This is a genomic window from Kaistia hirudinis (assembly GCF_014196455.1).
GTDB classification, from domain to species: domain Bacteria; phylum Pseudomonadota; class Alphaproteobacteria; order Rhizobiales; family Kaistiaceae; genus Kaistia; species Kaistia hirudinis.
In genome coordinates, this window is the sequence record NZ_JACIDS010000009.1 from 1 (window position 1) to 43943 (window position 43943).

Sequence of the window (43943 nt, forward strand, 5' to 3'; positions counted from 1 at the left end):
ACGTCAGCACACCGCCTATTCGGGATATTGTATACCGGACCAATCCCCGCGCAAGACCATTCTCGCGCCAAACCAACCACAAGGACGGTGATTTCAGGGGCAATCCGGCGCTCGGAAGGGCATTCCGGTTGCACCGGCGCTTCACCCGTGCGCCTTCAGGCGCCACTTGCGACGCCGATGCGCTTGGACGGACCGAAAATATGCGGTAACAACCTCCTAATTGCATACCGCTCCACTCCTTGACCGATCGAGCATCATGACCCCCATTCCTCCCGAAGGCGCGCGCGGCAACGAGACGATGGTGGCGAGCGGCCATCCGCTGGCGGTGGATGCCGCGCTGCGCGCGCTGGAAGCGGGCGGCAGCGCCATCGACGCGGCAATCGCCGCCGATGCGATCCTCGGCGTGGTGGAGCCGATGGCGACGGGGATCGGCGGCGACCTGCTCGCCATGATCGTGCCGCCGGACGGCGCGGCGCTCAGCTATAACGGCACCGGCCGCGCGCCGGCCGGCCTCACCGCCGATCTGGTCGCGGCGCTGCCGAAGCAGCGCATTCCCGACCGCCATCCGCTCTCGACCACGGTTCCGGGCGCGGTGCGCGGCTGGTTCGACCTGCATGCGCGCTATGGCCGCCTCGCCATGGCGGATCTGCTGGCCCCGGCGATCGCCCTCGCCCGCGACGGCTTCGTGGTCGCGCCGATCTGCGGCCGCGAATGGACCATCTTCGAGAGCGTGATCGCGCGCGACCCGGTCGCCGCTGCGCTCTATCGCGCCGGCAATGTGCCCGGCGGCGGCGACGTCTTCGCCAATCCCGAACTCGCCGCCTGCCTCGCGGCGATCGCGGCCGAGGGCCCCGACGCGTTCTATCGCGGCCGTGTCGCCGAGGCAGTCGAGGCGGCCTCGCGCGCCCATGGCGGCGTGCTGCGGGCGACGGATTTCGCGGCGCATTCCGGCCATTTCGCCGCGCCGCTTTCGACGCGGTTCCGCGGCCTCGACATTCTCGAATGCCCGCCCAACACGCATGGCCTCGCCGTGCTGGAGGCGCTCGCCGCGCTGGAGCCGCTCACCCTCGATCCCGCGGATCCGCAGACGACCCTCGCCGCCGTCGCCGCCATGGGACGCGGCCTCGCCAAAGCGCGCGAGACCGTGGCCGATCCGGCCGGCAACACGGTCTGCACCGTCGTCGTCGATCGCGACGGCCTCGCCGTGACGCTGATGTCCAGCATCTTCAAGCGCTTCGGCTCCGGCATCGGCGTGCCCGGCTGCGGCTTCGTGCTGCAGAACCGCGGCTCCGGCTTTGCCGAGCCCGGCCATATCAACGGCCCGGCGCCCGGCAAGCGGCCCTATCACACGGTGATCCCGGCGGCCGCGCTGAAGGACGGCCGCTTCCATGCCGGCTTCGGCGTGGTCGGCGGCGCGATGCAGCCGCAGGGCCATGTCCAGCTCATGCTGCGCATCGCCGCCTGGGGCGAGCCGTTGCAGGCCGCGCTCGACGCGCCGCGCTGGCGCCTCGAAGGGCCCGGCGAACTCGCGATCGAGCCGGGCACCGACGCGGCGCTGGTGGCGGCGCTCCGCGCCGCCGGCTATGGCGAGCCGACCGGCGGGGAGATCGCCGGCCGCAGCGATTACGGCGGCGCGCAGATCGTCATGCGCGCTGCGGACGGTTCGCTCCGCGGCGCCTCCGACAAGCGCAAGGACGGGACCGCGCGGGGCGCCTGACATCAGACGGTCACCGGTGCCAGCAGGCGACCTTGTGGTCCTCGCCCTTGTTGATGAGCAGGGGCACCTGTAGCGAGCAGCGCTCGGTCGCGAGCGGGCAGCGGGCGTGGAAATGGCAGCCCGACGGCCAATGCGCGACGTCCGGAATGTCGCCGCGATAGATGAGGCGCTTCCGCGCTCTCTGGGTGCGCGGGTCCGGCACGGGCACGGCGGAGAGCAGCGCCTCGGTATAGGGGTGCTGCGGATTGTCGTAGAGCGCGTCGCGATCGGCGATCTCGACCAGACGGCCCGAATGCAGGATCGCCACGCGGTGCGAGATGTGGCGCACGACCGAGAGATCATGCGCGATGAAGAGGTAGGCGATCCCCAGTTCCTTCTGCAGATCCTGCAGCAGGTTGACGACCTGGGCGCGCACCGAGACGTCGAGCGCCGAGACAGGCTCGTCCGCCACGATCAGCTCAGGCTTCAGGGCGAGGGCGCGGGCGATGCCGATGCGCTGGCGCTGGCCGCCGGAGAAGGCGTGCGGATAGCGGTCATGCGCGTCGCGCGGCAGGCCGACGAGCCGCATCAGCTCGCCGATCTCGTCGCGCGCCTCATCGGCATTCTTCACGATGCCATAGACGATGAGCGGTTCGGCGACGATGTCGAGCACCCGCATGCGCGGATTGAGGCTCGCATAGGGATCCTGGAAGACGAGCTGCATGTGGCGGCGGAGCTTACGCAGTTCCTCGCCGCGGACATTGGTGATGTCGCGGCCGCGGAAGAAGATGCGCCCGTCGGCGAGGTCGAGCCGGCGCAGCACGGCGCGGCCGATCGTGGTCTTGCCCGAGCCGGATTCGCCGACGAGGCCGAGCGTCTCGCCGGGCCGGATATCGAACGAGATGTCGCGAAGCGCCTGCACCTTGCTCGGCTTCGACCAGAGGCCGCCGCGGCTGGCCTCATATTCGACCGTCATGCTGCGGACCGAGAGCACCGGCTCGCGATCGGCCAGCGGCGGGAGGGAAAGAGCGGCTGACATGGCGGACCTCAGGTGAGAGCGGCTTCGAGCGGCGGGCTTTCCTGCCAGGCCGGCACCGATGGCCGCCAGCAGGCGGCCGAGGCGCCGGGATGCACGACGGCCAACGGCGGCTGCTCGGTGCAGCGCTCCACGGCGATCGGGCAGCGCGCGCGGAAGGAACAGCCGACCGGCGGCGACAGCAGGCTCGGCGGCGAGCCTTCGATCGCGATGAGGCGGTTCATGCGGTCGTCGAGGCGCGGCGTCGAGCGGATCAGGCCCTGCGTATAGGGATGCGAGGGCCGTTCGAAGAGATCGTCGGCGAGGCCCATCTCGACGATCCGGCCGGCATACATCACCGCGACGCGGCGGCAGAGGCCCGCGACGACGCCGAGATCATGCGTGATCAGGATGACCGAGAGATTGAGCGTCTCCTGCAGGCCCGCAATGAGCTCCAGCACCTGCGCCTGGATGGTGACGTCGAGCGCCGTGGTCGGCTCGTCCGCGATTAGCAGCTGCGGCTCGCAGGCGATCGCCATGGCGATCATGATGCGCTGGCGCATGCCGCCCGAGAGTTCGTGCGGATATTGGTTGGCGCGGCGCGGCGGCGCGGGGATGCCGACGGCCTCCAGCAGTTCGAGCACGCGGGTGCGCGCCTGCGTCTTGGTCATGCCGAGATGGCGCTGCAGCACCTCGGCGATCTGCGCGCCGACGGTGAGCAGCGGGTTGAGCGAGGTCATCGGATCCTGGAAGATCAGCGAGACCTCCTTGCCGCGGATCTCGCGCGCCCGCTTCGGACCGTCTCCGGTCAGCAGCGACTGGCCCTTCCACTTGATGTCGCCGCTGACGATGCGGCCGGGCACGTCGATGAGCCCCATCACGGCCTGCGCCGTGACGCTCTTGCCCGAGCCGGATTCGCCGACGATCGCCAGCGTCTCGCCGCGGCGGATCGAGAGGTCGACACCACGGAGGCCGTGAACGACGCCGGCCCGCGTATCGAACTCGACGCAAAGCCGCTCGACCTCGAGCAGAGGCATGTCGGAAATGGCGTCCATGGTCGTCATGCCTCCACCGGGGCCGGAGCCGGCGCATCGTGCCGCTTGCCGCGACGGCGTTCGGCGGCCTTGGCGCGGGCGAAGCGCTTCTCGCGCTCCTGCGGATCCGTCGTGACGCGCATCCAGTTGGCGAACAGGTTGATGGAAAGGACCGTGATCGAGATCGCCATGCCGGGGAAGGTGATCAGCCACCAGGCGACGAAAATGTAGTCCTTGCCATTGGCGACATCGAGGCCCCAGCTGGTCGCCGGCGGCTGCACGCCGAGGCCGAGGAACGACATCGCCGCCTCGGCGAGCACGACATTGGTGAATTCGAGGATGCCGAGGGTCAGCAGCGGCGAGGTCAGGTTCGGCAGGATGTGCCGGAAGATCACGCGGCCCGGCTTGCAGCCGATCATCTCGGCCGCCTCGACATAGGGCGTCTGGCGCAGCGACAGCACTATGCCGCGCACCACGCGGGCATAGATCATCCAGTTGGTGATCGCGAGCACGACGATCATCGTGACGAGGCCGGGGCCGACCACCGAGACGATCAGCAGGATCATCAGCAGTCCGGGAAAGGCGACTTGGATATCGACGATGCGCATCAGCACCGAATCCGTGCGCCCGCCGCGGAAGCCCGCGACGAGGCCGACCAGCACGCCGAACGCGCCGGCGAGCAGCACGACCGAGACGCCGGCGATCAGCGAGATGCGCGCGCCGGCGATGACGCGCGAGAACACGTCGCGGCCGAGATGATCGGTGCCGAAGATATGGGCCCAGCTGCCGCCCGGCAGCCAGGCCGGCGGCTTGAGGCGCGCCACGACCGATTGGGCCGCCGGATCATAGGGCGTGATCAGTGGACCGAAGATCGCCATCAGGATCAGGAGGACGATGACCGAGAATCCGAACAGGCCGGCCTTGTCGTAGCGCAGCTCCGTGAAAAAGTTGCGGAGCGCGCCGGGCTGGCCGGGAGACGGGGTGGACGATGTGGTGGTGGAGGCTGCCATCGGTCAGGCCAGTTTGATGCGAGGGTCGATGAGCTTGTAGATGACGTCGAGCGTGATGTTCACGAGCACGATGCCGATCGCGACGGTGAAGACGATCGCCTGCAGCAGGAACAGGTCGCTGTGCCGGATCGCCTGCATTGCGGTGAGCCCGAGGCCGGGCCAGGCGAAGACGGTTTCGACCACCACCGTGTAGCCGGCGAGCGCCGAGATGAACTCCCAGCCGGCCAGCGTGATGAAGGGAACCATCGCGTTGCGGAGCGCATGGCCAAACAGGACCTGGCTGAAACGCAGCCCCTTGGCCCGCGCGGTACGCACATATTGCTGGTTGAGCTCGTCGATCACCGAGGAACGCACCAGCATCATCAACCGCGCCGTCGCGGGGACGGCGAGGGTTATGGCCGGCAGGATGAAGTACTGCCAGCCGCCATAGCCCGATGTGGGCAGCAGCCGCCACTTCACCGCCACCAGCATGATCAGCAGCAGGCCGAGCCAGAACTGGGGTAGCGACAGGCCGAACAGCCCGCCGAACACGGTGATGCGGTCGGCGATGCCGCCAGGCCGGATCGCCGCGATCGCGCCGAGCGGCAAGGCGAGGATGATCGCGAGGCCGAGACCGGCCGCGATGAGCTTCAGCGTATTCGGCAGACGGCCCGCGACCACATCCATGGCCGGGCGCCGCTGCCACATGCTCTCGCCGAAATCGAAGGTCGCGAGATCGCCGACAAAGGTGACGAACTGGTCCGCGATCGGCCGGTCGAGCCCGAATTTGTGCTCGAAGGCGGCCCGCTGCTCGTCGGTGGCCGAGAGGGGCAGCATGACCTTGGCCGGATCGCCGACCAGTCGCGTCGCCACGAAGACGACGATCGTGACGCCCAGCACGACCAGAAAACCCTGGAAGATGCGCCGAAGGATGAACGCGCCCATTCCGCAACCTCGCTTGGAACTTCGAAGTGCTTCACCGCCTCGCTAGGAGCGGTGAAGCACCTCGTTCGTTTGCATTGCCGCAATGCCTTCACGCGAGGCTGATGATGCCTCGCGTGAAGGTGTCCGAGGAGGCTCCGATTACTCGGAGACCTTCATTTCCTTGACCATCAGCTTGGCGTCGACGCGCGGCGCCCAGTCGAGGCGCTGCGAGAAGCCGTAGATGTCCTGCATGTTCAGGAGCGGCACGAGATAGTTGTTGTCATGCGCCTTCTGCGTGATCTTCGCGTAGAGCTCCTTGCGCTTGGCAACGTCGGTCTCGACGCGCGCCTGCTTGACCCACTCGGCCATCTCCTCGTCCTTGTTGGACGAAGCGGTGCCGCCGGCCTGATAGGCGAAGGAGGTCTCGCGATCGGCGTCGAGCAGCTCGTTCGAGTTCACGACGAAGACCGCATCGGGACGATGGTTCTTGTCGAAGAGCTGGTTCAGATACTCGCCGAACTCCTCGATCTTGAACTCGACGTTCAGCCCGGCATCCTTCCAGTAGGAGCCGACGGCCTCGATCAGCTCGCGATCCTTGAGCCAGCGGCCCGCCTCGCCGACGATGGTGATCGTCTTGCCTTCGGCGCCGGCTTCCTTGATCAGGGCCTTGGCCTGCGCGGGATCATAGGGATAGGGCTCGATCGCCTCGTTGAAGCCGAAGGCGCGCGGATTGACGAGCTGGCCCTTGGTCGGCGTCGCATAGCCGCCATAAAGGCTGTCGGCGAGCGCCTTGCGGTCGATGGCGAGGTTCAGCGCCTTGCGGACGCGCTCGTCCTTCGTCGCCTCGTTCTCCGTCGACAGGATGATGACGGCCGTCTCGACGCCCTGCACGGCGGCCGACTTCGGCACCGAGGAGACGAATTCCGGCAGCAGATTGGTGATGACGTCGAGCTCGCCGGCCATCAGGCCGGACATGCGCGTTCCCGGCTCGCCGATGAAGCGGAAATGCACTTCGTCGATCGTCGGCTTGTCGCCCCAGTAATCCGGGTTCTGGTCGAGCACGACTTCCTGGCCGCGCGTCCAGCTCGCGAGCTTGTAGGGGCCGGTGCCGGCCGGCTCGGTGGCGAATTTCGGATCGCTCGAATACTTCGCCGGAACCATCTTCATCCAGTACATGCGCGACGGCAGGATGGGGTCCGGACCCGACGTCTTGATGCGCACGGTGAGGTCGTCGACCTTCTCGGCGCCGGTCAGCGTGCCGAAATACGACATCTGCTCGGATGCGAAGGCCGGATCGATGATGCGGTCGACGCTGACGACCACGGCGTCGGCGTTGAACGGCTCGCCATTGGTGAACTTGACGCCGGGGCGCAGCTTGAATTCCCACGTCGTCGCGTCGATCTGCGTCGGCGGAGCTGCTGCGAGGCCGGGGACGAGCTCGCCCTGCGGCGTGCGCATCATCAGCGTCTCGTAGATATTGTCGTTGATGGCGCGCTCACCGCCGTCGTCGCGCTTCTGCGGGTCGAGCGTCGAAGCCTCGGAGCCGACCGCGATGGTGACCTGCGAGGCATGCGCAACCCCTGCGAACGGCAATGAAACCGCCGCCAGAAGCGCCACTCTGGAAAGCACTCTTCTTATTTTCATCATCCGCTCCGTTGCTCCAAGGCAATGGTTGTGGCGCAGCCCTGCGCTGCACCACGAGGCGGATCGACGGCATTCCCCGGGACCGCAGATTGGACATTCTCCAAATCCGAGTCAAGTCGTCAGTATACAACGCAATGATCTGGATCAAACTGGCCGGAAATCAACGCTGCGGCGGCGAAGCGTGACCGGTGCACGCTCTACGCAGCTGCGGCCGGCGGTGGTACCGGCGCCTCATCGAGGGCCTCGGGGACAAAAGCTCGGATTGCCGCCGCTATTCTCAGCACATGCCGTGTTTCTGGCCATGGGCCTCAAGGGCGTCGCGAAGGCTTGAATCCCAAGCGGGAATGGGTCTGCCGCGCTGCCGCCCATGAACAAAAAAAGGGCTGTTCGGCCGCAATTGTATACGACATACTGAATACATCGGATCGCGGCATTCCCCGGCGGCGCTTCCGGACCATGCGACAGGATCGTTTCCGCCTCAAGGCCATAAGAGCCGGCGGAAGCCGTCAGGCGCCAATCGCCGCGGCGAGACGCTCTTCTTAGGTGTGGTCCATCTTGGATGCACCGAGCGGCGCGCGTCCATAGCGATTGTTCGCCTCGAGCAGCTTGAGGATCGTCGCCACGAAGCGTTCGCGCTCATCCTCGTCCAGCGATTCGAGCAGCCGCGTCTGCGCCCGCGCCATGGCGGGGTGCATGCGCCCGACCAGTTCCTCCCCCTCCGGCGTCAGCCGCGCCAGAACCATGCGGCGATCCGCACGGCTGCGCATCCGCGCGACGAAGCCCCGCTGTTCGAGGCGCGCCAGCACATCCGCGACATTGGTCCGGTCGATCCCGAGCGCATTGGCGAGCGAGATCTGGTCGGTATCGGGATTGGTCGAGAGAATGGTAAGCAGCCCGTATTGCACGGGGGTTATCCCGAACTCGGCGCATTCCTCGAAGAACAGCGCATAATGGATCTGGTGCAGCCGGCGCACGAGATAGCCGGGCCGCTTCCAGAGCGGCAGCCGCTCGGCCAGGGCCTGAAGGATCGGGTTGGGGCCGACCTCGGCCACCGGCGTTCCGCTCGCCCCCTCGCGCTTTGCTGCCGGTTCGGACCCCTTCAATCGCAACTCCCATCGCCAGATGCAGCGCCGCAAGGCGCTCGCCCGCGCGCAGGATAGACCGAGACGGGCGAGCGCTACAGCCCGCCTGTCGCCTTGGGGCCCAAGCAGGCACATCCGCCGCCGGCGCGCATTGTCCGAGATAAAAAAGGATGTATACTGATGATTATCGGATGGGCGGCTTCCCCATCGACGCCTTCCGCGCACGAACTCTCATTCTCACGACAGTCCCGACCGAAGGAGCGAACTCATGGCCCAGGAACCTCTCGCCAAGAAGGGCAACTTCCTGCACATCTACGACTTCATCGTCGAAGCCGGCCGCGAGGAGGAGTTCATCAAGCTCTTCGAGGAATTCGACTATTCCGACGGCAACCCGATGCACAAATCCTCCGCCCAGGTGAAGGATGGCGTGCTGTGCCGCGACACGGAAAACCCGCAGCGCTTCTTCCTGATCGCCGAATGGGCCGACATCGTCGAGCATGCGCGCATCCGCAAGATTCTCGCCGAGGAGATCAAGCCGGCCTTCGTCGGGCTGATCGAGGGCCGCAAATTCGTGCCGAAATATGTCGAGGTCGTCTCGTCGACCCCCGACGAGATTCTGAACGCGGCTGCCGCCTCCGCCTGATGCGGACGCTCTACACCTTCTTCCGGTCCTCGACCTCCTACCGCGTGCGCATCGCGCTCGCGGTCAAGGGGCTGGAATGGGAGCCGCGCTATATCAGCCTGCCGAAGATGGAGCATCGCTCCGCCGCCTATATGGACATCAATCCGCAGGGCCTCGTGCCGGCGCTGATCGACGGTGGCCTGCTGCTCGCGCAAAGCCTCGCCATCCTCGAATATCTCGACGAGGTCTATCCCGAACCGCGGATCCTCCCGGACGATCCCGCCGAGCGCGCCTATGTCCGCGGCCTCGCGCAGATCGTCGGCTGCGACATGCATCCGCTCAACAATATCCGCGTGCTCAAATGGCTGAAGGCCCGCTGGGGCTTCTCCGACGACGACACGAATGAATGGTACCGGCACTGGATCGCCGAGGGCCTGCGGGCCTTCGAAGCGACGCTGGTCCGCGAGGACCGGCACGGGCTCTATTGCCTCGGCGACGCGCTGACCATCGCCGATATCTGCCTCGTGCCGCAGGTCGCGAATGCCCGCCGCTTCGCCTGCGATCTCGCCGCTTTCCCGCTCACGACCGCCATTGCTGATCGCACCGCCGCGTTGCCGGCGGTCGAGAGCGTCGCGCCGCAGACCCAGGCCGACGCATTCTGAAGCAGCCCGGCCCGCCGCCGGACGCGGCGCCCTCAGGCGACGCGCTGACCCGCCAGGCTCTGCTTGTCGTAGCCGGCGACCTTCTTGTAGCTGTTGGTGATCGCGGCGAGTTCCTCGGCCGAGATGACGTCCTCGATGCGGTCGAACGGCTTGTCGCCGCTCCTCAGATACACCTCGCGCAGGATCGCATCCGGCGGCGTGGTGCGGTTGGTGCGCACCACCTGCGCCGTCGCCGCGAGGCGCTTGTCCTCATAGAGCTTCAGCGCTGCCTCCGCGTCGGCATTGTCCGCCAACGCATCGGCGAGCGCGCGCGCGTCGAGGATCGCCTGGCCGGCGCCGTTCGAGCCGCGCGGATACATCGGATGGGCGGCATCGCCGAGCAGCGTGATCCGCCCGAAGCTCCAGCGATCCAGCGGATCCTTGTCGACCATCGGATATTCGAGGATCGAATCCGCCGCCCGGATCAGCGCCGGCACGTCGAGGAAATCGAAGTGCCAATCGTCGAAATAGCCGATGAAATCCTCGATCCGGCCCTGCTTGTTCCAGTCCTGCCGGTCGTGATCCGGCGTCTCGACCTCGGCGACCCAGTTGATCAACTGGTTGCCCTCGGCGTCGATATTGTTGCGGATCGGATAGATGACCATCTTGCCATGCGTCAGCCAGCCGGCGCGGACATAGCTCGCGCCGGTCAGATAGGGCTTCCAGCGTGTCACGCCGCGCCACATGTTGACGCCAGAATAGATCGGCCCACCATCGCCGGGATGCAGCTGCTTGCGCACCTGGGAATGGATGCCGTCGGCCCCGATCACGGCGATGCCCTCGACCGTCTCGGTGTCGTCGTCGCGCCCGCCGATCGTGAAGGTCGCGCTCGCCTTGCCGTCGCCCTGGTCGACGCGCACGCAGCGCCGCCCGGTGACGACGCGACCCGCGCCCGCCTCGGCGACATAGGTCCGGTAGAGGATCTGCTGCAGGTCGCCGCGATGGATCTGGAACTGCGGCCATTCATAGCCGGCATAGGTTCCGACCGGCTCCTTGTAGACGAACTGCCCGAAGCGGTTGAAGAAGCAGGATTCCTGCGCCGTCACGGCCACGGCGGCGAGCGCGTCGCGCAGCCCGAGCTCGCAGAGCTCCCGGCTCGCATGCGGCAGGATGCTGATGCCGACGCCGATCGGCCGGATCTCGTTGGCGCTTTCATAGACGCGGGTGGAGATGCCGCGCCTGTGCAGCATCAGGGCGAGGGTGAGGCCGCCGATTCCGGCGCCGACGATGATGACGTCCATGGAATGCTCCTTGCCAGGTTCGCGGAACCTCGGGCTTCGATCCCCACGATACTAATCGACGGTCCGCCCGGCCTGTCAAGAAAAAGGGGGTATACTGACGGAATTTTGTATACCGAATTTGGCGGAGCCCGTTAGGATCGTGATGCCATCCCATCAGACAGGAGACCAGCAGTGAGCGCAGCCTTCGACCGTGTCGTGATCATCACCGGGGCCGCCAGCGGAATTGGCGCGGAAACGGCGAGGACGCTGGCCAAGCCGGGGACGGCGCTCCTGATCCACACACGCAAGAACGAGGCCGGCCTCGCCGCGGTGGCCGAAAGCTGCCGGTCACTGGGCGCGCAAGTCGCGACGCATATGGGCGATCTCGGCGATCCCACGGTGCCGGCCGCGCTCGTCGCAGCCGCCCGCGCTGCATTCGGCCGCGTCGACCAGATCGTCTCGAATGCCGGCCAGGCGAAGCGCTCCCGCTTCGGCGAGCTGACGCCTGAGGAACTCGTCGCCGCCTTCGATTCCATGCCGGTCGCGTTCCTGCGCCTCGTCACCGCGGCGCTGCCCGACATCGAGAGCTCGGCCTGCGGCCGCATCGTGGCGGTGAGCTCCTTCGTTGCCCACATCTTCGGCACGGCCGGCCTCAATTTTCCGGCGACATCGGCGGCGAAGGCGGCGCTCGAGGCATTGGTCAAATCGCTCGCCGTGCAGCTGGCGCCGACGGGTGCGACCGCCAATGCCGTCGTGCCGGGCTTCACGCGCAAGCAGGGCGGCGGCCATCTCGCCGCGACGCCGGATTCGCTGAAGACCGCCGTGGCGGTCACACCGACCGACCGCTTGACCGACCCGGCCGATATCGCCGCTACGGTCGCCTTCCTGCTCTCCCCGGGCGCGCGGCAGATCACCGGCCAGGCCATCCATGTGAATGGCGGCCTCAACCTGCCGTGACGTTCAGGCGCCGAAGCGGCTGGGACTGAAGCCCGCAATCTCGATCGGCGGCGTCCGGTCCGTCACGAGATCGGCAACGATCCGGCCCGTGAGCGGACCATTGGCGAAGCCGACATGGCCGTGGCCGAAGGCGAAGACGAGACCGGGGTGGCGCGCGGCGCGGCCGATCACCGGCCGCCCGTCCGGCGTCGAAGGGCGGCTGCCCATCCAGGGCGCCGCCTCGATGGGCTCGGTCAGCGCGATGGTGCGGCCAGCATCGGCGGTCACGGCCTCGATCTGCCGATAATCCGGCGGATCGTCCGGCCGCGCCAGTTCGACGCCGGTGAGCACGCGGATCGCGCCTTCCATCGGCGACATCACATAGCCGCCGGCGGCGTCATGCACCGGACGGCCGAGGACGACGTTCCCGGTTGGGCGATAGTGACGGTGATAGCCGCGTTCGGCCGCGAGCGGGATATGGTAGCCGAGCTGCCGTGCCAACCGGTCGGACCGCGCACCGGCGGCGAGCACGACGAAGCGCGCCTTGAGTGTTTCACCGGCGCCGCTAACCGTGAAGCCACCCTCGTTCGCCATCAGCCTGTCGACGGTGCCGGTCACGAAGCGGCCGCCGCGCTCCGCCACGGCGCGGGCATAGAGCGCCACCAGCGCGCCGGGGCTTTCGACCGAGCCGCTGTCGGCGAAGAAGATGCCATCGGTGAAGCGCGGCGCCAGATGCGGTTCCAGTTCGCGGATCGCGTCGGCGTCGACGGGTTCGGCCCGGACGCCGTGCTCGGCCAGGATCGCGCGCTCCAGCGCCGAGCCCTCGAAGGCCGCGCGAGTGCGATAGAGCCGGAGCCAGCCATTGCGGCGGATCATGTGGCGCGCGCCGAGGCGCTCGGCGAGCGCGACATGGCTGTCGAAGGCGCGGGCGACCAAAGGATCAAGCACCGCGGCGCTGGCGCGCCAATGCGCCGCGTCGGCGGCGGCGAGGAAGCGCCGCGTCCAGGGCAGGAGATGCGGCAGCGAGCCGAGGCGGACGCGCACGCCGATATCGCGGCCGAGCGCATAGCCGGCGAGGCGGCTGCGGATGCCGGGGCTTGCGACCGGAAAGATCGAATTGCGGCTGAGCACGCCGGCATTGCCGAACGAGGCCCGACCGCGCTCGTCGCCCGGATCGACCAGGACCACGCGCAGGCCGGCATCCTGGAGATGGAACGCCGCGGCGAGGCCGACAATGCCGGCTCCGATGACGACGACGTCTGCGTCATGCCGCGAGATCAAATCCACACTCCAGGGGTTGCTTCTCCGCCGGCAGGTCGCTCCCCTCCCGGCGCGAGCGTTCCGTACATGGATCGGCAGGAAAGCGATAGCGTGCAATCGCGCGTCACGCAGAGGGCCGAGGCCCTTTCGGTCACCTTGCGCGATCGCAATGCGGGAGCGGGATTGGACTTGCAGACTGGCAAGCTCCTATAGAGGGAGACCCGGCGCGCCGCGATGTGGCGGCCGGCCAAGGAGCAGGATCAATGCGTGCGGATCTCTCGGTTCGATCGGCCTCGGCGCTTCCCGCCGAAGAAGACGAACGGGCGGCTTCGATCGACGAGACGGGCATCCGCCGCCTCGTCTATGGCTTCTATGACGCGGTGCGCGGGGACCCGCTGCTCGGGCCGGTCTTCAACCGCGAGATCGCCGCCGAGGAATGGCCGCAGCACCTCGAGACGATGTGCGCGTTCTGGTCCTCCGTCCTGCTGCGCACCCGCGGCTATGACGGACGCCCGATGCGGCCACATCTCGGCCTCGCCGACATATCGGACGCGCATTTCCAGCGCTGGCTGGATCTTTTCAGCGTGGCGGCCCGCAATGCCTTCGACGAGGCCGGCGCCGCGATCGTGCTCGCCTATGCCGAGCGCATTGCGCAGAGCTTCCGCCTGGGCATCGCGATGCACCGGGGCGAAAGCACGGTCCACATGCGCCCGCTGGCGGCCCGGCCGCAGCCGGACTGAGGCGCCCGCCAGCCCTACCGTGCGGTTCGGCCGGAGCGATCCGGGACCGCGACGCGGAAGCCGGGGCCGGTGTCGATCACCGCATCCGTGCCGAGATGGGCGAGCAGGAAGCGCATCGCCGCGGGCGTGACGGCGACGCAGCCCTCCGTCGGCAGGAAGCCCGGCCTTGCGATGTGGAGGAAGATCGCGCTGCCGCGCCCCTTGGCGCGGCGACGGAAGTTCCAGTCCAGCACCACGACGATATCGTAGAGCCCGTCGGCCCGCGCCATCGCCTCATGGCTCGCCGCATAGGGCAGCCGCACCGGACGGTTATAGTTCCTGTCCGCCGGCGCATCGCACCAGCCGTCATCCGGCCGGATTGCCCGGACGGGCAGGCGGGTGCGCGGCGGGCGCACGCGATCCGCCCTATAGAGCACCTCGACGAGCGCCAGCGCACCCACCGGCGTCACGCCATCGCCCTCCCGCTTGCCGCCGGCGATCCCGGAGCGGCCGAGCGCGCAGGGAAAGATGTGGCCGGCGAAGGCGAGCGTGCCACGATGCCGCGCGCCGGGCGCACGGCGAACCCACAGAATCGAACGGCTTTTGCGGGCCATGCGGCGGACCCTCATTGTTCACCCTTGCTTGCGCCACGGCGCGGTTGGGGGCTACATCTTGACGAGATTCGGAACGGACGATCTCCGGTAGGCGGGCCCGGAGCTTGGAGTAAGGATGTAGCATGGCGGCCAGGCGGATACTCGTTGTCGACGATGACGATCTGTTGCGCGAGAGCCTCGTCGAGCAATTGTCGCTCTATGAGGAATTCGAGCTGATCGAGGAGCCGACGGCGACCAAGGGAATCCAGCGCGCCCGCGGCGAGCAGATCGACCTGATGATCGTCGATGTCGGCCTGCCCGACATGGACGGCCGCGAGGCGGTGAAGCTGCTTCGCAAGGGCGGCTTCAAGGCGCCGATCGTGCTGCTGACGGGCCATGATTCCGAATCCGACACGATCCTCGGCCTCGAATCGGGTGCCAACGACTATGTGACGAAGCCCTTCCGCTTCGCCGTCCTGCTCGCGCGCATCCGCGCACAATTGCGCCAGTTCGAGCAGAGCGAGGACGCGACCTTCCAGATCGGCCGCTATACCTTCCGTCCGAGCGCCAAGCTGCTGCTGGACGAGAAGGGCCAGAAGATCCGTCTCACCGAGAAGGAGACGTCGATCCTCAAATATCTCTACCGCGCCGGCGAGAAGGTGGTCGGCCGCGACATCCTGCTGCACGAGGTGTGGGGCTATAATTCCGGCGTCACGACGCACACGCTGGAAACGCACATCTATCGCCTGCGCCAGAAGATCGAGCGCGAGCCCTCGGTCGCCGAACTCCTCGTCACCGAGGCGGGCGGCTACAAGCTCGTTCCCTGAAGGAAAGCCAGAGGGCCATGACGCTCGCGGACGACATCGCCCTCATCATGCGGGTTCCGCTCTTCTCCGATCTGTCGGGCGATCATCTGCGGCTGCTCGCCTTCAGCGCTGTGCGCCTCGAGCTGCCGGCGGGCCAGGTCCTGTTCCGCGCCGACACGAAGGCCGCATCGGCCTTCGTGATCATGAAGGGAGAGATCGCGTTCACGCGCGAACGCGACGAGAAGCAGGAGGAGCTCGGCCGTTACGGCGCGGGCGCGCTGCTCGGCGAGACCGCCCTCTTCACCGAGACCCTGCGGCCGGCGACGGCAACGGCCGTCGTCGAAACCGAGGTGATCGAGATCGACGGTTCGCTCATCCGCCGCATGCTGTCGGAATATCCCGAACTCGCCGTGAAGCTCTATGCGAAGCTGCGCGAGCGTTTCGGATGGACGCTCGCCGAACTCGGCGCCGTGGGAGCGAAGCTGGAAATTCTCCGCTACCCCGGCGCGAGCTGAGAGGCCTCAGCGGCGGAAACCGCCGCCGCCGAAGCCACCGCCACCGAAGCGGCCGCCGCCGAACCCTCCGAAGCCGCCACCGCCGAAGCGGTCGCCGCCACCGAAGTCCCCGCCTCCGAAACGATCGCCGCCGAAATCGTCGCCGCCGCCGAAGCCGCCGCTGCGATCGAAATTGTCGACGCGGTCCTGGCCGGCGCTCTGGAACTGGCGCTGATTGTCGAGATCGCTCGTCGTCGCGCTGTCGTGCTCGCTCTGCCAGCCACTGTCCGTATGGGTCTGCCAGCCATCGGTATCGCTGTACTGATGGACGTTGCCGTCGTGATCCGTATAGACGTTGCCGTTGTTCCAGCCGACGGCGTTGCCGGTCTTGGTGTTCGCGACGACACCGCGGCTCGCCGCGTCGATATGGCCATTGTCGTCGGTGATGCCGGATTCGCTCGCATGGGCGATGCCGGTATTGGCATTGTAGCTCGCCGACTGGCGGCCGGCGGCACCAAAGCCCGTATAGGGGTTGTAGACTGCGCCGGAGCGGCCGGCGAAATCGGTGCCGCGGGCAGTCTCGCCGGCGACCGAGCGGGTCGACCACTCATTGCCGGTCCAGGCGTTATAGCCCCAGCTATGCGTAGCGGTCGCCACGCCGCCCCAGCGGCCATAGATATTCGTCTGCTCGACGTTCACATGGCTCCACGTGCCGCCCCACGGGCCGGCGCCCCAATAGGGACCCCAATAGGGTGCCGCACCGCCCCAGGCATAGCCGGCGGCGAAGCCGAAGGCGAAACCGACGGCCGAATCGAGCGCGAAATTGGCGCCATAGCCATAGGTCACCGGGCAGCCATACCAGACCGCGCCGACATAGCCCGCGCAGGGATAGCCGGTGCCGTAGACGACGAGACCGTCGGAGATGTTCACGCCGAAATAGCCCGGCGTATAGCCGACCACGACGGTATCCGGCGTCGCGGAATAGATCTGCACATAGGTCACGTAGTGGAGCGGCGACGAGACCGGAATCCCGTAGATCGCGTCGGGAACGATGTCGGCGACGATCCAGGGGCCGAGCGGCGAGGTCGCCACGAACCAGACGCCGTCGGACAGGGCATAGAAGCGCTGCGAATCGAACTCGATGACCGGCGTCGCCGTATTCACCGCATAGGAGAGCCGCGTGCCGGCGATCGGCTCGAATTTCGGCGCGCCGCCATATTTGACGGTCAGCGTCGCCGAGCGATGCACGGTCGCCGTCTGGGGAATGGTGGCGGCAACGGCCGCTTCCTTGGCCTGCGGCGTGCCGGGGACGGAGACGAGCGCCGAGGCGCCCGGATCGTTCGGCGCGATCTTGGCGAAGCTGGCCGGAAGCTGCGTGCCCGGCACGAAGGCCCAGGGATCGCTCGGCCCGCCGCGGCCCGAGAACCAGCGACCGGAGATCAGCACGTAATAGAGATTGCTGTCGGGATCCAGAAAGACGGTGTGGTCGCTGTTCGACATGCGCAGCAGGCTCGAGCCCGTGACCGGGGCCATCTGCGGCTCGCCCGTCGTCAGCACCAGCTCGGTCGGCTGTGTCTCGACCAGGATCTGCGGCGGCTGATCCGGCTTCTTGCCGCCCTCGGGCAGCATGGAATCGGGCGCGTCGGCCTGCGCCGCCACCTTCGCGGCATCGGCCAGGCCCTGGCTGATCTGGCTCGTCTCGACCCAGTTCCCGTCGAGGCTCGGCGACTGGTACCAATAGCCGGCGACCTGCACGTGATAGATGTTGTCGGAGCCCTGCAGGATGAGCGCGCGCGTGTTCATCACGCGATTGAAGGTCGATGCGCCCTCCACCGGCTTCAGCACCGGATCGCCGGCGATGAGCACCAGATCGGTCGGCACCGAACGGAAAACGATGTGCGGCGGGTCGTTCTTGACCGGGACATTGAGCTCGGCCGTCAGCTCCTTGCCGGCGGCATAGCTGGTCTCGAGATGATCGAGGGCGACGGTCCAGCCCTGCGTCGGGATGCGCGACTGCAGCGTGCTCTTGAGCAGCGCCTCCTGGGCCGGGTCGGTCGGCACATCGACCTTCACGACCGAAACCTGATTGAGATAGGCGAGGCGCGAGGGCTTGTTGATCGAGACCTCGGCCGAGAAATGCGCCGTGCCATAGACCGGCGTGCCGTTTTTGGGACCGAGCGCGATCGCAGCGCGGCCGCTGATCTGGTCGCCGGACCATTGCTCGATCAGCGGCTGATAGACCTCGAGCGTCTGGTCGCCGACCGGAAAGCTGCGCGGCCAGGCGAGCGCCTGCGCCGCGGTCTGGGCCGGCTGGGCAGCCTGGGCAAAGGCCGGGCTCGTCGCGATCGGCGCGACGATCGGCGTCAACGCCGTCGCCGCAAGCGCGACAGCGAGAAGGAATCCACGGTTCGACATTCGCAGTGCTACCCCCAAGGAGCGTTCGGTCTTGTCCGATCCGCCGGAGGCGCCCGCTTTCGGACTCTTCCGGCGGGCTTCAATCGATTTCCCCGCCTCAGCGATGAGCCTTCACGGTTGCAGCAGCGTGACGGTCGCCGAGCAGGATATAGCGCAGGAACGCGGCGTCGTCATTGTCGAGGCCGCGCCGGGCGAGTTCGACATACTCGACCGATTCCGGGCGCGTCAGCCCACGGAGGCACTCCTGGCCCTCGACGTCCAGCGTCAGAGCGCCATCGCGCTGGTAGCGGCTGCGCTCAGCCTCCAGCAGCGGCAGGAGGTTGATCTCCGCCGGGCCCGTGCCGCGCATCCGCCGGCTGGAGGAAACCGGGCGCTCGCGCCGCGTGGGCGCGGCGTTGGGCCCGGGACTGTGTTCACCGCCTGGTCGTCCGACTCCGCGCTGCACGGTCTGGGTTCCTCCCGACATCGGGCCGATATCGTTCCCCGATTCCTAGGCTCGAACCCTTTACGAAACGAGAATCCGGTCAGTCCGGATCCTCGCGATGCATGTCGTGCACCGTGACGCCGACGTCGCGCGGCGGCGGTTCCAGCCATGCGGTATGGGCGAGCGTCTTCAGCGTGTCCTCGAGCCCGCTATCCCAATGTTCCTGCATCGATCGCGCCGAAAACTCGTAGTCCGCCGCCTGGCTTTCGTAATTCTTGCGCTGGTAGATGAGGTGGATGATGTTGACCACGCCGGCCTCGGCGAAATCGGCCAGCAGCGCGCGATCCTCGTCCGTGCGCTCGGCCTCCGGCACGCGTTCGAGCGCCTCGGCGAGCTTCATCTTCAGCTTGTGCACGCGACGGAAAGTATCGGTGTTGTGCCGGGTCCGGCTCGAATAGGCGATCTCCTTCTGCCGGGCGATCACGTCGCGCATGCTGCGCGGCAATTCGCCCCGCGAGCTGAACAGATCGACCTGGAATACGAGCGAGCTGCGGTCCTCTTCCTGTTCGAGCAGATGCTGCAGCGGCGTGTTCGAGACGATGCCGCCGTCCCAATAATCCTCGCCGGCGATGCGCACGGCCGGCAGGCCCGGCGGCAGCGCGCCGCTGGCCATGATGTGCTCCGGCCCGATCTCGATCTCGTCGCTGTCGAAATAGACGAAATTGCCGGTCCGCACATTCACCGAGCCGACGCTGAACCGCTTCGCGCCGTCGTTCAGGATGTTGAAATCGACGAGCGCCTCCAGCGTGCCGCGCAGTTCCGAGGAATCGTAGAAGCTCGTCGCTCCGTCCGCGCCCGGCGGCAGCAGCCAGGGGTTCGGGAAGCGCGGCTTGAAGAAGCCGGGCTGTCCCATCAGCACGGTCATCGTCGCGCTCATCCGGTTGCGCATGTCGCGCTCGAAATCGCTGTAGGCCTGGGCCGGCCAGGCGTTGCGACCCGAGACGGTTTCCCAGAACTGGCGCAGCCGCGGCAGGCGATCGCTCGGATGGTTGCCCGCGACGATGGCTGCATTGATCGCGCCGATCGAGACGCCGGAGATCCAGTTCGGCTCGCACCCGGCATCGGCGAGCGCCTGGTAGACGCCGGCCTGATAGGCGCCGAGCGCGCCGCCGCCCTGGAACACGAGGGCGACGCGGTCATATTTCGCCGATATCGCGGCGATCGAGGGGCCTTCCTTGCCCTTGCGTTTCAGCATGTCGCGCCCTCCGCTCAGCTCTCGGGCGCCAGATAGTCATAGACCACGGAGCCGAGGCCGAGGGTCAGGTCGGCCTTGAAGTGCACGGCGGACAGCACCTCCAGGACCGGAAGGCGCGCGACATCGCAGCTCACATGGGGACGGAGATCCAGCGCCGCCGGGCCCGAATAGGCCCATTTCAGCGTGATGTCCTCGGTGTAGTAGCGCACCAGCTCGCAGATGCGCGGCGTGCCGTCGACATGCGGGATGATCTTGATCAGGAAGTTCGGCGCCTGCAGCGATGCGAGGATGGCCTTCTCGTCCGCCGGCTGGTGCTTGTAGCCCATCGTGCCGATGGCGCAGAGCACGCTGCCATAATGCAGCGTGCCGACGATCACTTCGCTCTCATGGCTGATCTGCGGCTTGGCGAGCTTCTTCGGGAAACCCCAGAGCTCGCGCCCGCCGGCGATCGGCGCATCGTCGTCGAGATACATCGAATGGACATAGCCGCCGCTCTGCCCGTTGAAGCGGACAGGGATCACCTGGCCTGTCTCGGTATAGTCGCCGAAGCCGGTCGAGTCCGGCATGCGGATGAACTCGTATTTCACGATCGGATCGACGATCTCGAGCGGCGCGGGCACCACCGCCTCCAGCGCCTCGCGGCTGGTGCGGTAGGTGATCACGATGAACTCGCGATCAAAGAAACGATACGGCCCCCGCGGATAGGACGGGTTGTTCAGCGGCATCGCATAGGCGCGGCGCCGGACCTCATCGATGTCCATCTTCCACTCCCTCGCTGACGGCGCGGCGCAATGCCGGCCGCCCGGTTGTGCTGCAGAGCAACATAATGCCCGAAGCTTAACCGTTCGGCCATGACCGAGCGAAGACGGGTGTCAGGCGGTCAGCGTGCGGCGGACGGCATCGTGCCAGCCGGCGAGCTTGCGCTCGCGCTCGTCCGACGTCATCGCTGGGAGGAAGCGATGCTCGCGGCGCCAGCCGGCGGCAAAGCCCGCCTCGTCCGGCCAGACGCCGCGCTGGCGGCCGGCGAGCCAGGCGGCGCCGAGCGCCGTGGTCTCCAGCACGACCGGACGGTCGACGGGCGCATCGAGAATGTCCGCCAGCCGCTGCATGGTCCAGTCGCTGGCGACCATGCCGCCATCGACGCGCAGCACCGTATCCCCGGCCGAGGCCCAGTCGCGCCGCATGGCGTCGAGCAGGTCGCGGGTCTGGAAGCAGACGGATTCGAGCGCCGCCTTGACGATCTCGTTCGGCCCGCTCGACCGCGTGAGGCCATAGAGCGCGCCGCGGGCATGGGCATCCCACCAGGGCGCGCCGAGGCCGGTGAAGGCGGGCACGAGATAGAGCTGCTGTTCGGGATCCGCGGCGTCGGCCATCCCGCCGGACTGATCGGCGCGCTGGATGATGCCGAGCCCGTCGCGCAGCCACTGGATTGCCGATCCGGCGACGAAGATCGAACCCTCGAGCGCATAGCTCGTCTTGCCATCGAGGCGATAGGCGATCGTGGTCAGCAGCCGGTTGCGCGAGGCGACGCGCTCAGTGCCGGTGTTGAGCAGCGCAAAGCAGCCCGTGCCATAGGTCGCCTTCATCATGCCGGGGCCGAAACAGGCCTGTCCGAGCGTCGCGGCATGCTGATCGCCGGCAATGCCCGCGATCGGCACGGCCGTACCGAGAATCGCCGGATCGGTGGAACCGAAATCTGCGGCGCAGTCGCGCACATCGGGCAGCAGCGCGCGCGGCACGCGGAACAGGCGGAGCAGGTCCTCGTCCCATTCGCCGCGGGCGATGTCATAGAGCAGCGTCCTCGACGCATTCGTCGCGTCGGTGGCGTGCACGGCGCCGCCCGTCAGACGCCAGAGGAGATAGCTGTCGACCGTGCCGAAGGCGAGCTCGCCGGCCTCGGCGCGGAGACGAGCGCCGGGGACATTGTCGAGCAGCCAGGCGATCTTGGTTGCCGAGAAATAGGGATCGAGCAGCAGGCCGGTCCGCTCCGTGACCAGCGCCTCGGCGCCCTCCGCCTTGAGGCGTTCGCAGACATCCGCGGTGCGCCGGTCCTGCCACACGATGGCGCGATGAATGAGCTGCCCGCTGGCGCGGTCCCAGATCAGTGTCGTCTCGCGCTGATTGGTGATGCCGATGCCGGCGAGGTCGGAGGCCGCGATCTTGGCCCCGGCCAGGGCGAAGCGGATCGTCTCCAGCGCCGTGCGCCAGATATCCTCGCCATCATGCTCGACCCAGCCCGAGGCCGGAAAATGCTGCGGGAATTCCTGCTGGCCGACGCCGCAGATGCGATAATCGGAATCGAAGACGATCGACCGCGTCGAGGTCGTGCCCTGATCGATCGCGAGAATGAAGCCGCTCATAGATCCTCCCCATGGTCTCGCGAAACCTCGGGCGGGTCGAGATGTCGCGCTTCTCCTCCGAAGCCTTCGCTCTATAGCGGCGTTCAGGGCGAGCGACCACCGGCATCACCACACCCATCCGTGACGGACCGTGCCGATTGAAACGAGATTTCCCCGCACCATTGGTTATGGTGGAGCGGCGGAGGAGCGCAACGGCATGACGGAATCGAGCGTGCAGTCGGGCGAGCGCCAGGCCGAAGAAGGGCTCGGCGCTGAGTTCACGGAATTTGCCAGGCAGTTCAAGGGCTTCATCGGCGCCCTCTGGTATTCCTCCGGCCGGCGCACCTTCCTGCTGCTGACGGGCGGCATCATCACGGTCATCGTCGCCACCGCCGGCATGCAGGTGGTGCTCAACGCCTGGAACAAGCCGTTCTACGACGCGATCGAGCAGAAGAACGTCCACCTCTTCCTCTATTACCTGCTCCAGTTCTGCGGCATCGCCGGCGTCCTGCTCGCGCTCAACGTCGCGCAGGCCTGGCTCAACCAGACCATCACGCTGCAATCGCGCAAATGGCTGACGCGGGACTTGCTCGATCAATGGCTGGCGCCGCGGCGCCTGGTACTGCTGCAGGAAGCCGGCGACATCGGCATCAATCCAGACCAGCGCGTGCATGAGGATGCCCGCCATCTCGCCGAGCTGTCCGCCGGCCTCGGCATCGGGCTGTTCCAGTCGACCTTGCTGCTGATCGGCTTCATCGGCGTGCTCTGGGTGCTTTCGAGCGGCATCGTGCTGACCTTCGACGGCACCAGCATCGTGGTGCCCGGCTACATGGTCTGGTGCGCGCTGATCTTCGCGACCACGGGCTCGCTGGTGAGCTGGCGCGTCGGCCGGCCGCTGATCGCGATCGGCGTCGAGCGCTATGCCCGCGAGGCGGATATGCGCTTCGCCCTCGTCCAGGTCAGCGAGAATGCCGACGGAATCGTGCTCAATGCCGGCGAGCAGGATGAAAAGTCGCGGATGAACGACGAGCTCGAACGGGTCGTCGCTATCACACGCCGTCTGGTCTCGTCGATCACCAAGCTCACCTGGGTCACGTCGGGCTATGGCTGGCTCGGCATCGTCGCGCCGATCGTCATCGCCGCGCCGGGCTATTTCGGCGGCCAGCTCTCCTTCGGCCAGCTGATGATGGTCGTCGGCGCGTTCAACCAGGTGCAGAACTCGCTGCGCTGGTTCGTCGACAATTTCAGCGCCATCGCCGACTGGCGCGCCACGCTGTCCCGCGTCATGGCCTTTCGCGAGGCGCTGGTCGACATCGAAAATCCGCCTGCGGCCAGCGAGCGGATCGACTACCGCTTCGGCGAGAACAGCCACCTCTCCTTCGATCATGTCCGCATCGTCACCTCGGGTTCGGAACTCCGGCTCGAGGAGGACAACGTCACGATCGATCCGGGCGACCGGGTCGCGGTGATCGACCGCACGGGCACGGGCCGCAGCGCCTTCTTCTCCGCGCTCGCAGGGCTCTGGCCCTGGGGCGCAGGCTCCATCGAACTGCCCTCGCGCGACAAGGCGATGTTCCTGCCCGAGCGGCCCTATGTCCCGGACGGGTCATTGCGCGCCGCAATCACATATCCCAGCACCGCCGGACGCTTCACCGATCCGGAGCTGGTCAATGCGCTCGAGCGCGTGGGGCTCGGACGCCTCTCGACCTCGCTCGACCGGCGCTCGCGCTGGGGACGGGAGCTTTCCTTCGACGAGGAGGAGCGGCTGACCTTCGCCCGGCTGCTGCTGCTGAAGCCGGAATGGATCTTCTGCGAGCAGTCCATGGACCAGATCGAGGAGAATCTGCGCGAAATCCTGCGCTCGATCCTCGACGGCGAGCTGGCGAAATCCACCTTCGTCACCCTGTCCCGCGCTCCCTCGACGGACCCGTTCTATAATCGCTCGGTCCAGCTGGTGGCGACACCGGTGGACGAGGCCGCAATCGAGGTGGAGAAGCCATGATGGCGAAGACCGGACAGCGGACGGCGCGGGACGGCGCGACGCTCGACGACGAGGCGTTGCTGGACAAGGTGCAGCGCCAGACGTTCCGCTATTTCTGGGATTTCGGCCACCCGGTGAGCGGCCTCGCCCGTGATCGCTTCGGCGGCGATGACGAATGGACCGCGACCGGCGGCACCGGCTTCGGTGCCATGGCGATCATCGTCGCGGCCGAGCGTGGCTGGATCGAGCGCAGCGAGGCCGTCGAAAGGCTGCACCGCATCGTCGGCTTCCTGCAGCGCGCCGACAGCTATCACGGCGCGTTCCCGCATTTTCTGAATGGCAGCACGGGCCGGACCATCCGCTTCTGGGGCAAGGATGACGGCGCCGACATTGTCGAGACCGCGCTCCTGCTGCAGGGCCTGCTCGCGGCCGAAGTCTATTTCGATGGCGACGGCCGCGAGGCCGCTTTGCGCGGGAAGATCGCCGGCCTCGCCCGGTCGGTCGAGTGGAATTGGTTCACACAGGGCGGCCGCGAGGCGCTCTATTGGCACTGGAGCCCGAATAACGGCTTCGCCATGAACCACGAACTGCTCGGCTGGAACGAGTGCCTGATCGTGTTCGTCCTCGCGGCGGGCTCCGAGGACTACGCGATCGGGCCGCGCGTCTATCACAATGGCTATGCCCAGAGCCGCACCTTCATCAACCGCCGCCGGCACGAGGGCATCGAGCTACCGCTCGGCCCCGATGGCGGCGGGCCGCTCTTCTTCGCCCATTATTCCTTCTGCGGCCTCGATCCGCGCGGCCTCACGGACGCCTATACCGACTATTGGCGCCAGAACCTGGCGCATGCCCGGATCAACTACGAATATTGCGTCCGCAACCCGAAGGGCTATGCCGGCTATGGCCCGGATTGCTGGGGCCTGACCGCGAGCGACAGCGTGCATGGCTATTCAGCGCATGCGCCCGACAATGATCTCGGCGTGATCGCGCCGACGGCCGCCCTGTCGAGCCTGCCCTACCTGCCGGACGAGGCGATGCGGGCGCTGCGCCATTTTCATGACGATCTCGGCGAGAGGATCTGGCGCGACCTCGGCTTCGTCGACGCGTTCAGCGAGACGGAAGACTGGTATGCGACGACGCATCTCGCCATCGACCAGGGACCAATCATTGCCATGATCGAGAACCACCGCACCGGCCTCCTCTGGAAGCTGGTGATGCGGCATCCGCAGGTGCGGCGCGGGCTCGAAAGGCTCGGCTTCACGAGCCCGCACATCGTCGGCGTCTGACGCGCTCAGACCAGAACGGGCTGACGCGCGATCTCGTCCTGGCCGAAGACGCGGCGATAGCGCGCGATCTCCTCGGCCGGGCCCGTCGCCTTGTTGGCATTGTCGGAGAGCTTGACCGCCGGCCGTCCATTGGCCTCGACCACCTTGCAGACCAGCGAGATGGCGGCGAGGCGGTCGTCCTTGCCGTCAGGGGCGCAGTCGCGGAAATCATTGGTGACGTTGGTGCCCCAGCCGATGGAGAGATTGACGCGACCGCGGAAATGGCGGACCGCATCCTCGATCGTGTCGATGTCCATGCCGTCGGACAGGACGATCAGCTTCTCGCGCGGATCGAGCCCATGCGAGGCCCACCAGGCGATCGCCTCTTCGGCGCCTTCGATCGGCGGCTTCGAATCCGGCCTGATGCCCTTCCAGGCGAGAATCCACTCCGGCGCATCCTTGAGGAACGCCGTGGTGCCATAGGTATCCGGCAGGATGACGAGCAGATTGCCGTCATACATCTCGGCCCAGTCCTTCAGCACCGCATAAGGCGCCTGATGCAGCGCCGCGTCGGTCTCGGCCAGCGCGGCATAAACCATCGGCAGCTCATGCGCATTGGTGCCGATCGCCTCGAGGCCCGCATCCATCGCCATCTTGACGTTGGAGGTGCCGACGAAATTCTCGCCGAGCCCCTCCTGCAGCGCCTCGACGCACCACTTTTGCCAGAGGAAGCCGTGGCGGCGGCGCGTGCCGAAATCCGCGATCTTGAGCGGCCCCTCGCGGCCGAGCAGACGCAGCCGCTCGATCTTGCCCCAGAGCTTGGCCTTCGCCTTGGCATAGAGCACGTCGAGCTCGAAGCGGCTCATGCCCTTGACCGCGGCGCGGGCGCGCAATTCGCTGACGATCGCAAGCGCCGGGATTTCCCAGAGCGTCGTCTCGCACCAGGGCCCCTCGAACAGCAGCTCATACTGTCCGTCCGCGGTGCGGTGCAGGTCATATTCGGGCAGCTGAAAATCCGCCAGCCAGTCCAGAAACTCGGGCTTGAAGATCTGCTTCACGCCATAGAACGAATTGCCGGCGAGCCAGATCAGTTCGTTCTTCTGGAAGCGAATGGTGCGGGCATGATCGAGCTGGTCGCGCAGCTCGCGCTCGTCGATCGCATCGGCGATCCGCACCGATTTGGTCCGGTTGATCAGGCCGAATGTCGCGCGCACATCGGGGTTCTTCTCCCGAATCAGCTGCAGCATCAGGAATTTGTAGAAATCGGTGTCGAGCAGCGAACGGATGATCGGATCGATCCGGAAGCCGTGATTGTAGACGCGTGTCGCAATATCGAGCGTCATGAAGTGTCCGTCCGGCGAAGCGGAGGAACGGCGGTGGCGTTCCCTCCTGAAGGCATGGCGACCGGTGGGCCCGGCCGTCCGACGTCACGCTTTGAAGCGTTTCACGCAATCAATCAGGCTGAAAGGCCCACCGCAAGGCCCGCGAGTCTCAGGCTGGCAATTCGGCCGGCCATCCGCCATATAGTCGCCCATGGCGGTCCGACGAGCGAGGCTCGGAACGCCCGTGGCAGCAGGCGCGGCATGACCATCCCCTTCGTCAAGATGAACGGAATCGGCAACGAGATCACCGTGGTGGACCTCCGCGGCGCCGGTCGTCGCCTGGATGGAGAGACCGCACGCCGCCTCGCCGCCGACCCGCGCACCGCCTTCGACCAGTTGATGGCGATCGAGCCGCCGCGGAGCGCCGGCACCGACGCGTTCATGACGATCTTCAACACCGATGGCTCGGTCTCCGGCGCCTGCGGCAACGGAACGCGCTGCGTCGCGCTGGTCCTCGCCGATGAGAGCGGCCGGCCGGAGCATGTGCTGGAGACCTCGGCGGGGCGTCTCGCGGTGCGCGCCGAGAATGCGTCGCGCATCACCGTTGACATGGGCACGCCGCGCTTCGGCTGGCAGGAGATCCCGCTCGCCGAGCCCTTCGCCGATACGCGCGCGATCGAACTGCAGGTCGGCCCGATCGACGCGCCGATCCTGCATTCGCCGTCAGTCGTCAATGTCGGCAATCCGCATGCGATCTTCTGGGTCGACGATGTCGAGGCCATCGACCTCGCGCGGATCGGCCCAATGCTGGAGCATCATCCGCTCTTCCCGGAGCGCGCCAATATCTCGCTGGCTTCCGTCACGTGCGACCATGCGCTGACGCTCAAGGTCTGGGAGCGTGGCGTCGGCCTGACGCGGGCTTGCGGCTCGGCCGCCTGCGCCGCCGCCGTCTGCGCCGCACGGACCGGTCGCACCGGGCGCAGCGTCGACGTCACGCTGCCGGGCGGTGTGCTGTCGATCGAATGGCGTGCCGACGACCACATCCTGATGACCGGCCCGGCCGAATATGAATGGTCCGGGACGATCGCGCTCGGGGACGAACTGGCGATCACCGTGGCCGAACAGCACGCGGTTCCGGCCTGAGGCTGGCCTTTCCGCCGGCTTTCGGCCATTAACGAGCCATGACCGCAGCGCGCCAGTCTCTCGACGTCCTCACATTCGGTTGCCGCCTGAACGCCCTCGAATCCGAGGTCATGCGCCAGCGCGCCCGCGAGGCGGGTCTCGAGGATGCCGTGCTGGTCAATAGCTGCGCCGTGACGGCGGAAGCCGTGAGCCAGGCGCGGCAGGCGATCCGCCGGGCGCGGCGGGAGCGGCCCGATGCGCGGATCGTGGTCACCGGCTGCGCGGCACAGATCGACCCGGCCGCTTTTGCCGCCATGCCCGAGGTCGACCGCGTGCTCGGCAATGCGGAGAAGCTGCTCGGCGCCTCCTACGATTTCTCCAACACGTTGGAAAATAAGGCGAATGTCGCCGACATCGCCGCGGTGCGCGAGACGGCCGGCCATCTCGTCGCCGGCATGGACGGGCACACCCGCGCCTTTGTCGAGATCCAGAACGGCTGCGACCATCGCTGCACCTTCTGCGTCATTCCCTATGGCCGCGGCCCGTCGCGCTCCGTGCCGATGGGCGCCGTGGTCGAGCAGATCCGCCGCCTGGTCGAGGCCGGCCATGGCGAGATCGTGCTGACGGGCGTCGACATCACCGCCTATGGCGCGGACCTGCCGGGCAAGCCGACGCTCGGCACGCTGGTCACCAAGATCTTGAAATTCCTGCCGGAATTGCTGCGCCTCCGCCTGTCCTCGCTCGATACGATCGAGGTCGACCCGGCACTGATGCGCGCAATCGGGACGGAGGAGCGGCTGATGCCGCATTTCCATCTCTCGCTCCAGGCCGGCGACGACATGATCCTGAAGCGGATGAAGCGGCGGCACCTCCGCGCCGATTCGCTCGCCTTCTGCGAGGCCGTGCGTCGCGAACGGCACGACGCGGTATTTGGGGCGGATCTGATCGCCGGCTTCCCGACCGAGAGCGAGGCGATGTTCGCCAATACGCTTCGCCTCGCGGAGGATTGCGGCCTCACCTTCCTGCATGTCTTCCCCTTCTCCGCGCGGCCGGGCACGCCCGCCGCCCGGATGCCGTCCTTGGCGAAAGAAGAAGTGAAGGCGCGGGCGGCGCGGCTGCGCGCCGAGGGCGCACGCCGGCTTTCGGCCTTTCTCGACGGCGAGATCGGGCGCACGCGGTCCGTCCTGGTCGAGCGCGGCGGCAAGGGACGGACCGAGCAGTTCGCGCCCGTCCGCATCGACGGCGTGGCGCCCGGGACCATCCTGCCGGTCCGGATCACCGGACGATCCGGCGGGGAACTTATTGCAGCGGCATTGGAACAGGCGGCCTGACCCATGAGTGAAGAGAAGAAGGGCTTCTTCCGCCGCATCTTCAGCGGCGGCAAGGAGACGACGGTCGAGACGCCCGAGACCGAGCTGCCGGAAATCGAGGCCGAGGCCGAAGAGACCTTCGAGGCGGCGGCAAGCGAACCGACGTCCCCGGAGCCACCCGCGCTTCCCGTGATCCCGGAGGCGCCGGTCGTTGCCGAGGCACCCGCGCCGCGCCTTTCCTGGTTCCAGCGCCTCAAGGCGGGATTGTCGCGGTCCTCGAGCGCGATCACGGACGGCATCGCCTCGGTCTTCACCAAGCGCAAGCTCGATGCCGCGACGCTGGAGGAGTTCGAGGATCTGCTGATCCAGGCCGATCTCGGCGTCGCCACCGCGAGCGCGATCACGGAGGCGCTCGCCAAGGGCCGCTTCGACAAGGAGATTGAGGGCGACGAGGTCAAGGCGATCCTCGCCGAGGAAGTCGGCCGCGTCCTAACGCCCGTCGCCCGGCCGCTGGTGATCGACGGGGCGCGGAAGCCCCATGTCATCCTGGTGGTCGGCGTCAACGGCACCGGCAAGACGACGACGATCGGCAAGCTGGCGGCGAAGTTCCGCGCCGAGGGCCGTTCCGTGATGCTCGCGGCCGGCGACACGTTCCGCGCCGCGGCGGTCGAGCAGTTGAAGATATGGGGTCAGCGCACCGGCGCGAGCGTCATCGCGCGGGCGACCGGGGCCGACGCGGCCGGCCTCGCCTTCGACGCGCTGAAGGAAGCGCAGGCCAACGGCACCGACGTGCTGCTGATCGACACGGCCGGCCGGCTGCAGAACCGCGCCGAGCTGATGGCGGAACTCGAAAAGATCATCCGCGTCATCAAGAAACACGATCCGAGCGCGCCGCACACCGTGCTGCTCACCCTGGATGCGACGACGGGCCAGAACGCGCTCTCGCAGGTCGAGATCTTCGGCCGCACAGCCGGCGTCACCGGCCTCGTCATGACCAAGCTCGACGGCACGGCGCGCGGCGGCATCCTGGTGGCGATCGCGGCGAGATTCGGCCTTCCCATCCACTTCATCGGCGTCGGCGAAGGCGTCGACGACCTCGAGCCCTTCGAGGCGAACGACTTCGCCCGCGCCATCGCCGGCATCGCGACGTGACGAAAATCCTTTAACCCGACCGAGATCCGCCCTATCTCGGACCGACCACCACACGAAGGCGGACGATGACGAACCTGCTCGAACGCGCGCCGAACGATCCCAAGCACAAGGATCTGAACCCGATCCTCAAGCTCGCCCTCGAGCTCGGCCCGCTCGGCGTGTTCTTCTTCGCCAATGCCCGCCTCGACATCTTCTGGGCGACAGGCGCCTTCATGGTCGCGACGCTGGTGGCGCTCGCCGTCTCCTTCGCGCTGACGCGGCGCCTGCCGATCATGCCGCTGGTCACCGGCATCGTCGTCGTCGTCTTCGGCGGGCTGACCCTCTACCTGCACGACGAAACCTTCATCAAGATGAAGCCGACCATCGTCAACGCGCTGTTCGGGCTCACCCTGCTTGGCGGCCTTCTCTTCGGCAAGGCGCTGCTCGGCTATGTCTTCGATTCCGTCTTCCACCTGACCGATGAAGGCTGGCGCAAGCTCACCTTCCGCTGGGGCGTCTTCTTCCTCGTCCTCGCCGTGCTCAACGAAGTGATCTGGCGGACCTTCCCGACCGATATCTGGGTGAATTTCAAGGTCTTCGGCATCATGCCGCTGACCTTCGTCTTCACGCTGCTGCAACTGCCATTGATCAACCGGACGACGATCGAGGACAAGAAGGCGGCGGAGTAGTCTTTCGACAGCCGTTCGCTGAGCGCCCTTCATTCATCCCGAACAGGTGTCATTGCCGGGCTCGACCCGGGATCCCTACAGCCGAGGCGGCAAGCGGCCACGCGCTTCAGGCTGCATGGATCCCGGCTTTCGCCGGGATGACGGAGAATGAACGATGCCGACGGTGCGCTAGCCCGCAACCGCCTTCTCGATCTCCGGCATCAGCTTTGCCTTGAGGCTTTCCTCGTCCAGCGGGCCGATGAATTTGTAGCGGATGGTGCCGTCGGGGCCGAGGAGGAAGGTTTCGGGGACGCCATAGACGCCCCAGTCGATCGCCGTGCGGCCGTTTGCGTCGACGCCGATCGCGGCAAAGGGGTTGCCGAGCTGGCCAAGGAAGCGGGCGGCGTTGTCCGCCTGGTCCTTGTAGTTGATGCCGACAAGACGGATGCGCGGGTCGCTCGCGAGCTGCTCCAGGATCGGATGCTCGGCGCGGCAGGGCGCGCACCAGGACGCCCAGACATTCACCAGCGTGGGCTTGCCCTTCAGCGCCTCCGTATCGAGGCCGGGAAGGTTCATGCCCGCGAGCGGCGGCAGCTTGGTCAGGGGGGCCGGCTTGCCGACCAGCACCGAGGGGACGAGCGCGGGATCGCCGCCTTTTTCGAGGCTGACGAGGAAGATGGTGAACAGCGCGGCGACGACGACGAGCGGCGCGAACATCACCACCCAAAAAAGCGGATGGCGCCGCGGCCGCGCCGTCTCGCTCGCGCTCTTGGGATCGCTCATGACGCGCTCCCGCCTTTCGCCGAGCGGCGGCGGATGCCGCGCGCTTCCAGCGCGGCGAGGCGGCGGCGCTGCGCCCGACCATCGAGCACGATCCACAGCGCCAGCGCGATCACGATGACGGCCGTCGCGCCATAGGCGGCGAGGATGAAGGACGCATGATTGCCGAGGTCGATCACGCGGCGGCCCCCGAGGCGGAGGCGACGGCGACCAGTTCCAGCGCGCGGATGCGGCGGCGCAGGATCTCGTTGCGCATCGCCATCAGCGCGAGCGCGAGGAAGAGCAGCGTCGCGCCGACGGCGCAGATGAAAAGCGGATAGAGCAGGCTCGCATCGATCGTCGAGCCGCCCATGCGGAAGACCGAGGCCGGCTGGTGCAACGTGTTCCACCAATCGACCGAGAACTTGATGATCGGGATGTTGACCGAACCGACGAGGATCAGCACCGCCGCGACGCGTCCGGCCCGGTTCGGATCCTCGACCGCGCTCCAGAGCGCCATCAGGCCGAGATACATCAGGAAGAGCACGAAGACCGAGGTGAGCCGCGCATCCCAAACCCACCATGTGCCCCACATCGGCTTGCCCCAGAGCGAGCCGGTGACGAGCGCGATCAGCGTGAAGGCGGCGCCCACGGGCGCGATCGCCTTGGCGGCGACATCGGCGAGGGGATGGCGCCAGACCAGCGTGCCGAGCGCCGAGGCCGCCATCAGCCCATAGCCGAACATGGACAGCCAGGCGGCCGGGACATGGATGAACATGATCTTCACCGTCTCGCCCTGCTGGTAATCGGGCGGGGCGACGAACAGCGCCAGATAGAGGCCGAGGCCGAGCACGACGGCCGTCGCCGCCCAGAGCCACGGCAGGATCCGGCCGGCGAGCGCCATGAAGCGGGTCGGGTTTGCGAGGTCGATCAGCGCCATGTCCACCTCAATAGGCGGGGTGCCGGCTTCCCGCAACGCTCCGCACTCCCGAACGGATCAAATTGCCGCGCACAACCCGTCATCGCGCGGGCGACGCCGGGGCAGGGCCGGCCGGACACGGCTCGATGGCGGCCGGGACAAGAGGGCAGAGGGTGGGTCCGTCCGGCAACGATAGCGATCAATCGCGACGAACTGTCGTGATTTGGCAAGTGAATCGCCACTGCCTTCCCTATTGATGGAAGTACCTTCAGCGGAGTGCCGAAGGCGAGCATGTGCATTCGAGGAAGAAAATTATGACGATCTCGCGTCGAAATCTGATGCTGGGCGGCGCTGCCGCGCTGGCCATGCCCGCCTTGTCGGGCGCGGCGTTCGCGCTCGACGGGCCGATCCATGATCTCGTCGAGACGACCGACGAGTTCCGGATTGCTTCGGACGCCTATGTCTTCGGCTATCCGCTCGTCACCATGGAGATGACGCGGCGGATCGTCACCAATGTCGCGAAGCAGGAAGGATCCCGCGGCCCCGAGGGCACGCTGATCAAGCTGCGCAGCTATCCGGATGCGAGCTTCCGCGACGTGACCGCGCCGAACGCGGACACGCTCTATACGACCGCCTTCTTCGATGTCGGCGACGAGCCCTGGGTGGTCAGCGTCCCCGACATGAAGGGCCGCTATTTCCTGCTGCCCTTCCTCTCCGGCTGGACCGACGTCTTCCAGGTCCCCGGCTCGCGCACGACCGGCACCGGCGCGCAGACCTATCTCGTCACCGGCCCCGGCTGGTCGGGCACGGTGCCGGACGGCATGGTGCAGCTCAAATCGCCGACCAGCATGGTCTGGATGCTCGGGCGCATCTATTGCACGGGCACGCCGGAGGATTATGCCGCCGTCCATGCGCTGCAGGACCAGTTCAAGCTCTACCCGCTCAGCAAGGGCCCGGACTATGTTCCGCCGGCCGGCAAGGTCGATCCGTCGATCGACATGAAGACGCCGGTCCGCGACCAGGTCAACGCGTTCACGGCGGCGGAGTATTTCACGCTCCTGGCCGATCTCATGAAGCGCAACCCGCCCGCGCCCGCCGACGCGCCGGCGCTGGAACAGTTCAAGACGATCGGTCTCGTCGCGGGCGAATCCTTCGATCCGAAGTCGGTCGACAAGCGCTGGGATAAGCGCCTGCCGTCGCTTTCCTTCGATCGCATCATGCTGCACTTCAAGGACAGCCATGGTGACGTCGAGGAGATCAATGGCTGGGGTTATACGACCAAGACCGGCGTCTATGGCACCGACTATCTGCAGCGCGCGCTCATCACCGCGATCGGCCTCGGCGCCAACCGGCCGCAGGACGCCGTCTATCCGACGTCGCTCAAGGATGAGCATCACCGGCACTATGACGGATCGAAGAACTATGTGCTCCGCTTCCCGGCCGGCCAGCTGCCCCCGGTCAAGGGCTTCTGGTCGCTGACCATGTATGACGAGGCGATGTTCTTCGTCGCCAACCCGATCAACCGCTACTCCATGAGCATCCGGACCAACCCGGTCTACGAGGCGGATGGTTCGCTCGTGATTCTCATCCAGAACGAGAGCCCGGGTGCCGGCAAGGAAGCCAACTGGCTGCCTTCGCCTAAGGGCCGCTTCAACCTGATGCTGCGCCTCTACTGGCCCGACGAGAGCCAGCCTTCCATCCTCGATGGATCCTGGGTCATTCCCCCGGTGACCAAGGCGGGCTGAGTCTTCCAGGGCCAGGACTCCCGCGCCCCCGAGGCGCGGGAGTCCATTCCGGCCGTTTCCCGGCCGCTCAGTGCACGGCCTTGGTCGTGATCACGTTGAACGAGGCCGGCTTCAGCTTGATGCGAAGCGTCTCGCCGTCCACGACCACGTCGCCATTTTCCTTCGGCACCACGGTGTTCGGCGCGTCCTTGGTATTGACCGCCTTCAGATTGGAATGGTGGATCTCCGTCGCGCCGACCAGCGCGCGGTTCTTGCCGAGCCCCCGCAGCTCGACCTCGACCTCGAGCGGATCGGAGAGGCTGCGATTGAGCGCGAACACCGTCGTCGTGCCGTCGGCGGGATTATCGACCACCGTCGCGTAGAGATACGGAATCTCCGGGAACGACTTGGCGATATAGGACGGTGAGTCCACGACCGTCCGCATCACGCGGCCATGGCCGAACTTCGAGGCGAGCGCGAAGGGGTGGAAGATCGTCTGGCGCCAGGCGGCGCCGCCGGTCTCGGTCATGATCGGGCCGATGACGTTGACGAGCTGCGCCAGGCACGCGGTCTTCACCCGATCGGCATTGTTCATCATCGCGATCAGTGCGCCGCCGACGACCAGCGCGTCCTCGGCATTGTAGACTTCCTCGATGAGGGGCGGGGCCTCGGGCCAGCCGGGCTTGCGCATATGCTCGATCTTGTGGGTCTTGTACCAGACGTTCCACTCGTCGAAGGACAGCATGATCCGCTTCTGCGAGCGGCGCTTGGCGCCGACGGCGTCGCAGATCGCGACGACCTCCTTGATGAAGGCGTCCATCAGCTCGATGACGCCGAAATATTCGGCGGTCGAATCGGCGTTGTTGTTGAAATAGGTGTGCAGCGAGATGAAATCGACCTCGTCATAGCAATGCTCGAGCACCTGATATTCCCAGGCGCCGTAAGTCGGCATGTTGCGATGCGATGAGCCGCAGGCGGCGAGCTGGATCGTCGGATCGACCCAGCGCATCACCTTCGCCGTTTCAAGCGCGGCGCGGCCATATTCCTCCGCCGTCTTGTGGCAGATCTGCCAGGGGCCATCCATCTCGTTGCCGAGGCACCAGAACTTGATGTCGTGCGGCTTCTCGTAGCCATGGGTCTTGCGCAGTTCCGAGAGCGTCGAGCCGCCGGCATGGTTGCAGTATTCGAGGAACTGGCGCGCCTCGTCGGGGCCCTTGGTGCCGAGATTGACGCCGAACATCGGCTCGATGCCCGCCTTCTTCGACCAGTCCATGAATTCGTTGGTGCCGAACTGGTTCGTCTCGGTCGAGAACCAGGCGAGGTCGCGCCGCACCGGCCGGTCTTCCTTCGGCCCGACGCCGTCCTCCCAATTATAGCCGGAGAGGAAGTTGCCGCCGGGATAGCGAATGATGGTGGGCCCGAGCTCGCGCGTCAGCTCCAGCACGTCGCCGCGGAAGCCCTGCTCGTCGGCAGTCGGATGGCCGGGCTCATAGATGCCGCCATAGACGCAGCGGCCCATATGCTCGACGAAAGCGCCGAACATGCGCCGGTCGAGGTCGGAGAGGACGAAATCGCGATCGACGATCAGGCGGGCTTTCAGCATGGCAGAGGTCTTTCGGGTCTCGAGGGAATGGCGGCGGTTCGCGGTGCGGGATTGCGTGGAAGGGGTCAGCCTTTAATGCCGGCCGACAGCGTGATCGCCTGCGTCACGCGGCGCTGGAACAGGAGATAGGCGGCCGTGACGGGGAAGCCGGCGAGCACGGCTCCGGCGAGGAGCTTGGCGTAATAGACGCCGAACGCGTCCTGCACCGAAGTGATGCCGACCGTCACGGTCATCATCCGCTCGTCCTGCGCGGCGAGAAATGGCCAGAGAAACGCGTTCCAGGCGCCGATGAAGGTGATGATCGCGAGGGCGGTGGTAATGCCCCAGTTCATCGGCAGGAAGATGCGGAACAGGAGCTGGAACTCGTTCGCGCCGTCGATGACGGCCGCCTCGCGGAATTCCTTCGGCACGGAATCGAAGAACTGCTTGTAGATGATGGCCGTCACCGGGGCGATCAGCATCGGCAGGATGATGCCGAGATGCGTGTTCACCAGCCCGACGCCGGCGATGATCACGAAATGGTTCACGATCAGCGCCGGAACCGGGATCATGAAGCTGGCGAGGATCATCCACCAGAGCGCGGTGCGGCCGGGGAAGCGGAGCTGCGAGATCGCATAGCCGCAGCAGGCCGAGAGCAGCACGACCAGCGCCGTGACGGACACGGAGACGATGGTCGAATTGACGTACCAGATGGCGAGGTTCGAATTGCGGATCATGTAGAGATAGCCGTCCAGTGTCGGCTGGAGCGGCAACACGCTCATGCTCTTCACCGTCTCGTCCTCGGGCCGGAAGCTCGTCACCAGCGCCCAATAGATCGGGAAGAACCAGAGACAGGCGCAGATCACCGTCAGGATCGTCAGAAGGACGGCGCCGGCATCGAAATGGCCGCGGCGGCCAGCGATGTAAGCGCGCGAGGCGGGCGATGTCTCGGTCATGTGCCCCTCCGCAGACGGGCCGCCTGGAGCTGCAGCACGGACACGGCGACGACGATCACGAACAGCGCCACGGCGATGGTCGCGGCATAGCCGCCATTGTTGCGCTGGAAGCCCTGCTCGAAGATGTACTGGACCATCACCATGGTCACCTGCGTCCGGCCGCCCATCGAGAACAGATAGACCTGGTCGAAGATCTTGAGCTGCAGGATGAGCTGGATCGTCAGGCAGAGCACCGTGACCGGCCACAGCAGCGGCCATGTCACCCGCCAGAACACCTGGGTCCGCGACGCGCCGTCGAGCAGCGCCGCCTCGTAGATCTCCTTCGGGATATTGCGGATGCCGGCGAGGAAGAGGAGGATCGAGAACCCATTGGTCCACCAGATGGTGACGATGGCGACGCCCGGCATGAACCAGGGGATCGTTCGCCAGACATTGACCGGCTTGCCTGTGAACAGCGCGATGACGGGCTGCAGCACGCCGAACTGCACATTCACCATCCAGTCCCAGAGGATGTAGACCACGGTCACGGGCAGGACGTAGGGCACGAAGAACATGGCGAGGATGATGCTCTGGAACCAGCCATTGAGGCGGCTTACCATCAGCGCGATGGCGAGGGCCACCGCCGTGCCGGGGACGACCGTCAGCAGCACGAAATAGGCGGTGTTCCAGACCGCGGTCTTGAACGTGCGGTCGGAGAGCAGCTTCGTATAGTTCTTGAGTCCGGCCCAGGTGCCTTCGCCGATCAGCGGCGCGTTCTGGAAGCTCAGATGGACCATCTGGATGGTCGGGTAGATGAACATCCAGGCATAGAGGGCGACGAAGGGGCCGGCGAGGACGATCGCCGCCAGGACTTCGCTCTTCCGGCTTTTCAGCATTGCGGCCTCGTTCCACTGTCCCATGGCCGGAGACCGGCCATGGGAGCGCAATGGGATCGCGTTACTGGAGGTCGTTCAGCGTGTCGCGGAACTCGGTGACGGCCGTCGTCACATCGACCTCGCCATTGATCGCGGGCGTCAGCGCATTGCCGGCGGCGTCGAACAGCGGCGAGGCGACGCCGGCGAACTTCGACTGCGGATCATAGATCATGTTGGCGGTGAGCGGCGCATAGGTCGCCTGCGGCTGCATGGCCTTGTACTCGGCCGAGTCCGTCACGGCCTTGTTCGCAGGAATGTGGCCGGCCGTCGCCCAGAAGAGCGCATGATCCTCCATCCACTTGATCACCTCGAGCACGGCGGCGTGCTTCTCCGGCGTCTGCGGCTTGCCCTTGTTGTTCGGGATCGCGAAGGTATGCGAGTCCGAATAGGTGCAGGGCTTGTCGAACAGGACGGGCAGCTCGATGGCGCCCCAGTTGAACAGCTTGCCCTGCGCCTGGAGGTCGGTCATCGTCGGTACTTCCCAGACGCCGTTGACCATCATGGCCGCATCACCCGTCGTGAACAGCGCGACGGTCGACGGATAGTCGGTATTGGCCGGCGCATGGCCGTTCTTCACCCAATCGGCCTCGACCTGGACCGCATTGACCATCTTCTGCAGATTGTCGCCCGGCAGCCAGTTGCCGTCGCCGCCGACCACGCCGCCCTGCTGGCACAGGAGCGAATAGAAGGTGCGATACGCGAAGTCGCCATTGGCGGTGACCGTCGCCAGACCGTATTTGGTGCCGCCATCCTGCAGCTTCTTCATCGCGGCGGCGAAATTGTCGACGCCGTTGAGGCCCTTGGGCAGGCCGTCATCGCCGATCAGCCCCGCGGCCGCCAGCTTGTCCTTGTTGTAGTAGAGAACGATCGGATGCTGATCGAACGGCACCGCATATTGCTTGCCGTCGACATGGACCGCGGCCCAGGGCGCCTTGGCGAAGCTGGCCTCGCTGAGCCCCATGACGGTCATGTCCTCGGGCGTGATCTCGGTCAGCGTGTCCTGGCCCACCGCGAGCGGGATGCGCGAGGAGTGATAAGTCATCAGGTCCGGGCCGGCGCCGACAGCGGCCGAGGTCTGGACCTTGGAATAGAAGGGCGTGCCCCAGTCGAGCGTCGTCGCCTGGATCTCGATCGTGTCCTTGTGATCGGTGTTGAAGTCCTCGATCAGCTTCTTCATGCGGACGCCGTCACCGCCGCCGAGGAAGTCCCACCAGACGACGGTTTCCTTCGCCTGGGCGCCGGCGGTGAGTGCCAGAAGCGCCGCGGTGGCGAGAGCCTTTCGCAAGAATCCACGCATGTCGTTTCCTCCTCCTTTGAGTCGCCTCCCCAGGCCTTCCATAAGGCCTCTCCTCCGGCGACGTTTCTCGGCGTCCGGGCTTGGCCGTGACGCTTTGTTCCGGCCGTCTCCGGCCGGCGCAACGCAAAGAAAACTCTGCGGCGGCCCGTGCGGGCGCCGTTCATTTCGTCCTGCGAAGTCGGATCGGGAGATGCCGCTCCTCCGGGTCACGCCTTGGCGATTTTTCCCGACGACCTTTCCCTAATTCCTCCCAATGGTATTATCATATGCATGGGATCATGGTTTTGATCGCCGCCTTTGTCAACCGGCGGTCGGCAGCCGCGACGGCCACCCGGGGCAGGGATGGCCGAACGAGAAGAAACCGCGTAGGGGAAGAGCGTGTCGGGAGAGCGCGGGATGCTTGAGCGGGAAATCCTTGCCGGAACGATGAGCTCCCAGGTGGCGAACCATCTTGGTGTGCGGATCGTCTCGGGGGATTTCGGGCCGGGTGCGGCGCTCCCGATCGAGAGCGAACTCTGCGAATATTACGGCGTTTCGCGCACCACGGTCCGCGAGGCGGTGAAGAGCCTCGCCGGCAAGAGGCTGATCGAGGTGTCGCCGAAAGTCGGCACCCGCGTGCTGCCCTTCTCGGAATGGAACCTGCTCGATCGCGACGTGCTCGCCTGGCGGCTGCAGGCCCAGTTCGACGTCAAGATCGTCGAGGACATCTTCGAGATGCGGCTATGCTTCGAGCCGCGCGCATCCTATCTCGCCGCCCGCGACGGGACGGCTGAGGATCATGCGCTGATCGATCATCATTTCGTCGAGCTCGCCGCCGCCCATGAGCAGAGGCTGCCGGTGAAGACGATCTCGGAATCGGCGCTCGAATTCCACCTGGCCGTGATCAACGCCTCGCATAACGGCCTGTTCGTGACGATCGGCAGCGCGGTCAAATCGGCGCTGCGCGTTTCCTCCGAGATGCTGCAGCGCCATGCCGGCCCGCCGAGCGAGGACATCGCGCTGCACGACGCCGTCCGCACCGCGATCGTCGGCCGACGGCCGAAGGAGGCGGCGCGGGCGATGGAGAACCTGCTGGCCGCGGCCCGCGAGCGGCTGCTGCCGCTCACGGTCGACGCAGCCGAATAGGCGCGCAGGCTTCAGCCGACGACCGGAAGACCCGCGGCCATCCAGGCGCGGATGCCACCGCGCATATGCTGGTTGTTGGGCAGGCCGGCATCGAGGCAAGCCTCGACCGCCCGCGCCGAACGCCCGCCGACAGCGCATTGGAACACGATCGGCTTGTCGCCCGGCGGGATCGCCGCCGGATCGAAGGTCGAGAGCGGAAAGAGCTCGGCGCCCTCGATATGGGCGGCGTCATATTCCTGCGGCTCGCGCACGTCGATCAGGCGGATCTCGCCGGCGGCGAGACGGGCGGCGACATCAGCAGGGGCGAGTTCGACGAGCGTCAGGGTTGACGTCATTTCCTATTGAACCTCATGCGGAGTCCGGCGTGGCCGGACGGGGATAGCAAGTCTCGGACGGGGACCGTCTTTACATTCACAGATATGAATGTAAGGACGGTCCGTCAAGGCGTGCCGAGCGCGCTCCAGGGCTGCGTCGTCGTGGTCACCGGCGCGCGCCGTGCGGCGGCTTCGTCCATCGTCAGCGCGAGATAGTGATCCTGCGCCGCTTCCGCGAAGGAATAGAACGGCACGCCCGTCTCGACATAGGTCCGCATGCCATCGAGACAGGCCGCGACCGCGATCTCGTCGTCGCTGAACCGCGCCTCGGGGTAGGGGTTGCGATAGGCCCAGTCGCCGCCGGCGAGGATACCGTCATTGTGATAGCCCTCGAGATTGGCGAAATGGCCGGTGTCGCGGCGCTCGAGCTTCAGGAAGACGGGCGTGCGCTGGTCGCGCAGATAAGTCAGCGCGTCGCCGGCGATCTCGCCGCGTTCGCCGCGGACGGTGAGGCGCGGCGTGCGGATCCAGCCGTGATACTGGTCGCCGGTGAAATCGAAGACGCCGAGGCGATCGCCGAAATCGAAGGTCGCGATGGTCTGCGCCGACGGCACGATCTCTTCGTTCGCCGGCGGCTGATAGCGGTCCGGGCTCTTCACGATCGGCAGCGCGAAGGCCTGGGCGGCGATCGTCGCGTTCTCGAAGCCGATGCCGAGATATTTCCGGATCAGGCTGGTGCCGTGATAGCCATGCGCGACCGCGACATGGGCATAGCTCGGCGTGCCGATGCGGCCGGATGCGATCAGCGCCAGCCGCGCGGCATGGGTCGGCTGCAGGAAATATTGCTCGGCGACCTGCACGCGCGCGCCGCCAGCGACGAGCGCGCCGACGCGGAGCAGCCCGGCGAGATCCTCGGCCGGCGGCGTTTCCGCCAGGATCGGCATGCCGCAGGCGGCGAGCGCCGCAATCTGGTCGACGACCGCCGCGCGCGGCACCGAGACCACCGTGAAGCCCGCCTCCGCCGTCGCCGCCATAGCCTCGATCGAGGCAAAGACCGGCACGCCCCAGTCTCGTGCATACGCCTCGCGCCGCTCGGCGCTGCGCGACACGAGGCCCGTGACCCGGAAGCGCTCCGGCAGGCTCGCGGCGATGCGCAGGAAGAATTCGCTCCGCCAGCCCGTACCGACGATCGCGAAGGGATAGGGCGCCATCAACTCACCTCGGGTCTCGGATCACCGCCGGCCGGCGGCCTCGCGGAGATTATATCGTTTCAAGCGGCAGGAAAACCGATGCCTCCGTCACCCACGGGCGCGCCTCCGGCGTGATTGACAGGCCCTCGCAAAGGCAATACTTAAGTACATGCTTAACAGTCAGTCCGCTCTCGACCTGATGTTTCAGGCTCTGGCCGATGCCTCGCGGCGATCCATGGTCGAACGGCTCTGCCGCGGCCCGGCCTCCGTGAGCGAGCTTGCCGCGCCGCTGGCCATGTCGCTGCCTGCGGTCGTGCAGCATCTGCAGGTGCTGGAGGCGAGCGGGCTGGTGCGGAGCGAGAAGGTCGGCCGCGTTCGCACTTGCGCGATCCAGCCGGCGGCGCTGCGCGCGGCCGAGACCTGGATTCACGAGCGGCGCCTGTTTTGGGAACACCGGCTCGACCAGCTCGGCGCGTTTCTCGCCGAACAAGGCGACGAGGACAAAGGGAGGACACCATGAGCCCACGATCCGCCGTTCACGCGACTTTCGTCATCGAGAAGCACTATCCGGCGACGCCCGAACGGGTCTTCGCCGCCTTCGCCGATCCGAAGCTGAAGGCGCGCTGGTTCGTCGGCCCGTCGGAATGGGGACCGAGCGAACATCGGGTCGATTTTCGCGTCGGCGGGCGGGAGCTGAACGCCGGCGGCCCGGCCGAGGGACCGAAACACCGCTTCGACGCGCTCTATCAGGACATCGTGCCGAATGAGCGCATCGTCTTCACCTATGACATGCACCTCGACGCGAACCGGATTTCGGTGTCGCTCACGACGATCGAGTTTGCGCCGGCGGATGGCGGCACGGCACTCAAGTTCACCGAGCAGGGCGTGTTCCTGGACGGCTATGACGATGCCGGCAGCCGCGAGCACGGCACGCGCCTGTTGCTCGACCAGCTCGGCGCTGCGCTCGCCCATGGCGACGCCGCCCACTGACCCCCGAGGAGGACGCTTCGATGGAGAACGCAATCGCGGGATTGGCCCGGCGCTATTTCGATGCCTTCCAGGCCGCCGATCGCGCGGCGATGGAAGCGCTGCTCGCGCCCGACTTCACCTTCACCAGCCCGTTCGACGACCACATCAGCCGCGAGGCCTATTTCACGCGCTGCTGGCCCCATGCCGGCTCGTTCCGCTTTCGCGACGACAAGGCGATCTTTGTGGACGGGTCGAACTGCGTCATCGTCTATGAAACCGAGGGCAAGTCGGGCGGAACCTTTCGCAATGCGGAGCTGTTCCGCTTTGCCGATGGACAGTTGCGCTCGATCGACGTCTTCTTCGGTTTCATACCGAAAGAGATCCTCAAGCAGTCGGATTGATGGGAGACGTGACCATGCGCAAGGTGATCCTGTCGATGTTCATGAGCCTCGATGGCTTCATCGAGGGGCCGAACCACGAATTCGTGCCGCCGGACTGGTCGGACGACCTGTCGCGGTACTGGGTCGAACCCAATCTCGCAACGACCGGGACGATCCTCTATGGCCGCGTCTGCTATCTGATGAACGCCGCCTTCTGGCAGCCCGCCGCAACCGACCCCGACAGCCCAGCCGCGCGGATCGACCATGCGCCGCTGATGAACAGGCTGGAAAAGGTCGTGTTCTCGCGCTCTCTGGAGACTCCGGTCTGGGACAATTCGCGGATCGTCAGCGGCGATGTCGCCGCGGAGATCGAGCGGCTCAGAACAGAGCCCGGCGGCGACATCGTCATGTTCGGCGGCGCGGGCATCGCATCCTGGTGCATGCGACACCGTTTGTTTGACGAATATCGCTTCATGATCACACCCCTCGTTCTCGGCGCCGGCAACCCGCTCTTTCGCGGCGGCCATGAGCGCTTCAAACTCGAACTGATCGAGAGCCGCACGCTCGATACCGGCGCGATCATCCTGCACTACCGCGATCCTCACCGACGCGCCTGAGCGGCACGGCTGGACTTCGCCTGTCGCGCGAGCTATCGGGTCGGACGGTTTCACGGCTGTCCCGATGGGTGATGGCCCAGCCGCAGCCATAGGGTCGCGGGACTGCCCGCGCGAGGGTCGAGGATGAATCAGCCTCTGATGGAAGTCCGTCCCGCCGATCTCGTGCCCGAGCTCAGCGTCGTCATCCCGACCTTCAACGAGTGCGGCAATGTCGCGCCGCTGGTCGAGCG

The 43943-nt window shown here is 66.6% G+C and carries 43 protein-coding genes; 19 read left to right on the plus strand and 24 right to left on the minus strand.

Going from position 1 to position 43943, the window contains the following annotated elements; genetic code table 11:
* The first annotated feature begins 256 nt into the window (after positions 1-256).
* Positions 257-1717: a gamma-glutamyltransferase family protein gene (locus GGR25_RS24220; RefSeq protein WP_183401484.1), complete on the plus strand. Its 1461-nt coding sequence runs from the start codon at positions 257-259 to the stop codon at positions 1715-1717.
* A 10-nt stretch (positions 1718-1727) separates the two neighbouring features.
* Here the strand turns inward: GGR25_RS24220 and GGR25_RS24225 are convergent, their stop codons facing one another.
* From GGR25_RS24225 to GGR25_RS24250, 6 genes are all read right to left on the minus strand, one after another.
* Positions 1728-2735: an ABC transporter ATP-binding protein gene (locus GGR25_RS24225; protein WP_183401485.1), complete on the minus strand. Its 1008-nt coding sequence runs from the start codon at positions 2733-2735 to the stop codon at positions 1728-1730.
* Between the two features lie 8 nt (positions 2736-2743).
* Positions 2744-3766, minus strand: a complete 1023-nt coding sequence (locus tag GGR25_RS24230) for an ABC transporter ATP-binding protein (protein ID WP_246410318.1) — start codon at positions 3764-3766, stop codon at positions 2744-2746.
* A gap of 5 nt (positions 3767-3771) precedes the next feature.
* Positions 3772-4755 carry an ABC transporter permease gene (locus GGR25_RS24235; RefSeq protein ID WP_183401486.1) on the minus strand — a complete coding sequence of 328 codons (984 nt, stop codon included), beginning with the start codon at positions 4753-4755 and terminating at the stop codon, positions 3772-3774.
* A gap of 3 nt (positions 4756-4758) precedes the next feature.
* A complete protein-coding gene (locus tag GGR25_RS24240; RefSeq protein ID WP_183401487.1) occupies positions 4759-5679 on the minus strand; it encodes an ABC transporter permease in 921 nt (306 codons plus the stop codon).
* 138 nt (positions 5680-5817) lie between these two features.
* Positions 5818-7305: an ABC transporter substrate-binding protein gene (locus GGR25_RS24245; RefSeq protein WP_183401488.1), complete on the minus strand. Its 1488-nt coding sequence runs from the start codon at positions 7303-7305 to the stop codon at positions 5818-5820.
* Between the two features lie 536 nt (positions 7306-7841).
* Positions 7842-8405, minus strand: a complete 564-nt coding sequence (locus GGR25_RS24250) for a MarR family winged helix-turn-helix transcriptional regulator (protein WP_246410320.1) — start codon at positions 8403-8405, stop codon at positions 7842-7844.
* 247 nt (positions 8406-8652) lie between these two features.
* Here GGR25_RS24250 and GGR25_RS24255 point away from each other — a divergent pair, with 247 nt between their 5' ends.
* Positions 8653-9027, plus strand: a complete 375-nt coding sequence (locus GGR25_RS24255; RefSeq protein ID WP_183401490.1) for a hypothetical protein — start codon at positions 8653-8655, stop codon at positions 9025-9027.
* Positions 9027-9668: a maleylacetoacetate isomerase gene (maiA, locus tag GGR25_RS24260; protein ID WP_183401491.1), complete on the plus strand. Its 642-nt coding sequence runs from the start codon at positions 9027-9029 to the stop codon at positions 9666-9668. The genes GGR25_RS24255 and maiA overlap by 1 nt, the downstream gene beginning before the upstream one ends.
* A gap of 32 nt (positions 9669-9700) precedes the next feature.
* On the opposite strand, the gene GGR25_RS24265 is transcribed toward maiA, so the two are convergent.
* Entirely contained in the window at positions 9701-10948 is a 1248-nt protein-coding gene (locus GGR25_RS24265) for a flavin-dependent oxidoreductase (RefSeq protein WP_183401492.1), read from the minus strand.
* A gap of 171 nt (positions 10949-11119) precedes the next feature.
* Between GGR25_RS24265 and GGR25_RS24270 the strand changes: the two genes are divergently transcribed.
* Complete coding sequence (locus GGR25_RS24270) at positions 11120-11884, plus strand: SDR family oxidoreductase (protein WP_183401493.1); 765 nt, start codon at positions 11120-11122, stop codon at positions 11882-11884.
* 3 nt (positions 11885-11887) lie between these two features.
* Here GGR25_RS24270 and GGR25_RS24275 read toward each other — a convergent pair whose 3' ends face one another.
* Positions 11888-13144 carry an NAD(P)/FAD-dependent oxidoreductase gene (locus tag GGR25_RS24275; protein WP_183401494.1) on the minus strand — a complete coding sequence of 419 codons (1257 nt, stop codon included), beginning with the start codon at positions 13142-13144 and terminating at the stop codon, positions 11888-11890.
* A 242-nt stretch (positions 13145-13386) separates the two neighbouring features.
* Between GGR25_RS24275 and GGR25_RS24280 the strand changes: the two genes are divergently transcribed.
* The gene (locus GGR25_RS24280; RefSeq protein WP_210300102.1) at positions 13387-13863 is read left to right on the plus strand and encodes a group III truncated hemoglobin; all 477 of its coding nucleotides are present in this window, start codon (positions 13387-13389) and stop codon (positions 13861-13863) included.
* Between the two features lie 14 nt (positions 13864-13877).
* On the opposite strand, the gene GGR25_RS24285 is transcribed toward GGR25_RS24280, so the two are convergent.
* Entirely contained in the window at positions 13878-14456 is a 579-nt protein-coding gene (locus GGR25_RS24285; RefSeq protein ID WP_183401495.1) for a L,D-transpeptidase family protein, read from the minus strand.
* A gap of 122 nt (positions 14457-14578) precedes the next feature.
* On the opposite strand from GGR25_RS24285, the gene GGR25_RS24290 reads away from it, so the two are divergent.
* The gene (locus GGR25_RS24290) at positions 14579-15262 is read left to right on the plus strand and encodes a response regulator transcription factor (RefSeq protein WP_183401496.1); all 684 of its coding nucleotides are present in this window, start codon (positions 14579-14581) and stop codon (positions 15260-15262) included.
* A gap of 17 nt (positions 15263-15279) precedes the next feature.
* Positions 15280-15756, plus strand: coding sequence for a cyclic nucleotide-binding domain-containing protein (locus GGR25_RS24295; protein WP_183401497.1), 477 nt, complete (start codon positions 15280-15282; stop codon positions 15754-15756).
* A gap of 6 nt (positions 15757-15762) precedes the next feature.
* On the opposite strand, the gene GGR25_RS24300 is transcribed toward GGR25_RS24295, so the two are convergent.
* From GGR25_RS24300 to glpK, 5 genes are all read right to left on the minus strand, one after another.
* Positions 15763-18150 (minus strand): carbohydrate-binding family V/XII, encoded by a 2388-nt coding sequence (locus tag GGR25_RS24300; RefSeq protein ID WP_210300104.1) that lies wholly within the window; start codon positions 18148-18150, stop codon positions 15763-15765.
* 97 nt (positions 18151-18247) lie between these two features.
* Positions 18248-18499 carry a hypothetical protein gene (locus GGR25_RS24305; RefSeq protein WP_183401498.1) on the minus strand — a complete coding sequence of 84 codons (252 nt, stop codon included), beginning with the start codon at positions 18497-18499 and terminating at the stop codon, positions 18248-18250.
* A gap of 175 nt (positions 18500-18674) precedes the next feature.
* A complete protein-coding gene (locus GGR25_RS24310) occupies positions 18675-19829 on the minus strand; it encodes a DUF3734 domain-containing protein (RefSeq protein WP_183401499.1) in 1155 nt (384 codons plus the stop codon).
* Between the two features lie 14 nt (positions 19830-19843).
* Positions 19844-20590, minus strand: coding sequence for an acetoacetate decarboxylase (locus tag GGR25_RS24315; protein WP_183401500.1), 747 nt, complete (start codon positions 20588-20590; stop codon positions 19844-19846).
* A 111-nt stretch (positions 20591-20701) separates the two neighbouring features.
* Positions 20702-22189 carry a glycerol kinase GlpK gene (gene glpK / locus GGR25_RS24320; protein ID WP_183401501.1) on the minus strand — a complete coding sequence of 496 codons (1488 nt, stop codon included), beginning with the start codon at positions 22187-22189 and terminating at the stop codon, positions 20702-20704.
* Positions 22190-22385: 196 nt separating this feature from the next.
* Here glpK and GGR25_RS24325 point away from each other — a divergent pair, with 196 nt between their 5' ends.
* Positions 22386-24170 (plus strand): ABC transporter ATP-binding protein/permease, encoded by a 1785-nt coding sequence (locus tag GGR25_RS24325; protein ID WP_183401502.1) that lies wholly within the window; start codon positions 22386-22388, stop codon positions 24168-24170.
* Complete coding sequence (locus GGR25_RS24330; protein WP_343068163.1) at positions 24167-25435, plus strand: glucoamylase family protein; 1269 nt, start codon at positions 24167-24169, stop codon at positions 25433-25435. The genes GGR25_RS24325 and GGR25_RS24330 overlap by 4 nt, the downstream gene beginning before the upstream one ends.
* A 5-nt stretch (positions 25436-25440) precedes the next feature.
* On the opposite strand, the gene pncB is transcribed toward GGR25_RS24330, so the two are convergent.
* Positions 25441-26757, minus strand: coding sequence for a nicotinate phosphoribosyltransferase (gene pncB / locus GGR25_RS24335; RefSeq protein ID WP_183401503.1), 1317 nt, complete (start codon positions 26755-26757; stop codon positions 25441-25443).
* A gap of 240 nt (positions 26758-26997) precedes the next feature.
* Here pncB and dapF point away from each other — a divergent pair, with 240 nt between their 5' ends.
* The 4 genes from dapF (at position 26998) to GGR25_RS24355 (ending at position 30988) form a co-directional block, all read left to right on the plus strand.
* Complete coding sequence (dapF, locus tag GGR25_RS24340) at positions 26998-27879, plus strand: diaminopimelate epimerase (RefSeq protein WP_183401504.1); 882 nt, start codon at positions 26998-27000, stop codon at positions 27877-27879.
* A 38-nt stretch (positions 27880-27917) separates the two neighbouring features.
* Positions 27918-29189 carry a tRNA (N(6)-L-threonylcarbamoyladenosine(37)-C(2))-methylthiotransferase MtaB gene (gene mtaB / locus GGR25_RS24345; protein WP_183401505.1) on the plus strand — a complete coding sequence of 424 codons (1272 nt, stop codon included), beginning with the start codon at positions 27918-27920 and terminating at the stop codon, positions 29187-29189.
* 3 nt (positions 29190-29192) lie between these two features.
* The gene (gene ftsY / locus GGR25_RS24350; RefSeq protein ID WP_183401506.1) at positions 29193-30320 is read left to right on the plus strand and encodes a signal recognition particle-docking protein FtsY; all 1128 of its coding nucleotides are present in this window, start codon (positions 29193-29195) and stop codon (positions 30318-30320) included.
* A 65-nt stretch (positions 30321-30385) separates the two neighbouring features.
* Positions 30386-30988 (plus strand): septation protein A, encoded by a 603-nt coding sequence (locus tag GGR25_RS24355; RefSeq protein WP_183401507.1) that lies wholly within the window; start codon positions 30386-30388, stop codon positions 30986-30988.
* A gap of 168 nt (positions 30989-31156) precedes the next feature.
* On the opposite strand, the gene GGR25_RS24360 is transcribed toward GGR25_RS24355, so the two are convergent.
* From GGR25_RS24360 to GGR25_RS24370, 3 genes are read right to left on the minus strand one after another with little or no spacing between them, the layout of a single operon-like run.
* Complete coding sequence (locus GGR25_RS24360) at positions 31157-31750, minus strand: DsbE family thiol:disulfide interchange protein (protein WP_183401508.1); 594 nt, start codon at positions 31748-31750, stop codon at positions 31157-31159.
* Positions 31747-31926, minus strand: coding sequence for a heme exporter protein CcmD (gene ccmD, locus GGR25_RS24365; protein ID WP_183401509.1), 180 nt, complete (start codon positions 31924-31926; stop codon positions 31747-31749). Before ccmD ends, GGR25_RS24360 begins: the two co-directional genes overlap by 4 nt.
* A complete protein-coding gene (locus tag GGR25_RS24370; RefSeq protein WP_183401510.1) occupies positions 31923-32666 on the minus strand; it encodes a heme ABC transporter permease in 744 nt (247 codons plus the stop codon). The genes ccmD and GGR25_RS24370 overlap by 4 nt, the downstream gene beginning before the upstream one ends.
* Before the next feature lie 293 nt (positions 32667-32959).
* On the opposite strand from GGR25_RS24370, the gene GGR25_RS24375 reads away from it, so the two are divergent.
* The gene (locus GGR25_RS24375; RefSeq protein ID WP_183401511.1) at positions 32960-34390 is read left to right on the plus strand and encodes a DUF1254 domain-containing protein; all 1431 of its coding nucleotides are present in this window, start codon (positions 32960-32962) and stop codon (positions 34388-34390) included.
* Positions 34391-34457: 67 nt separating this feature from the next.
* Here the strand turns inward: GGR25_RS24375 and arfA are convergent, their stop codons facing one another.
* The 4 genes from arfA to GGR25_RS24395 all read right to left on the minus strand — a co-directional run bounded on the left by arfA (position 34458) and on the right by GGR25_RS24395 (position 39118).
* Entirely contained in the window at positions 34458-35969 is a 1512-nt protein-coding gene (arfA, locus tag GGR25_RS24380; RefSeq protein WP_380147712.1) for an arabinosylfuranosidase ArfA, read from the minus strand.
* A 68-nt stretch (positions 35970-36037) separates the two neighbouring features.
* Positions 36038-36907 carry a carbohydrate ABC transporter permease gene (locus GGR25_RS24385; protein ID WP_183401513.1) on the minus strand — a complete coding sequence of 290 codons (870 nt, stop codon included), beginning with the start codon at positions 36905-36907 and terminating at the stop codon, positions 36038-36040.
* On the minus strand, positions 36904-37782 hold the full coding sequence (locus tag GGR25_RS24390; RefSeq protein WP_183401514.1) for a carbohydrate ABC transporter permease: 879 nt from the start codon (positions 37780-37782) through the stop codon (positions 36904-36906). The genes GGR25_RS24385 and GGR25_RS24390 overlap by 4 nt, the downstream gene beginning before the upstream one ends.
* A gap of 61 nt (positions 37783-37843) precedes the next feature.
* Positions 37844-39118, minus strand: a complete 1275-nt coding sequence (locus tag GGR25_RS24395) for an extracellular solute-binding protein (protein WP_183401515.1) — start codon at positions 39116-39118, stop codon at positions 37844-37846.
* A gap of 396 nt (positions 39119-39514) precedes the next feature.
* Here GGR25_RS24395 and GGR25_RS24400 point away from each other — a divergent pair, with 396 nt between their 5' ends.
* Positions 39515-40243: a FadR/GntR family transcriptional regulator gene (locus tag GGR25_RS24400; RefSeq protein WP_246410322.1), complete on the plus strand. Its 729-nt coding sequence runs from the start codon at positions 39515-39517 to the stop codon at positions 40241-40243.
* 11 nt (positions 40244-40254) lie between these two features.
* Here GGR25_RS24400 and GGR25_RS24405 read toward each other — a convergent pair whose 3' ends face one another.
* Positions 40255-40578, minus strand: coding sequence for a rhodanese-like domain-containing protein (locus tag GGR25_RS24405; RefSeq protein ID WP_183401516.1), 324 nt, complete (start codon positions 40576-40578; stop codon positions 40255-40257).
* Between the two features lie 104 nt (positions 40579-40682).
* Positions 40683-41768, minus strand: coding sequence for a Gfo/Idh/MocA family protein (locus tag GGR25_RS24410; protein WP_183401517.1), 1086 nt, complete (start codon positions 41766-41768; stop codon positions 40683-40685).
* A gap of 148 nt (positions 41769-41916) precedes the next feature.
* On the opposite strand from GGR25_RS24410, the gene GGR25_RS24415 reads away from it, so the two are divergent.
* The 4 genes from GGR25_RS24415 to GGR25_RS24430 are packed head-to-tail and all read left to right on the plus strand — an operon-like array spanning position 41917 to position 43713.
* Complete coding sequence (locus tag GGR25_RS24415) at positions 41917-42267, plus strand: ArsR/SmtB family transcription factor (protein ID WP_183401518.1); 351 nt, start codon at positions 41917-41919, stop codon at positions 42265-42267.
* Complete coding sequence (locus GGR25_RS24420; protein WP_183401519.1) at positions 42264-42737, plus strand: SRPBCC family protein; 474 nt, start codon at positions 42264-42266, stop codon at positions 42735-42737. The genes GGR25_RS24415 and GGR25_RS24420 overlap by 4 nt, the downstream gene beginning before the upstream one ends.
* Before the next feature lie 20 nt (positions 42738-42757).
* Positions 42758-43117: a nuclear transport factor 2 family protein gene (locus GGR25_RS24425; RefSeq protein ID WP_183401520.1), complete on the plus strand. Its 360-nt coding sequence runs from the start codon at positions 42758-42760 to the stop codon at positions 43115-43117.
* Positions 43118-43131: 14 nt separating this feature from the next.
* Positions 43132-43713 carry a dihydrofolate reductase family protein gene (locus GGR25_RS24430; RefSeq protein WP_183401521.1) on the plus strand — a complete coding sequence of 194 codons (582 nt, stop codon included), beginning with the start codon at positions 43132-43134 and terminating at the stop codon, positions 43711-43713.
* Positions 43714-43943: the final 230 nt, after the last annotated feature.

Excerpts from the sequence above, each read along its gene's own strand:
- GGR25_RS24315 (WP_183401500.1), bottom strand. The coding sequence starts at position 20,590 with ATGGACATCGATGAGGTCCGGCGCCGCGCCTATGCGATGCCGCTGAAC.
- GGR25_RS24385 (WP_183401513.1), bottom strand. The coding sequence starts at position 36,907 with ATGACCGAGACATCGCCCGCCTCGCGCGCTTACATCGCTGGCCGCCGC.
- GGR25_RS24290 (WP_183401496.1), top strand. The coding sequence starts at position 14,579 with ATGGCGGCCAGGCGGATACTCGTTGTCGACGATGACGATCTGTTGCGC.
- GGR25_RS24330 (WP_343068163.1), top strand. The coding sequence starts at position 24,167 with ATGATGGCGAAGACCGGACAGCGGACGGCGCGGGACGGCGCGACGCTC.
- GGR25_RS24225 (WP_183401485.1), bottom strand. The coding sequence starts at position 2,735 with ATGTCAGCCGCTCTTTCCCTCCCGCCGCTGGCCGATCGCGAGCCGGTG.
- maiA (WP_183401491.1), top strand. The coding sequence starts at position 9,027 with ATGCGGACGCTCTACACCTTCTTCCGGTCCTCGACCTCCTACCGCGTG.
- GGR25_RS24420 (WP_183401519.1), top strand. The coding sequence starts at position 42,264 with ATGAGCCCACGATCCGCCGTTCACGCGACTTTCGTCATCGAGAAGCAC.
- GGR25_RS24370 (WP_183401510.1), bottom strand. The coding sequence starts at position 32,666 with ATGGCGCTGATCGACCTCGCAAACCCGACCCGCTTCATGGCGCTCGCC.
- GGR25_RS24395 (WP_183401515.1), bottom strand. The coding sequence starts at position 39,118 with ATGCGTGGATTCTTGCGAAAGGCTCTCGCCACCGCGGCGCTTCTGGCA.
- GGR25_RS24300 (WP_210300104.1), bottom strand. The coding sequence starts at position 18,150 with ATGTCGAACCGTGGATTCCTTCTCGCTGTCGCGCTTGCGGCGACGGCG.
- GGR25_RS24400 (WP_246410322.1), top strand. The coding sequence starts at position 39,515 with ATGCTTGAGCGGGAAATCCTTGCCGGAACGATGAGCTCCCAGGTGGCG.
- GGR25_RS24230 (WP_246410318.1), bottom strand. The coding sequence starts at position 3,766 with ATGGACGCCATTTCCGACATGCCTCTGCTCGAGGTCGAGCGGCTTTGC.
- GGR25_RS24245 (WP_183401488.1), bottom strand. The coding sequence starts at position 7,305 with ATGATGAAAATAAGAAGAGTGCTTTCCAGAGTGGCGCTTCTGGCGGCG.
- GGR25_RS24390 (WP_183401514.1), bottom strand. The coding sequence starts at position 37,782 with ATGCTGAAAAGCCGGAAGAGCGAAGTCCTGGCGGCGATCGTCCTCGCC.
- GGR25_RS24295 (WP_183401497.1), top strand. The coding sequence starts at position 15,280 with ATGACGCTCGCGGACGACATCGCCCTCATCATGCGGGTTCCGCTCTTC.
- glpK (WP_183401501.1), bottom strand. The coding sequence starts at position 22,189 with ATGAGCGGCTTCATTCTCGCGATCGATCAGGGCACGACCTCGACGCGG.
- GGR25_RS24415 (WP_183401518.1), top strand. The coding sequence starts at position 41,917 with ATGCTTAACAGTCAGTCCGCTCTCGACCTGATGTTTCAGGCTCTGGCC.
- dapF (WP_183401504.1), top strand. The coding sequence starts at position 26,998 with ATGACCATCCCCTTCGTCAAGATGAACGGAATCGGCAACGAGATCACC.
- mtaB (WP_183401505.1), top strand. The coding sequence starts at position 27,918 with ATGACCGCAGCGCGCCAGTCTCTCGACGTCCTCACATTCGGTTGCCGC.
- GGR25_RS24310 (WP_183401499.1), bottom strand. The coding sequence starts at position 19,829 with ATGCTGAAACGCAAGGGCAAGGAAGGCCCCTCGATCGCCGCGATATCG.
- GGR25_RS24375 (WP_183401511.1), top strand. The coding sequence starts at position 32,960 with ATGACGATCTCGCGTCGAAATCTGATGCTGGGCGGCGCTGCCGCGCTG.
- GGR25_RS24425 (WP_183401520.1), top strand. The coding sequence starts at position 42,758 with ATGGAGAACGCAATCGCGGGATTGGCCCGGCGCTATTTCGATGCCTTC.
- GGR25_RS24280 (WP_210300102.1), top strand. The coding sequence starts at position 13,387 with ATGCGTGCGGATCTCTCGGTTCGATCGGCCTCGGCGCTTCCCGCCGAA.
- GGR25_RS24240 (WP_183401487.1), bottom strand. The coding sequence starts at position 5,679 with ATGGGCGCGTTCATCCTTCGGCGCATCTTCCAGGGTTTTCTGGTCGTG.
- GGR25_RS24410 (WP_183401517.1), bottom strand. The coding sequence starts at position 41,768 with ATGGCGCCCTATCCCTTCGCGATCGTCGGTACGGGCTGGCGGAGCGAA.
- GGR25_RS24235 (WP_183401486.1), bottom strand. The coding sequence starts at position 4,755 with ATGGCAGCCTCCACCACCACATCGTCCACCCCGTCTCCCGGCCAGCCC.
- GGR25_RS24405 (WP_183401516.1), bottom strand. The coding sequence starts at position 40,578 with ATGACGTCAACCCTGACGCTCGTCGAACTCGCCCCTGCTGATGTCGCC.
- GGR25_RS24325 (WP_183401502.1), top strand. The coding sequence starts at position 22,386 with ATGACGGAATCGAGCGTGCAGTCGGGCGAGCGCCAGGCCGAAGAAGGG.
- GGR25_RS24255 (WP_183401490.1), top strand. The coding sequence starts at position 8,653 with ATGGCCCAGGAACCTCTCGCCAAGAAGGGCAACTTCCTGCACATCTAC.
- GGR25_RS24360 (WP_183401508.1), bottom strand. The coding sequence starts at position 31,750 with ATGAGCGATCCCAAGAGCGCGAGCGAGACGGCGCGGCCGCGGCGCCAT.
- GGR25_RS24265 (WP_183401492.1), bottom strand. The coding sequence starts at position 10,948 with ATGGACGTCATCATCGTCGGCGCCGGAATCGGCGGCCTCACCCTCGCC.
- GGR25_RS24430 (WP_183401521.1), top strand. The coding sequence starts at position 43,132 with ATGCGCAAGGTGATCCTGTCGATGTTCATGAGCCTCGATGGCTTCATC.
- GGR25_RS24220 (WP_183401484.1), top strand. The coding sequence starts at position 257 with ATGACCCCCATTCCTCCCGAAGGCGCGCGCGGCAACGAGACGATGGTG.
- pncB (WP_183401503.1), bottom strand. The coding sequence starts at position 26,757 with ATGACGCTCGATATTGCGACACGCGTCTACAATCACGGCTTCCGGATC.
- GGR25_RS24305 (WP_183401498.1), bottom strand. The coding sequence starts at position 18,499 with ATGCGCGGCACGGGCCCGGCGGAGATCAACCTCCTGCCGCTGCTGGAG.
- ftsY (WP_183401506.1), top strand. The coding sequence starts at position 29,193 with ATGAGTGAAGAGAAGAAGGGCTTCTTCCGCCGCATCTTCAGCGGCGGC.
- GGR25_RS24285 (WP_183401495.1), bottom strand. The coding sequence starts at position 14,456 with ATGGCCCGCAAAAGCCGTTCGATTCTGTGGGTTCGCCGTGCGCCCGGC.
- GGR25_RS24355 (WP_183401507.1), top strand. The coding sequence starts at position 30,386 with ATGACGAACCTGCTCGAACGCGCGCCGAACGATCCCAAGCACAAGGAT.